This is a genomic window from bacterium (genome assembly GCA_026708015.1).
Lineage (GTDB): Bacteria > Actinomycetota > Acidimicrobiia > Acidimicrobiales > Bin134 > Poriferisocius.
Window position 1 is genome coordinate 1 of sequence record JAPOVT010000003.1, and the last position, 56,005, is coordinate 56,005.

At 63.5% G+C, this 56,005-nt stretch carries 64 protein-coding genes, 3 tRNA genes and 1 pseudogene (1 of these 68 cut by a window edge); 62 read left to right on the forward strand and 6 right to left on the reverse strand.

Translation table 11 applies throughout. The annotated features are described in order from the left end of the window. The first annotated feature begins 60 nt into the window (after positions 1-60). Entirely contained in the window at positions 61-1,206 is a 1,146-nt protein-coding gene (locus tag OXG30_00410; GenBank protein ID MCY4133372.1) for a DUF222 domain-containing protein, read from the forward strand. 115 nt (positions 1,207-1,321) lie between these two features. Beyond that, positions 1,322-1,477: a hypothetical protein gene (locus OXG30_00415; protein MCY4133373.1), complete on the forward strand. Its 156-nt coding sequence runs from the start codon at positions 1,322-1,324 to the stop codon at positions 1,475-1,477. Positions 1,478-1,618: 141 nt separating this feature from the next. Here OXG30_00415 and OXG30_00420 read toward each other — a convergent pair whose 3' ends face one another. Next, positions 1,619-2,161: a GNAT family N-acetyltransferase gene (locus OXG30_00420; GenBank protein MCY4133374.1), complete on the reverse strand. Its 543-nt coding sequence runs from the start codon at positions 2,159-2,161 to the stop codon at positions 1,619-1,621. Positions 2,162-2,236: 75 nt separating this feature from the next. Here OXG30_00420 and OXG30_00425 point away from each other — a divergent pair. From OXG30_00425 to OXG30_00520, 20 genes are all read left to right on the forward strand, one after another. Then, positions 2,237-2,309, forward strand: a tRNA-Thr gene (locus OXG30_00425). A gap of 41 nt (positions 2,310-2,350) precedes the next feature. Then, positions 2,351-2,424, forward strand: a tRNA-Met gene (locus tag OXG30_00430). Positions 2,425-2,518: 94 nt separating this feature from the next. Continuing rightward, on the forward strand, positions 2,519-3,103 hold the full coding sequence (locus tag OXG30_00435) for a sigma-70 family RNA polymerase sigma factor (GenBank protein MCY4133375.1): 585 nt from the start codon (positions 2,519-2,521) through the stop codon (positions 3,101-3,103). Next, positions 3,100-3,285 (forward strand): hypothetical protein, encoded by a 186-nt coding sequence (locus OXG30_00440; protein MCY4133376.1) that lies wholly within the window; start codon positions 3,100-3,102, stop codon positions 3,283-3,285. Before OXG30_00435 ends, OXG30_00440 begins: the two co-directional genes overlap by 4 nt. Positions 3,286-3,354: 69 nt before the next feature. After that, positions 3,355-3,427, forward strand: a tRNA-Trp gene (locus OXG30_00445). Positions 3,428-3,502: 75 nt separating this feature from the next. Continuing rightward, complete coding sequence (gene secE / locus OXG30_00450) at positions 3,503-3,778, forward strand: preprotein translocase subunit SecE (GenBank protein ID MCY4133377.1); 276 nt, start codon at positions 3,503-3,505, stop codon at positions 3,776-3,778. Between the two features lie 23 nt (positions 3,779-3,801). Beyond that, positions 3,802-4,644, forward strand: coding sequence for a transcription termination/antitermination protein NusG (gene nusG / locus OXG30_00455; protein ID MCY4133378.1), 843 nt, complete (start codon positions 3,802-3,804; stop codon positions 4,642-4,644). A 62-nt stretch (positions 4,645-4,706) separates the two neighbouring features. Beyond that, positions 4,707-5,132 carry a 50S ribosomal protein L11 gene (rplK, locus tag OXG30_00460; GenBank protein MCY4133379.1) on the forward strand — a complete coding sequence of 142 codons (426 nt, stop codon included), beginning with the start codon at positions 4,707-4,709 and terminating at the stop codon, positions 5,130-5,132. A 109-nt stretch (positions 5,133-5,241) separates the two neighbouring features. Further along, positions 5,242-5,943, forward strand: coding sequence for a 50S ribosomal protein L1 (gene rplA, locus OXG30_00465; GenBank protein MCY4133380.1), 702 nt, complete (start codon positions 5,242-5,244; stop codon positions 5,941-5,943). A gap of 221 nt (positions 5,944-6,164) precedes the next feature. Beyond that, positions 6,165-6,746 carry a 50S ribosomal protein L10 gene (gene rplJ / locus OXG30_00470; protein ID MCY4133381.1) on the forward strand — a complete coding sequence of 194 codons (582 nt, stop codon included), beginning with the start codon at positions 6,165-6,167 and terminating at the stop codon, positions 6,744-6,746. A 57-nt stretch (positions 6,747-6,803) separates the two neighbouring features. Beyond that, positions 6,804-7,199, forward strand: coding sequence for a 50S ribosomal protein L7/L12 (gene rplL / locus OXG30_00475; protein ID MCY4133382.1), 396 nt, complete (start codon positions 6,804-6,806; stop codon positions 7,197-7,199). 188 nt (positions 7,200-7,387) lie between these two features. Further along, positions 7,388-11,026 (forward strand): DNA-directed RNA polymerase subunit beta, encoded by a 3,639-nt coding sequence (locus tag OXG30_00480; GenBank protein ID MCY4133383.1) that lies wholly within the window; start codon positions 7,388-7,390, stop codon positions 11,024-11,026. Next, positions 11,027-14,944: a DNA-directed RNA polymerase subunit beta' gene (locus tag OXG30_00485; protein MCY4133384.1), complete on the forward strand. Its 3,918-nt coding sequence runs from the start codon at positions 11,027-11,029 to the stop codon at positions 14,942-14,944. It begins immediately after the preceding gene. 66 nt (positions 14,945-15,010) lie between these two features. Continuing rightward, a complete protein-coding gene (gene rpsL / locus OXG30_00490; GenBank protein MCY4133385.1) occupies positions 15,011-15,382 on the forward strand; it encodes a 30S ribosomal protein S12 in 372 nt (123 codons plus the stop codon). 43 nt (positions 15,383-15,425) lie between these two features. Beyond that, positions 15,426-15,896 (forward strand): 30S ribosomal protein S7, encoded by a 471-nt coding sequence (rpsG, locus tag OXG30_00495; protein MCY4133386.1) that lies wholly within the window; start codon positions 15,426-15,428, stop codon positions 15,894-15,896. Between the two features lie 22 nt (positions 15,897-15,918). Then, complete coding sequence (gene fusA / locus OXG30_00500) at positions 15,919-17,997, forward strand: elongation factor G (GenBank protein ID MCY4133387.1); 2,079 nt, start codon at positions 15,919-15,921, stop codon at positions 17,995-17,997. Between the two features lie 33 nt (positions 17,998-18,030). Beyond that, entirely contained in the window at positions 18,031-19,221 is a 1,191-nt protein-coding gene (gene tuf, locus OXG30_00505) for an elongation factor Tu (protein ID MCY4133388.1), read from the forward strand. Between the two features lie 5 nt (positions 19,222-19,226). After that, the gene (rpsJ, locus tag OXG30_00510) at positions 19,227-19,547 is read left to right on the forward strand and encodes a 30S ribosomal protein S10 (GenBank protein MCY4133389.1); all 321 of its coding nucleotides are present in this window, start codon (positions 19,227-19,229) and stop codon (positions 19,545-19,547) included. Between the two features lie 72 nt (positions 19,548-19,619). Continuing rightward, a complete protein-coding gene (gene serB / locus OXG30_00515) occupies positions 19,620-20,789 on the forward strand; it encodes a phosphoserine phosphatase SerB (GenBank protein MCY4133390.1) in 1,170 nt (389 codons plus the stop codon). A gap of 9 nt (positions 20,790-20,798) precedes the next feature. Beyond that, complete coding sequence (locus OXG30_00520) at positions 20,799-21,668, forward strand: CoA ester lyase (protein MCY4133391.1); 870 nt, start codon at positions 20,799-20,801, stop codon at positions 21,666-21,668. 3 nt (positions 21,669-21,671) lie between these two features. On the opposite strand, the gene OXG30_00525 is transcribed toward OXG30_00520, so the two are convergent. After that, positions 21,672-24,083, reverse strand: coding sequence for a hypothetical protein (locus OXG30_00525; protein MCY4133392.1), 2,412 nt, complete (start codon positions 24,081-24,083; stop codon positions 21,672-21,674). Positions 24,084-24,766: 683 nt separating this feature from the next. On the opposite strand from OXG30_00525, the gene tpx reads away from it, so the two are divergent. After that, complete coding sequence (gene tpx / locus OXG30_00530; protein MCY4133393.1) at positions 24,767-25,267, forward strand: thiol peroxidase; 501 nt, start codon at positions 24,767-24,769, stop codon at positions 25,265-25,267. Positions 25,268-25,281: 14 nt separating this feature from the next. Here tpx and OXG30_00535 read toward each other — a convergent pair whose 3' ends face one another. Then, positions 25,282-26,445, reverse strand: coding sequence for an AI-2E family transporter (locus OXG30_00535; GenBank protein ID MCY4133394.1), 1,164 nt, complete (start codon positions 26,443-26,445; stop codon positions 25,282-25,284). A gap of 247 nt (positions 26,446-26,692) precedes the next feature. Between OXG30_00535 and rplC the strand changes: the two genes are divergently transcribed. The 33 genes and pseudogenes from rplC to glmM all read left to right on the forward strand — a co-directional run bounded on the left by rplC (position 26,693) and on the right by glmM (position 44,517). Beyond that, on the forward strand, positions 26,693-27,337 hold the full coding sequence (gene rplC, locus OXG30_00540) for a 50S ribosomal protein L3 (GenBank protein ID MCY4133395.1): 645 nt from the start codon (positions 26,693-26,695) through the stop codon (positions 27,335-27,337). Further along, entirely contained in the window at positions 27,334-28,065 is a 732-nt protein-coding gene (gene rplD / locus OXG30_00545) for a 50S ribosomal protein L4 (protein ID MCY4133396.1), read from the forward strand. The genes rplC and rplD overlap by 4 nt, the downstream gene beginning before the upstream one ends. Then, positions 28,062-28,352, forward strand: coding sequence for a 50S ribosomal protein L23 (gene rplW, locus OXG30_00550; GenBank protein MCY4133397.1), 291 nt, complete (start codon positions 28,062-28,064; stop codon positions 28,350-28,352). Before rplD ends, rplW begins: the two co-directional genes overlap by 4 nt. 8 nt (positions 28,353-28,360) lie before the next feature. Next, the gene (gene rplB / locus OXG30_00555; protein MCY4133398.1) at positions 28,361-29,197 is read left to right on the forward strand and encodes a 50S ribosomal protein L2; all 837 of its coding nucleotides are present in this window, start codon (positions 28,361-28,363) and stop codon (positions 29,195-29,197) included. 11 nt (positions 29,198-29,208) lie between these two features. Further along, a complete protein-coding gene (rpsS, locus tag OXG30_00560) occupies positions 29,209-29,487 on the forward strand; it encodes a 30S ribosomal protein S19 (GenBank protein MCY4133399.1) in 279 nt (92 codons plus the stop codon). Then, positions 29,487-30,143, forward strand: coding sequence for a 50S ribosomal protein L22 (rplV, locus tag OXG30_00565; GenBank protein ID MCY4133400.1), 657 nt, complete (start codon positions 29,487-29,489; stop codon positions 30,141-30,143). Before rpsS ends, rplV begins: the two co-directional genes overlap by 1 nt. Further along, the gene (rpsC, locus tag OXG30_00570) at positions 30,143-31,045 is read left to right on the forward strand and encodes a 30S ribosomal protein S3 (protein ID MCY4133401.1); all 903 of its coding nucleotides are present in this window, start codon (positions 30,143-30,145) and stop codon (positions 31,043-31,045) included. Before rplV ends, rpsC begins: the two co-directional genes overlap by 1 nt. A gap of 52 nt (positions 31,046-31,097) precedes the next feature. Next, a complete protein-coding gene (rplP, locus tag OXG30_00575; protein MCY4133402.1) occupies positions 31,098-31,511 on the forward strand; it encodes a 50S ribosomal protein L16 in 414 nt (137 codons plus the stop codon). Between the two features lie 46 nt (positions 31,512-31,557). Next, on the forward strand, positions 31,558-31,797 hold the full coding sequence (rpmC, locus tag OXG30_00580; GenBank protein ID MCY4133403.1) for a 50S ribosomal protein L29: 240 nt from the start codon (positions 31,558-31,560) through the stop codon (positions 31,795-31,797). Then, on the forward strand, positions 31,790-32,077 hold the full coding sequence (rpsQ, locus tag OXG30_00585; GenBank protein ID MCY4133404.1) for a 30S ribosomal protein S17: 288 nt from the start codon (positions 31,790-31,792) through the stop codon (positions 32,075-32,077). The genes rpmC and rpsQ overlap by 8 nt, the downstream gene beginning before the upstream one ends. Continuing rightward, entirely contained in the window at positions 32,074-32,442 is a 369-nt protein-coding gene (gene rplN / locus OXG30_00590; GenBank protein MCY4133405.1) for a 50S ribosomal protein L14, read from the forward strand. Before rpsQ ends, rplN begins: the two co-directional genes overlap by 4 nt. A 5-nt stretch (positions 32,443-32,447) precedes the next feature. Then, positions 32,448-32,756, forward strand: a complete 309-nt coding sequence (gene rplX / locus OXG30_00595; GenBank protein ID MCY4133406.1) for a 50S ribosomal protein L24 — start codon at positions 32,448-32,450, stop codon at positions 32,754-32,756. Further along, entirely contained in the window at positions 32,756-33,322 is a 567-nt protein-coding gene (rplE, locus tag OXG30_00600; protein ID MCY4133407.1) for a 50S ribosomal protein L5, read from the forward strand. The genes rplX and rplE overlap by 1 nt, the downstream gene beginning before the upstream one ends. 4 nt (positions 33,323-33,326) lie before the next feature. Beyond that, positions 33,327-33,512 (forward strand): type Z 30S ribosomal protein S14, encoded by a 186-nt coding sequence (locus OXG30_00605; GenBank protein MCY4133408.1) that lies wholly within the window; start codon positions 33,327-33,329, stop codon positions 33,510-33,512. 12 nt (positions 33,513-33,524) lie between these two features. Further along, positions 33,525-33,929, forward strand: coding sequence for a 30S ribosomal protein S8 (rpsH, locus tag OXG30_00610; protein ID MCY4133409.1), 405 nt, complete (start codon positions 33,525-33,527; stop codon positions 33,927-33,929). A 10-nt stretch (positions 33,930-33,939) separates the two neighbouring features. After that, a complete protein-coding gene (gene rplF / locus OXG30_00615; GenBank protein ID MCY4133410.1) occupies positions 33,940-34,479 on the forward strand; it encodes a 50S ribosomal protein L6 in 540 nt (179 codons plus the stop codon). A gap of 14 nt (positions 34,480-34,493) precedes the next feature. Continuing rightward, positions 34,494-34,856, forward strand: coding sequence for a 50S ribosomal protein L18 (gene rplR / locus OXG30_00620; protein MCY4133411.1), 363 nt, complete (start codon positions 34,494-34,496; stop codon positions 34,854-34,856). Continuing rightward, positions 34,856-35,446 carry a 30S ribosomal protein S5 gene (gene rpsE / locus OXG30_00625; protein ID MCY4133412.1) on the forward strand — a complete coding sequence of 197 codons (591 nt, stop codon included), beginning with the start codon at positions 34,856-34,858 and terminating at the stop codon, positions 35,444-35,446. The genes rplR and rpsE overlap by 1 nt, the downstream gene beginning before the upstream one ends. Before the next feature lie 5 nt (positions 35,447-35,451). Further along, positions 35,452-35,637, forward strand: coding sequence for a 50S ribosomal protein L30 (rpmD, locus tag OXG30_00630; GenBank protein ID MCY4133413.1), 186 nt, complete (start codon positions 35,452-35,454; stop codon positions 35,635-35,637). Further along, the gene (gene rplO, locus OXG30_00635; GenBank protein ID MCY4133414.1) at positions 35,634-36,119 is read left to right on the forward strand and encodes a 50S ribosomal protein L15; all 486 of its coding nucleotides are present in this window, start codon (positions 35,634-35,636) and stop codon (positions 36,117-36,119) included. The genes rpmD and rplO overlap by 4 nt, the downstream gene beginning before the upstream one ends. A 57-nt stretch (positions 36,120-36,176) precedes the next feature. Continuing rightward, positions 36,177-37,505, forward strand: coding sequence for a preprotein translocase subunit SecY (secY, locus tag OXG30_00640; protein MCY4133415.1), 1,329 nt, complete (start codon positions 36,177-36,179; stop codon positions 37,503-37,505). Positions 37,506-37,510: 5 nt separating this feature from the next. Further along, the gene (locus tag OXG30_00645) at positions 37,511-38,062 is read left to right on the forward strand and encodes an adenylate kinase (GenBank protein ID MCY4133416.1); all 552 of its coding nucleotides are present in this window, start codon (positions 37,511-37,513) and stop codon (positions 38,060-38,062) included. A gap of 204 nt (positions 38,063-38,266) precedes the next feature. Beyond that, complete coding sequence (infA, locus tag OXG30_00650) at positions 38,267-38,461, forward strand: translation initiation factor IF-1 (GenBank protein ID MCY4133417.1); 195 nt, start codon at positions 38,267-38,269, stop codon at positions 38,459-38,461. A gap of 48 nt (positions 38,462-38,509) precedes the next feature. After that, complete coding sequence (gene rpmJ / locus OXG30_00655) at positions 38,510-38,623, forward strand: 50S ribosomal protein L36 (protein ID MCY4133418.1); 114 nt, start codon at positions 38,510-38,512, stop codon at positions 38,621-38,623. A gap of 3 nt (positions 38,624-38,626) precedes the next feature. Continuing rightward, the gene (rpsM, locus tag OXG30_00660) at positions 38,627-39,007 is read left to right on the forward strand and encodes a 30S ribosomal protein S13 (GenBank protein ID MCY4133419.1); all 381 of its coding nucleotides are present in this window, start codon (positions 38,627-38,629) and stop codon (positions 39,005-39,007) included. 22 nt (positions 39,008-39,029) lie between these two features. Next, entirely contained in the window at positions 39,030-39,428 is a 399-nt protein-coding gene (rpsK, locus tag OXG30_00665; GenBank protein MCY4133420.1) for a 30S ribosomal protein S11, read from the forward strand. Between the two features lies 1 nt (position 39,429). Continuing rightward, positions 39,430-40,047 (forward strand): 30S ribosomal protein S4, encoded by a 618-nt coding sequence (gene rpsD, locus OXG30_00670; GenBank protein MCY4133421.1) that lies wholly within the window; start codon positions 39,430-39,432, stop codon positions 40,045-40,047. A gap of 80 nt (positions 40,048-40,127) precedes the next feature. Then, on the forward strand, positions 40,128-41,069 hold the full coding sequence (locus tag OXG30_00675; GenBank protein ID MCY4133422.1) for a DNA-directed RNA polymerase subunit alpha: 942 nt from the start codon (positions 40,128-40,130) through the stop codon (positions 41,067-41,069). Positions 41,070-41,082: 13 nt separating this feature from the next. Beyond that, a pseudogene (gene rplQ, locus OXG30_00680) lies at positions 41,083-41,433 on the forward strand (50S ribosomal protein L17). Positions 41,434-41,472: 39 nt separating this feature from the next. Further along, positions 41,473-42,222 carry a tRNA pseudouridine(38-40) synthase TruA gene (gene truA / locus OXG30_00685; GenBank protein ID MCY4133423.1) on the forward strand — a complete coding sequence of 250 codons (750 nt, stop codon included), beginning with the start codon at positions 41,473-41,475 and terminating at the stop codon, positions 42,220-42,222. Between the two features lie 93 nt (positions 42,223-42,315). Next, positions 42,316-42,774 carry a 50S ribosomal protein L13 gene (gene rplM, locus OXG30_00690; GenBank protein MCY4133424.1) on the forward strand — a complete coding sequence of 153 codons (459 nt, stop codon included), beginning with the start codon at positions 42,316-42,318 and terminating at the stop codon, positions 42,772-42,774. Next, positions 42,774-43,166, forward strand: a complete 393-nt coding sequence (gene rpsI, locus OXG30_00695) for a 30S ribosomal protein S9 (protein MCY4133425.1) — start codon at positions 42,774-42,776, stop codon at positions 43,164-43,166. The genes rplM and rpsI overlap by 1 nt, the downstream gene beginning before the upstream one ends. A gap of 40 nt (positions 43,167-43,206) precedes the next feature. Next, positions 43,207-44,517: a phosphoglucosamine mutase gene (glmM, locus tag OXG30_00700; GenBank protein MCY4133426.1), complete on the forward strand. Its 1,311-nt coding sequence runs from the start codon at positions 43,207-43,209 to the stop codon at positions 44,515-44,517. Positions 44,518-44,598: 81 nt separating this feature from the next. Here glmM and OXG30_00705 read toward each other — a convergent pair whose 3' ends face one another. After that, positions 44,599-45,240, reverse strand: a complete 642-nt coding sequence (locus OXG30_00705; GenBank protein ID MCY4133427.1) for a hypothetical protein — start codon at positions 45,238-45,240, stop codon at positions 44,599-44,601. A 365-nt stretch (positions 45,241-45,605) separates the two neighbouring features. On the opposite strand from OXG30_00705, the gene OXG30_00710 reads away from it, so the two are divergent. From OXG30_00710 to alr, 3 genes are read left to right on the forward strand one after another with little or no spacing between them, the layout of a single operon-like run. Further along, positions 45,606-49,091: an SIS domain-containing protein gene (locus OXG30_00710; GenBank protein ID MCY4133428.1), complete on the forward strand. Its 3,486-nt coding sequence runs from the start codon at positions 45,606-45,608 to the stop codon at positions 49,089-49,091. Continuing rightward, a complete protein-coding gene (locus tag OXG30_00715) occupies positions 49,088-50,500 on the forward strand; it encodes an NAD(P)H-hydrate dehydratase (GenBank protein MCY4133429.1) in 1,413 nt (470 codons plus the stop codon). The genes OXG30_00710 and OXG30_00715 overlap by 4 nt, the downstream gene beginning before the upstream one ends. After that, positions 50,497-51,606 (forward strand): alanine racemase, encoded by a 1,110-nt coding sequence (gene alr, locus OXG30_00720; GenBank protein MCY4133430.1) that lies wholly within the window; start codon positions 50,497-50,499, stop codon positions 51,604-51,606. The genes OXG30_00715 and alr overlap by 4 nt, the downstream gene beginning before the upstream one ends. Here alr and OXG30_00725 read toward each other — a convergent pair whose 3' ends face one another. Both OXG30_00725 and OXG30_00730 read right to left on the reverse strand, forming a co-directional pair. Beyond that, entirely contained in the window at positions 51,607-52,470 is an 864-nt protein-coding gene (locus OXG30_00725) for an SDR family NAD(P)-dependent oxidoreductase (protein ID MCY4133431.1), read from the reverse strand. A gap of 71 nt (positions 52,471-52,541) precedes the next feature. Beyond that, positions 52,542-53,420, reverse strand: a complete 879-nt coding sequence (locus tag OXG30_00730; GenBank protein ID MCY4133432.1) for a P1 family peptidase — start codon at positions 53,418-53,420, stop codon at positions 52,542-52,544. Positions 53,421-53,505: 85 nt separating this feature from the next. Here OXG30_00730 and OXG30_00735 point away from each other — a divergent pair, with 85 nt between their 5' ends. The 3 genes in view from OXG30_00735 to tsaE are tightly spaced (at most 31 nt apart) and all read left to right on the forward strand, a layout consistent with a single transcriptional unit that may run on beyond the window. Next, a complete protein-coding gene (locus OXG30_00735; GenBank protein MCY4133433.1) occupies positions 53,506-55,266 on the forward strand; it encodes a putative DNA binding domain-containing protein in 1,761 nt (586 codons plus the stop codon). Positions 55,267-55,297: 31 nt separating this feature from the next. Next, positions 55,298-55,861, forward strand: a complete 564-nt coding sequence (locus OXG30_00740; GenBank protein ID MCY4133434.1) for a uracil-DNA glycosylase — start codon at positions 55,298-55,300, stop codon at positions 55,859-55,861. A 10-nt stretch (positions 55,862-55,871) separates the two neighbouring features. Beyond that, positions 55,872-56,005 carry the 5' portion of a tRNA (adenosine(37)-N6)-threonylcarbamoyltransferase complex ATPase subunit type 1 TsaE gene (tsaE, locus tag OXG30_00745; GenBank protein MCY4133435.1) on the forward strand. Its footprint extends 397 nt past the window's final position, so the window shows 134 of its 531 coding nt (coding positions 1-134); it begins with the start codon at positions 55,872-55,874; its stop codon lies off the right edge, out of view.

The window sequence follows — 56,005 nt, forward strand, 5'->3', positions numbered from 1 at the left end:
ATCAATGACATGGTTACCTCCTAATCGAGGTGACCGGCCAAAAGGGGGATGCTCAGTTTGATGGGCGAGGCTGATCTGTTGCGCCGCCGGGCGGAGGGATATCTGGTCGGCCTGGTTGTGCGCTATGGCGAGCTCGAGGGGCCGGGCGCGGCGGCGACGGTGTGCCACCAGCTCGGGATTAGCGCCTACCGGGCCCGCCGGCTGGCCAAGACTGCCGAGAGCCTCAAAGCCATGCCGCAGATTCTCGGTGCGGTCCAAGACGGACACATCTCCGCCGACCAGGGAGCGGTGGTCGCCGAATCGCACAAGCGGGCACCAATGAGCGCACAAGACCAGCAGGAGTTGCTGGATCTGGGTGGCTGGCAGGGCCACGATGAGTTCAAGAAGTCAGTCGTCGCCCGCGAGGACCAGCGTCGCGCCGATGACGGGATGGGCCGCGCCGAGCGCCAAAGGGCTCGGCGCTCCTTCAAGGTGTTCGACGGCAGCCGCGGCATGGTCGTGCTGCACGCCGAACTGGATCAAGTGGCCGGTGAGCGGGTCAAGAGCGCCGTTTCGGCTCTGAGCGCCAAGATGCTCGCTGACGACATCGCCTACGATCCGATCCGCACCTTCGAGCAGCGCAACGCCGATGCGCTGGTCGCCCTGATAACCCAGCAGCCCGACGCCAGCACCCCAACTGAGGCGGCGGAGGGTGCGCCGGATTGCGGGATCAAGCCGCAGAAGACGGTGCTGGTGGTGTCCGCCGACTACGACGCCATCGAGGGCCGGCTCAAGAACGCCGGGTTGATCGACGGGACGCCCATCGAGCTCGACGAACTCCGCCGCCTCGCTTGCGAAGCGCAGATCGTGCCGTTGATCTTCGGATCCGACGGACAGCCCCTCTACATGGGAAGAGCCCAAAGAGCAGTCACCAAGGCCCAGAAGCTGGCCCTGTACCGCAGAGACCGTGGCTGTGTGGGCTGCGGCATCAGACCCCAGGCCTGCGACGCCCATCACATCCAACCATGGGACTACAACGGGCCCACCGACATGAACAACTTGGTGCTGATGTGCCCCAAATGCCACACCAAAGTGCACAAACACGGCCATACAGTCGAACACAACGCCCAAACCGGCCGGCACCGCCTGCTACCCCCACCCCGGCCCAGCCCCAGAGCCCACCCGCCACCACAACCGTTACCCCGCCAACAACGGGCCGCCGCCTGAAACCACGCCCCCAACCACCGCACACCCCATCGCCATGATTTGATGGAGCCCGTGCGGATACCGATGCCGAAGCTCGCTGGACTGGCGATCAGTCTGCGGCGCCAACGGCCTACCCATGAGCGCCGTGTCACGGGCCACCAACGTCCACACCCGACCCGTCATCAACTTACTCGCCGGACGGACCGGGGGAGACCAGCCCATCATCTGGCGGCTAGAAGCCGGGTTGGGGGTCCCGCTGTGGAGCGGCGAGCACACCGGCGGAGCGCGATGAACAGACGACAACGTCCTCTAGTCTCAGCGGGGCGATGACCGACCAATCGACAGAAGCCCGCCGTTCCAAGTGGTTGCGGTATCCGGCGGTGTTCTGCGACTGGCATCACAAATTGACATGGGAAACCGACGGGGAAGGGTTCTACTGATGCTCGTTGCTCCAATCTCGCAGCATGAGCTGCATCACGGTCACGTCGAGCCAGCGGCCGAACTTGCGGCCTACTTCGCGCTCGATGCCCACTACTTCGAAGCCTGCGGAGCGGTGGACGGCCACTGATGCCTCGTTGCCTCCAGAGATTCGGGCGATCACGGTGTGGAACCCGTGGCTCTGGGCCAAGGCGATCAACTCCAGCAACAGCGCCCGGCCAACGCCCTCACCTCTTTGGTCGACATGGACATACACCGAGTTCTCCACCGTGGTGTTGTAGGCAGGTCGAGTGTGGAAGGGCGACAGGGAGGCATATCCGATCACGGTGTCGTCATCTCCGTCGGGCGTGGCCACCAGCACCGCGTGGACACCGCTGCGATCCTGCAACCAGGCCTGCTGCGCGGCCAACGACCGGGGCTCGATGTCGAAAGTGCTGGTCCCGTTCAGCACCTCGTAGTTGTAGATCTCACGGATGCCTTCAGCGTCAGCCGGCCGGGCTGCTCGAATGGCCACGGGCTGCACCGTACCGTCCGCCACCTCCCAATTCTGGCTTTCCCGCCGCAGGTACAGAGTGGCAATATTTACGTCGCATAGGGATAGAGTTCCCAGCCCGCCTCCTTAGCTCAGTCGGCAGAGCGTTTCCATGGTAAGGAAAAGGTCGAGAGTTCGATTCTCTCAGGAGGCTCAGGGTCTCCTACGCGGCATCCAGCCGCTGGGGAGCTCCGGGGCGGCGTAGCTCAGTCGGTAAGAGCGCTCGACTCATAATCGAGAGGTCGCCAGTTCGAGTCTGGCCGCCGCTACTACTCTCCCTTTCGCTCCCTTGGGGGCCGGGGATAATCTGGCCCCATCGAACCAGCAGCATCTCGTGAGTCCGTCCCCGAAGACGCCGCGCTGGTGGAAGCCGCCCGCCGCGGCGACCGCGACGCGTTCAACGAACTCGTCCGATCCACCTACCGGGACATCTACGCCCTGGCCTACCGGCTCACCGGCAACCCCGACGACGCCGGTGACGTGGTACAAGACGCCTATGTCCGGGCCTACCGCGCCATCCGCCGCTTTCGGGGCGACTCCAGTTTCTCCACCTGGATGTACCGCATTACCAGCAACTGCGCGTCCACGCATTTGAGCCGCCGAACCCGCCAGCGCACCGAGGAACTGAGCGACGACGTCCCCATCGTCGATCTGCGGCCCGAGCAGGACCCGAGCCTGCGAGCCGAGGCGGCTATTCTTCGCCATCACATCGACCGGGCGATCCGCGCGCTACCCGATCGCCTACGGCAAGTGGTGGTGCTGCGCGATCTGCACGACCTCTCCCATAGTGAGATCGCCGCCGAGTTGGGCATCACTACCTCGGCGGCCAAGGTCCGGCTCCACCGGGCCCGACAGCGGCTGCGCGCCGTACTTCAGCGCACTTCAGAGCTGGGGGCCGATCAAACAGAGCCAACCGCCCAAGAAGCACCAGACGAGGGGGCCTCATGACCAACGATGCCTCCCAGTCATTCGACCACCGCTCTCCGACCGAGGCGCCCCCCACCCTGGTGTGGAAGGTCATGGCCCGCCTCGACCGGTACGACCGCCGCCGCCAGCTCATCAGGCGCTTCTTGGCCGCGACCACGCTGGCGGTGATTACCGTCTTCTTCCGCCGCCGCTCACGCCGGTAAACCGCCCCGGTTTTGTATTGCGGACGCCTACCGTTGGCACGGTAGCCTTGTCTTGCCCCTAACGAACGAAGGGCAGTGGCTCAATTGGTAGAGCACCGGTCTCCAAAACCGGCGGTTGGGGGTTCGAGTCCCTCCTGCCCTGCGCAAGCGATCCCGTCTCCGTAGTGCCGGGCGCACTGGAGTCAACATGACCGACCTGAACAGACAACAGAAGAGGATGGCCAAGCGGCAGGGCTTCGTCGACGAAGAAGGCACCCCGGTCCGCGACCGCCGCCAGGCCAGGAATCAGCCCCGGCCCGGGGAAGAGCGGGTTGGTCCGGTGCAATTCCTGCGCGAGGTTCGCGGCGAACTCCGCAAGGTTTCGTGGCCCCGGCGCGAGGAAGTCGTCAACTACTCCATCGTGGTGCTGGTAGTTCTGGTGCTGCTAACCACCGCCATCGGCCTGCTCGACTGGGGCTTCAGCGAAGCCATCCTGAAGTTGTTCGATCGATGAACCCTGAGGTAGACGAAACCGCGATGACCGATCTCTTCCCCACCACCGACACGGCCGACTCGGGATCCGAAACGGCTGACTCCGTCGAGGCTGGCGACGCCGAAGCCGCCGCCCCACCGGTTGATGCCGCTGAGGCCGCCGCGGCATTGCTGCCCACCGGGCCGGTCGCCGAGCCCGACGTTGAGATCGCCGACATTGAAGGAGCCGACTTTCAGGAAGACGCCGCGGTGGCAGAGCACCCGGTCGAGGTGATCGATGCCGAGGAGTTGGTCTACGAGAAGGACGAAGATCAGACCGAGACCATCAGCCCCTATGACATGCCTGGGAAGTGGTATGTGGTCCACACCCAGTCGGGCTATGAGAACAAGGTCCAGCAGAACATCGAAGCCCGCCGCAAGACCATGGACATGGAGAGCCATATCCACGAAACCGTGATTCCCATGGAAGACGTGGTGGAGTTCAAAGCCGGCAAGAAGGTCACCACCAAGAAGAAGATGTTCCCCGGTTACCTGCTGGTTCGAGCCGAAATGAACGATGTCTCCTGGGATGTAATCCGCAACACCCCCGGTGTGACCGGCTTTGTGGGACATGGTCGAAGGGGCAGCAAGCCGTCGGCCCTGAAGCGCAAAGACGTGGAGAACTTCCTTCAGGTCAAGACCGACGGCGAACAGACCGTCCGCCGCACCAAGCCTCGCCTGCTCTACGAGGTGGGCGAGACCATCCGAGTCAAAGAGGGCCCGTTCGCCGATTTCTCCGGCGAGGTGGCCGAGATCAACGAAGACCAGCTCAAGATGAAGGTCCTCGTCAATATCTTCGGCCGAGAGACGCCAGTCGAACTCGAGTTCTCCCAAGTGGCGAAATTGTAGGAAGATTCGAATTCCCCCAAGTCGCCAAGCGGCAAGAAGACCAAGCCAGAAGGGGCAGAGCCATGGCTCAAAAAAAGGTAGCCACCACCATCAAAATCCAGATACCCGCCGGCCAGGCCACTCCGGCGCCCCCCGTGGGCACCGCGCTGGGTCCCCATGGTGTGGCCATCATGGACTTCTGCCGGGACTACAACACCAGAACCGAGGACAAGCGGGGACAGATCATCCCGGTAGAGATCACCATTTACGAAGACCGGACGTTCTCGTTCATCACCAAGACCCCTCCCACCTCTTTCCTCATCCGGGAAGCGGCCGGACTGGAGAAGGGGTCAATGGAGCCGGGCCGAGAAGTAGTCGGCGCCATCACCGACGCCCAGTGTGCGGAGATCGCCAAGGTCAAAATGCCCGATCTCAACACCGACGATCTCGAGCAGGCCAAGCTTCAGGTGGCCGGAACCGCCCGCAGCATGGGCATAACGGTCGAGTAGCCCAGCAAACCAGCAGTCATATCCAACCGCCCGACGAGACGACCTCGCTCGGCGGGCCGACAAGACATATCCAACTGGCCTACGGGCCTACAACACTGAGGGAGCCGACATGGCGAAGAAAGGCAAGCGGTACAGCGATTCCGCCCAGCGCTACGACAAGCAGCACCCGCACACCGCCCAGGAGGGGATCGAGCTGGTTAAGAGCTTGTCGGCCGCGAAATTCGACGAGACTCTGGAGCTCGCGGCCCGACTGGGAGTCGATCCTCGCAAAGCCGACCAGATGATCCGGGGAACGGTTTCTTTGCCCTCGGGCACCGGCACCGACGTCCGTGTGGCCGTGTTCGCCCAGGGCGAGGCGGCCACCCAGGCGAGCGAGGCCGGCGCCGACGTGGTGGGCGCCGACGACCTCGCTGAGCAAGTGCAGGGGGGCAAGATGGACTTCGACGTGGCCATCGCCACCCCCGACATGATGCCGGTGGTGGGAAAGCTCGGAAAGATCCTCGGGCCCCGGGGACTGATGCCCAACCCGAAAACCGGCACGGTCACCGATGACGTGGCCCGAGCAGTGGGCGAGTTCAAGAGCGGCAAGGTGGAATTTCGCACCGACCGCCAGGGGAACGTCCATGTGCCCGTGGGCAAGGTCAGCTTTGAAGCCGACGCCCTCGTGGCCAACATCCGAGCGGTCGTGGACGAACTGACCCGGGCCAAGCCCGCGGCTCTCAAGGGCCGCTATATCCGCAAGGTCACCATCTCTTCCACCATGGGACCAGGAGTACGGCTGGATCCCGCCGACTTGGGAGCCAGTAACTGATCTGGTACCTTTTGGCGCTCACAATTTATTGATTTGCCGCAGACATCAGGCGCAGTGCCCAGCACCGCTTAATCGGCCGGCACTCTGTCCGCAACAGACCGAGGCGTCGACTGGCCTGACGAGGTGAACCCTCCCGAAACTCGTGGGGCGTTCGCACTCAGCGGCGCCCCCCTATTCGTTTTGAAGAAGAGTCTCGTTCTCATGGAGGGATCAGCAATCTGATGGAGAATCCCCGCCCCGAAAAGGTGGCCGTTGTTGAGGAAGTACGCGATCGCATCTCCTCCACCGAGGCCGTGGTCATCACCGACTACCGCGGCCTCGACGTGCCGGCCCTGGCCGATTTGCGCCGCCAGCTGCGCGATGCCGGTGGCGACTACAAGGTCTACAAGAACACCCTGACCCGCTTCGCGGCCCGCGAACTCAACTTGGACTTGGACGAGGTCCTCGTGGGCCCAACCGCGTTGGCTTTCGTCGGCTCCCGTGACGACGGCTCCCCGGGCGATGCCGTATCGCTGGCCAAGGCCCTGTGCAAATACGCCGAAGACTCCAGCTTCTTGTCGATAAAGGGCGGCGTGCTCGATGGCCAGGTGATATCGGCCGAAAAAGTGAGCGCCCTGTCCAAGCTCGGGACCCGGACCGAAATCCTCGCTGAGATCCTCGGTCTGCTGGAATCCCCCTTGACTGAGATGGCCGGATTGCTGGAAGCCCCGCTGGTCGAGATGGCCGGGCTCCTCGATGCTCCCCTGGTCGAGACAGCTGGATTGCTGGAGTCCCTCAGTGCAAAGGGCGACACCGGGGCTTGACCTGCTCTGTCTCGAAAAACTGACAACAACCAATCAACAAAGGAATGAGGAACAGCAATGTCCAAGGTAGATGAGATTCTGGACTCCATCGGGTCCATGACGGTCCTTGAGCTGTCCGAGCTCAAAGAGGCGTTCAAAGAGCGCTTCAACGTAGAGGCCGCAGCCCCGGCCGCAGCCATGCCCATGATGATGGCGGCTCCCGGCGACGGCGGCGGTGACGGCGGCGGTGCCGCTGAAGAGCAGAGCGAGTTCGACGTGGTTTTGACCAGCGCGGGCGAAAAGAAGATCCAGGTCATCAAAGAGGTACGCACCCTCACCAACCTGGGCCTGAAGGACGCCAAAGAACTGGTGGACAACGCTCCCAAGCCGATCTTGGAGAAGGCCTCTAAGGAGGACGCCGAGAAGGCCAAGGAGCTCATTGAGGCCGCCGGCGGGGCTGTGGAGCTCAAGTAACGCACAACCAGCGAATTCCTGGCGGTCATGGCTTGTAAACCATGTCCGCACCGCGTATCATTCCCGGATACCCGCTCGCTTGTCTCCCCGGCCACGCCTTTTCTTTTGACGCGGCCGCGTTTAGGGATTCCCCCTCCCATTGACGTTCAGGGATTCGAGCAGCCAACCGGCGTTGCCCGTCTATACACATGGAGTTCACCTTGTCCGCACGTTCGGCGACCCGCGACCGCTACTCCTTCGGAAACCTGGAGGAGGTGCTGCCCCTGCCCGACCTCATTGCGGTGCAGAAGGACTCCTTCCAATGGTTCATCCGGCAAGGACTGGCTGATGCCTTCCGCGACATCAGCCCCATCAAGGACTTCTCGGAGACCCTGCAACTCGAGCTTGAGTTCGACCCCGACAATGAAGACCTGAACCCGGGCCCCCGCTGGGGCACCTCGGTGGAAGAGTGCAAAGAGAAGGACATGACCTACTCGGCACCCATCTTGGTGCAGGCTCGGTTCTCCAACCGCAACACCGGTGAGATCATCGAGCAGATCGTCTTCTTGGGCGATTTCCCGGTCATGACCGACAAGGGCACGTTCATTGTGAACGGCACCGAGCGCGTCGTGGTGTCCCAGCTCGTGCGCTCCCCCGGCGTGATCTTCCAGCCTGGCGAGCGCTTCCGACTCCGCAATCTCAGCAAGCACCAGCTCGTGACCGGCACCATCCACCCCTACCGGGGCGAGTGGATCGAGTTCGACGTCGAGCACAAGCCGGGTCGCAATCCCACCGCAGGGGCCCGCGTCGCCCGCAAGCGCCGGATGAGCCTGTTCACCCTGCTGCGGGCGTTGGGCTACGACGAGGAAAAGGCCCCCGGTTTCTTGGACCGGTTTGTGGCCCACTTCGATTTCCTGGCCGATCAGTGGGAGAGCGACAAGCATCAGCACGCCACCCAGGACGAGGCCCTTCTGGAGATATACAAGCGAGCCCGTCCCGGCGAGCCCCAATCAGTGGAAGCGGCCCGCAACTACTTCCGCAACGCCTTTTTCGAGAGCCGTCGCTACGACCTGTCCCGGGTGGGCCGCTACAAGCTCGATCGCAAGCTGGGCCCAGAATTGGACCGCATCGAGGAGCTCTTCGACCTGCCGCTGCATCAACCCAAATCTGCTCCTGCCGATCTTCCGCAGCAATTTTTGCGTCCCGAGGCCGATCAGCCGGTGCTGTCACCTGTTGAGGTGCTGGCTACCTGCACCTATCTTCTGCATCTGGTGAAGTTCGAGCCGGGCTACCGCCTCGACGATCAGGACCACTTCGCCAACCGCCGCATCCGCTCGGTGGGAGAGCTGATCCAGAACCAAGTGCGCATCGGCCTTTCCCGGATGGAGCGGGTGGTGCGCGAGCGCATGACCACCCAGGACGTGGAGGCCATCACCCCCACCTCGCTCATCAACAACCGGCCGGTGGCCGCCGCCATCAAGGAGTTCTTCGGCACCAGCCAGCTCTCGCAGTTCATGGACCAGGTGAATCCCCTGTCGGGCCTCACCCACCGCCGCCGCCTGTCGGCGTTGGGACCAGGTGGCCTGTCGCGGGAGCGAGCCGGGTTCGAAGTGCGAGACGTCCACTTCTCCCACTACGGCCGGATGTGCCCCATAGAGACCCCCGAGGGCCCCAACATCGGCCTGATCGGCGCCTTGGCCTCCTACGGCCGGGTCAACGAGTTCGGCTTCATCGAATCCCCCTATCGCAAGGTCATCGATGGCCAGGTCACCGACGAGATCATCTGGCTGGCTGCCGACGACGAGGAGGAGTACGTGGTCGCCCAGGCCAACGCGCCCCTCGACGATCAGAACCGGTTCGTAAACGACCGCGTGCTGGTGCGGCGCTCTCCCCAAGCCGCGACCATGAAGGGTTTGCAGGCCCAGCTCGAGCAGGAGGTGTTCTTCGGGGCCACCACTGAGATCTCCTCAGTGCCCCCTGATGAGGTCCAGCTCATGGACGTCTCCCCAAAGCAGATCGTCTCGGTCGCCACCGCGCTGATCCCCTTCCTCGAGCACGACGACGCCAACCGGGCCCTCATGGGGGCCAACATGCAGCGCCAGGCGGTGCCTTTGGTCCGGCCTGAGGCGCCGTATGTGGGAACCGGCATCGAGGGCAAGGCCGCCCGCGACGCCGCCGACATGATCATCGCCCAAGAAGACGGCACCGTCACCGACGTGGCCGGCGACAGCATCACGGTGGACTACAAGAACGCCGGCTCCACCAGCTACAAGCTGATGAAGTTCGAGCGGTCCAATCAGGACACCTGCATCAACCAGAAGCCGCTGCTGAATGTGGGCGAGCGGTTCCGCAGGGGCCGCATCCTGGCTGACGGCCCGTCGACCGACAACGGCGAGATAGCCTTGGGCAAGAACCTGTTGGTGGCCTTCATGGCCTGGGAGGGCTACAACTTCGAGGACGCCATCATTCTGAGCGACCGGCTCGTCCGGGACGACGTGCTCACCTCCATCCACATCCACGAGCACGAGATTGATGCCCGCGACACCAAGCTCGGCCCCGAGGAGATCACCCGAGATATCCCCAACCTGTCGGAGGAGATCCTGGCCGATCTCGACGAAGAGGGAATTATCCGCCCCGGTGCCGAAGTCGGCCCCGGCGATGTGCTGGTGGGCAAGGTGACCCCCAAGGGCGAGACCGAGCTGACTCCCGAGGAGCGCCTGTTGCGGGCCATATTCGGGGAGAAGGCCCGAGAGGTGCGCGATACCAGCCTCAAAGTCCCCCACGGAGAAAACGGCAAGGTTATCGACGTCAAGAAGTTCAATCGCTTCGCCGGCGATGAGCTGCCCCCCGGTGTGAACCAATTGGTTCGGGTGTATGTGGCCCAGAAGCGGAAGATCTCCGTGGGCGACAAGCTGGCCGGACGGCACGGGAACAAGGGAGTCATCTCCAAGATCCTCCCGATGGAGGACATGCCCCATCTGGCCGACGGCACTCCGGTGGACATCATCCTGAACCCACTGGGGGTTCCCTCCCGCATGAACGTGGGCCAGGTCCTGGAAGCCCATTTGGGCTACGCCGCCCGCTGGGGCTGGGATTCGAACGGCACGGTCGGCCCGGAGCCCGAGCGGGGCGACGGACGCAAGACCAGGCCCACCACCCGGGCTTCCACTCTGGTGTCGACCCCGGTGTTCGACGGCGCCCACTGGGACGAGGCCGGGCACTCCGGCCAACACCCCACTATCCAACAGCTCCTGGCGAACATCAAGCCGGAGACCGTTGACGGTGAGCGCCTGATCGGAGAAGACGGCAAGGCCGTGCTTTTCAACGGGCGCACCGGAGAGCCCTACGACAACCGGATCATGGTCGGCTACATGTACATGCTGAAGCTGGCCCACCTGGTGGACGACAAGATCCACGCCCGCTCCACTGGCCCCTATTCGATGATCACCCAGCAGCCCCTGGGCGGCAAGGCCCAGTTCGGCGGCCAGCGCTTCGGCGAGATGGAGGTCTGGGCGCTGGAGGCTTACGGCGCGGCCTACTGCCTCCAGGAGCTGCTCACCATCAAGTCCGACGACGTGCTGGGCCGGGTGCGGGTGTACGAGGCCATCGTCAAGGGGGACAACATCCCCGAGCCGGGTATTCCGGAGAGCTTCAAGGTGCTCATCAAGGAGATGCAGGCCCTTTGCCTGAACGTGGAGGTGAGGGACACCGCTGGCCAGCAGGTGGAGATCACCGAATTGGACGACGACGCCTTCCGCACCTCTGAGGAGCTGGGCATCGATATTTCCCGGCCTGAACGGGGCTCAGACGACGAAGACGACCGCCGTGTTATGGGGAGGAGCTTCTAGATGTTGGACGTCAATGCATTCGACCAACTCTCCATCGGACTGGCCACCGCCGATGCCATTCGGACCTGGTCCAACGGTGAGGTGAAGAAGCCCGAGACCATCAACTACCGCACGCTCCGTCCCGAAAAGGACGGCTTGTTCTGCGAGAAGATCTTCGGTCCTACCAAGGATTGGGAGTGCTATTGCGGCAAGTACAAGCGCATCCGCTTCAAGGGCATCATTTGCGAGCGATGCGGCGTGGAAGTCACCCGTTCCAAGGTGCGCCGCGATCGGATGGGCCACATCGAGCTGGCCGCTCCTGCGGTCCACATTTGGTACTTGCGGGGCACGAGGTCGTGGCTGGCCTATCTGCTGATGGGCACCGAGCCCAAGGAGGAGTTGAAGGCCAAGCAGCTGGAGAAGGTCATCTACTTCGCAGCCAACCTGGTAATCGAGGTCGACGAGGAGGAGCGCCACCGGCGGCTTCCCGAACTCGAACGGGAGAAGCACGAAGAGATCGAGGCCATCCGAGAGGAGCTTCAGGAGAGCAAGAACGAGCGCTTGGCCGAACTGGAGGAGGAACTCGAGTCCGCCGACGCCAAGGACCTGGACAAGCGCCAGAAAGCGGCCGAGAAGGACCTGCTGGCCCTCGACGAGGAATACGCTGAGGAAATCGAGATGGTGGAGAGGGCCTTCGAGGAATTCTCCAGCCTGTTCCCCCGCAAGATCGTCGAGGACGAAGAACTGTGGAGGGAGATGGAGGACCGCTACGGCGACCTCTTCACCGGAGGCATGGGCGCGGCGGTAATCGCCACGCTCATAGACAGCGTCGACCTCGACGAGGAGGAGCGCAAGCTCCGGGAGCAACTCGATCCCCCCGAAGGCCAGAAAAAGCTCTCCCAACAGCGGGAGCAGAAGGCCATCAAGCGGTTGAAGATCGTGTCGGCGTTCAACCGGCGCGATCAGCACGGCCGTCGCATCAATGATCCCCGGGCCATGATCCTGGACGCCGTCCCGGTCATCCCCCCAGAACTGCGCCCCATGGTGCAGCTAGACGGTGGCCGCTTCGCCACCTCCGACCTGAACGATCTCTACCGACGGGTCATCAACCGCAACAATCGCCTCAAGAGGCTGCTGGATCTGGGCGCACCCGAGATCATCGTCAACAACGAGAAGCGCATGCTGCAAGAGGCAGTCGACGCCCTTTTCGACAACGGCCGCCGGGGACGTCCGGTGACCGGTCCGGGCAACCGGCCCCTCAAGTCGCTGTCCGACATGCTCAAGGGCAAGCAGGGGCGTTTCCGCCAGAACCTCTTGGGCAAGCGGGTCGACTACTCCGGCCGCTCGGTCATCGTGGTCGGTCCCACTCTCAAACTGCACCAATGCGGCCTCCCCAAGCTGATGGCCTTGGAGCTGTTCAAGCCCTTCGTCATGAAGAAGCTGGTGGAAGAGGACCTGGCCCAGAACATCAAGTCGGCCAAGCGGATGGTGGAACGTCGCCGTCCCCAGGTGTGGGATGTGCTCGATGAGGTAATCCAAGAGCATCCCGTGCTGTTGAACCGGGCGCCGACCCTGCACCGGTTGGGCATCCAGGCGTTCGAGCCCGTGCTCGTGGAGGGCAAGGCCATTCAGATCCACCCGCTGGTGTGTACCGCCTTCAATGCCGACTTCGACGGCGACCAGATGGCTGTCCACCTGCCCCTGTCGGCCCAGGCTCAGGCCGAGGCCCGAGTGCTCATGCTGTCGGCCAACAACGTGCTCAGCCCCGCTCACGGCCGTCCTTTGGTCACACCCGGCCAGGACATGATCATCGGGGCCTACTACCTCACCGAAGAAGTGGAAGGCGCCGTAGGCGAGGGGCGGGTTTTCCGCCACCAGCACCAGATTGAGCGGGCCTACGAAGCCGGCGAGGTCGAGCTTCACGCTCGCATCGAGTACCGCATCCCCCAGTTGGTGGAGACGCCGGCCAACGGCGACGCCGCCACCTACACCCCCACCACGGTGGGAAGAGTGCTGTTCAACAGCACCCTGCCCGACGACTTCCCCTATGTGAATCGGGTGGCCACCAAGCGGGATATCACCACCATCGTGGACAAGCTGGCCCAGCAGTACACCAAGGAAGTCGTGGCCCGCAGCCTCGACGCCCTGAAGAACTTGAGCTTCCAGTTCGCCAGCCAATCCGGACTCACCGTCTCGGTGGACGACATCAAAGTCCCCCACGACAAGAAGACCATCTTGGACCGCTACGAGAAGGAAGCCGACAAGGTCGAGAATCAGTTCCGACGGGGCATCATCACCGACGGTGAGCGCCGCCAGAAAGAGGTGGAAATCTGGACCGAGGCCACCGAGAAGGTGCGCCAGCGCATGGAGGCGGTGCTCCAGTCCGAGAAGTTCAACCCCATCGACATGATGGTGGGCTCCGGAGCCCGTGGAAACATGATGCAGGTCCGTCAGATCGCCGGCATGCGCGGTCTAGTGGCCAACCCCCGCGGCGACATGATTCCCCGTCCCATCAAGAGCAACTTCCGCGAGGGTCTGGCGATGCTCGAGTACTTCATCGCCACCCCCGGTGCCCGCAAGGGCCTGGTGGACACCGCCCTGCGCACCGCCGACTCCGGCTATCTAACCCGCCGCCTGGTCGATGTGGCCCAAGAGGTCATCATCAACGACCGAGACCCGTTCGAATCGGGAGGGCCGGTTCGGGGCATCTGGATCAACGACGTCATGCCTGATGAGCCGGGCAAGCGGACCTACCTGGAGACCCGCCTGTTCAGCCGCACCCTGGCTGACGACGTGACCCTGGGCGATGGCACCGTGTTGGAGCGGGGCTCCATCGTCGGCGACGAGGAGATGGCCCTGCTGCGCGACGACCCCACCGTGACCCGGGTCCGCGTGCTCTCCCCCCTTACCGACGACTCCGAGGTGGGCATCAGCCGAGCCTCTTACGGGCTCTCCCTCGCCACCGGCCAGCCCATCGAGGTGGGCGAGGCCGTGGGCGTGATCGCGGCCCAGTCCATCGGTGAGCCGGGCACCCAGCTCACCATGCGGACCTTCCACACCGGTGGCGTGGCCGGCAAGGACATCGCTGGCGGTCTGCCCCGCGTCGTGGAGCTGTTCGAGGCCCGCACTCCCAAAGGCAAAGCCGAGCTCACCAGGATCTCTGGGGTCGTTCGCCTCACCGAGGAGGACGGCAAGGCTAGCCGGATGTCCGTGGTGGGCGATGACGGCGCCGAGTGGTCCATCGTCATAGATCCGGCCTGGAAGCTGGCGGTGGCCGAAGACCAAGAGGTGTCTGCCGGTGATTCGGTGGCCCAGGCTGACGGACCCCGCGATCCCAAGGAGCTACTGGAAATCCGCGGTGTGCGAGAGACCCAGCAGTACCTCGTGGACGAGGTGCAGCGGGTGTATCGAGACCAAGGCGTGTCCATCCACGACAAGCACATTGAGCTGATCGTTCGCCAGATGACCCGTCGAGTGGCCATTCAGGAACCGGGCGACTCCGAATTCCTGCCCGGCGAGCGGGTGGACTCCCAGATTTTCACCAACGTGAACCGCGCCTTGGCCCAAGAGGGCAAGCGCCCTGCCGAAGGGCGGCCCGAGCTCATGGGGATCACCAAAGCCTCCCTGGCCACCGATTCCTGGCTGTCGGCCGCGTCGTTCCAGGAAACTACCCGGGTGCTCACCGAAGCCGCTATCGAGTCTCGCCAAGACAAGCTCGTCGGCCTCAAGGAGAACATCATCATCGGCAAGCTGATCCCAGCCGGGACCGGCATGGAGATGTACCGGGAGATTGCCACCCACGCTCCCGACTTCACCCCGATGGAGTACTACACCTCCGCAGATGAAGACATTGACCTGGCAGATCAGTTTGCCCAGTGGGTTTCAGCGGCCGATGCCGCCGAGGCCGACGTGTTGCCGATGGGGAACTTAGGGGCGTAAACTTAGAATTGGAGCGCAGCCTTCGCTGCGCCCTCAATCTTTTTCCAATCAGCCCTAGGAAGTGCTGTGCCCACGATTCAGCAACTGGTGCGCAAGGGTCGCCAGTCAAAGTTCCGCAAGGAGAAGACGCCGGCTCTCAAAGGCGCGCCCCAGCGGCGAGGGGTATGCACTCGGGTTTACACCACCACTCCAAAAAAGCCGAATTCCGCGCTCCGACGGGTAGCCCGCGTGCGCCTGACCAGCGGAATGGAGATCACCGCCTACATCCCCGGCGAGGGGCACAACCTCCAAGAGCACTCCATTGTGTTGGTGCGCGGCGGTCGAGTGCGCGACCTGCCCGGTGTGCGCTACAAGATCATCCGAGGCACCTTGGACACTGCCGGAGTGACCGACCGCCGACAGGCCCGCAGCCGCTACGGTGCCAAGAAAGAAGGCTAGCGATGCCTCGCAACTCCGCAAGCGCTGGAATAGAGGCCTGAAGATGCCTCGCAAGGGCCCAGCGGGGCGACGCGACCTCCCTAACGACCCGGTGTACGACTCCTTGCTCGTCACCCAGTTCGTGAACAAGATCCTGCAACGGGGCAAACGTTCCACCGCCGAGCGCATCATGTACGGTGCCCTTGACATCGTGGAGCAGAAGACCAGTGCCGAGCCGCTGGGCACCCTGAAGCGGGCGGTGGACAACGTGCGCCCCCAACTCGAGGTCCGCAGCCGGCGGGTCGGTGGGGCCACCTATCAGGTCCCCGTAGACGTGCGCCCTCGACGGGCGAACACCCTGGCCATCCGTTGGATTGTCAATCACGCCCGGGAACGGCGTGAGCGCACCATGACCGATCGGCTGGCCAACGAAATCCTGGACGCCTCCAATGGCCTGGGTGCGTCGGTGAAACGGCGCGACGACTTGCACAAGATGGCTGAGTCGAACCGGGCCTTCGCCCACTACCGCTGGTAAGCGGTCCTACTTCCTGAGCGTCATGTCTCGTCACCCGCTGGAGAAGACCCGCAACATTGGCATCATGGCCCACATCGACGCGGGAAAAACCACCTGTACCGAGCGCATCCTCTATTACACCGGAAAGGCTTACAAGCTCGGTGAGGTCCACGACGGCGCCGCCACCATGGACTGGATGGAACAGGAGCAGGAGCGGGGCATCACCATCACCTCGGCCGCCACCACCGCCGAGTGGGCCGGACACCGCATCAACATCATCGACACGCCCGGCCACGTGGACTTCACCATGGAGGTTGAGCGCTCTTTGCGGGTGCTCGACGGGGCGGTGGCCCTGTTCGACGGCGTCGCCGGCGTGGAACCCCAGTCGGAGACCGTGTGGCGCCAGGCCAACAAGTACGAAGTCCCCCGCATTTGCTTCATCAACAAGCTCGACCGCACCGGGGCCAATTTCGAGCGGGCCGTGCTCACCATTTCCGAGCGCTTGCGGGCAACCACTGCCGTGGTGCAGTTGCCCATCGGCATCGAAGCCGACCTGCTCGGCGTCGTCGACCTGGTGGAGATGCAGGGCCTGGTATGGCGGGGCGACGACTTGGGCGCCACCTGGGACGTCACCGAGATTCCCGAGGATCTAAAGGAAAAGGCCGAGGAAGCCCGCCTCGAACTCATCGACCTGCTCACCCAGTTCGACGAGAGCCTGCTGGAGAAGTACATCGAGGATGAGGATTCGATCACTCCGGACAATCTGCGGGCTGCTCTGCGAGCCTGCACCCTGTCGCTGGACGTCGTGCCCGTGCTGTGCGGATCGGCCTTCAAAAACAAGGGCGTGCAGCCGCTGCTGGACGCCATCATCGAGTACCTACCCTCCCCGCTGGACATCCCCCCGGTCAGCGGCATTTACAAGGGCGAGGTGTGCGAGCGACCTGCCGACGACGGGGCCCCGTTCAGTGCCTTGGCGTTCAAGATCATGAGCGACCCCCACGTCGGCAAGCTCACCTACTTCCGGGTCTACAGCGGTCAACTGGACAAGGGCAGCCAGGTGGTGAACACCCGCACCGGGCGCAAGGAGCGGATCGGCCGCATCCTGGAGATGCACGCCAACGACCGCGAAGATCTCGACGTTGTCCGGGCCGGTGACATCGTGGCCGGAATCGGCCTCAAAGACATGCGCACCGGCGACACCCTGACCCATCCCAACCATCCCATCGAACTGGAGCAGATGGACTTCCCCGACCCGGTGATCCAAGTGGCAGTGGAACCCCGTACCAAAGCCGACCAGGACAAACTGGGCAAGGCGATGTCTGCCCTGGCTGAAGAGGATCCCACATTCCAGGTCCGCACCGACGAGGAAACGGCGCAGACTCTCATCGCCGGTATGGGCGAGTTGCACCTTGAGGTGCTGGTGGAGCGAATGCTGCGGGAGTTCAATGTGGACGCCTCGGTCGGAAAGCCGCAGGTGGCCTACCGGGAGACCGTCTCCGCGCCAGTGGGCAAATTCACCTACACCCACAAGAAGCAGACCGGCGGCTCGGGCCAATACGCCGAGATCACATTCGACCTTGAGCCGAACGACCCCGGCAAGGGCTATGAGTTCGCCAGCCAGGTCAGCGGGGGGCGCATCCCCAAGGAGTACATCCCCGCGGTGGACAGCGGAATGCAAGATGCCATGACCACCGGGCCGCTGGCCGGATTCCCGGTGGTTGACATCAAGGTGACCCTCACAGACGGCAAGCACCACGAGGTGGACTCATCCGACATGGCCTTCAAGATCGCGGCCACTGCCGCCTTCCGCGACGCCGCCCGGCGGGCCAAGCCCGTTTTGTTGGAGCCGATCATGGCCGTCGACGTAGTGACTCCCGAGGAGTACATGGGCGACGTAATCGGCGACCTCAACGGCCGACGGGGAAAAATCGACAGCATGGAGCAGCGGGGCCGTGAACAAATTGTCAAGGCCCATGTGCCACTCTCGGAAATGTTCGGATACGCTACCGAACTCCGGTCGAGAACGCAGGGGCGTGCAACGCACACCATGCAGTTCGACACCTACCGGCAGACACCTGCCAAGGTGCAAGAGGAGATAGTCGCCCGCATTAGGGGCGAATGATCAGGGGCGAGGAACCCACTTCGGAGGAGAAAAATGGCTAAGGAAACATTTGAGCGCACCAAGCCGCACTTGAACGTGGGCACGATGGGACACATCGACCACGGCAAAACCACGTTGACCGCGGCGATCACCAAGGTGCTGTCGGAGGCCGATCCCACCACCACGCAGTTCACCGAGTTTGACAACATCGACAAGGCCCCCGAGGAGCGGGAGCGGGGCATCACCATCAACGTGGCCCACGTGGAGTACGAGACGGGGAACCGCCACTACGCCCACGTCGACATGCCCGGCCACGCCGACTACATCAAAAACATGATCACCGGCGCAGCTCAGGTAGACGGCGCCATCCTGGTGGTGTCGGCCGCCGACGGCCCCATGCCCCAGACCCGAGAGCACGTTCTCTTGGCCCGCCAGGTGGGCGTGCCCGCCATCGTGGTCGCCTTGAACAAGGTCGACATGGTGGACGATGAGGAGCTGTTGGAACTGGTGGAGCTCGAGGTTAGGGAGCTGCTCAGCGAGTACGACTTCCCCGGCGACGACATTCCGGTGATACCGGTATCTGCCCTCAAGGCCCTCGACGGCGACGGCGACTCCGCCCAGCAGGTGATCGACCTGATGGAGCAGGTGGACTCCTACATCGAGGAGCCCGAGCGAGACGTGGACAAGCCGTTCCTGATGCCGATCGAGGACGTGTTCTCCATCACCGGGCGGGGCACCGTGGTCACCGGCCGGGTGGAGCAGGGCATCGTCAACACCGGCGACAAGGTGGAGATCGTTGGCATTAAGGAAACCGCCGAGACGGTGTGTACCGGGGTGGAGATGTTCCGCAAGCTGCTGGATGAGGGTCGCGCCGGCGACAACATCGGCGCCCTGCTGCGGGGCACCGACAAGGACGATGTCCAGCGCGGCCAGGTGCTGGCCAAGCCCGGCTCCATCACCCCCCATACCAACTTCGAGGCCCAGGTCTACGTGCTGACCAAGGAAGAGGGCGGTCGCCACAAGCCGTTCTTCAGCAACTACCGGCCCCAGTTCTACTTCCGCACCACCGACGTCACCGGCACCATCGCCCTGCCCGAGGGCACCGAGATGTGCATGCCTGGTGACAACACGGAGATGGTCGTGGAGCTGATCGCACCCATCGCCATGGACGAGGGTCTGCGTTTCGCCATCCGCGAGGGCGGCCGCACCGTGGGCGCAGGCACCGTCACCAAGATCATTAAGTAGCTCTCATGGCAGCAGGACAGAAAATCCGCATTCGGCTGAAGGCCTACGATCACGAGATCATCGACCAGTCCACCAAGAAGATCGTGGAGACGGTCAAGCGCACCCAGGCCGATTTGCGGGGCCCTGTCCCACTTCCCACCGAAAAGCACCGCTTCACCGTGATCCGGTCACCCCACAAGGACAAGGACAGCCGCGAGCACTTCGAGATTCGCATCCACAAGCGTTTGCTCGACATCGTGGATCCGGGACCCAAGACCGTGGACTCCCTTCAACGGCTGGACCTGCCTGCGGGCGTCGACATCGAGATCAAGCTCCAGCACGGCTGACGGTTTACCCCACTACGGCCGGATGCGCCCGATCGAATCTCTCGAGGGCTCCATCGACCAACCCTTAGTGGTGTGGCCTTCCAGGTAATCCTGCTCCGGGTCTCCGGACCCGACCGCTCCGGGCTGTTTGCAGCCCTGCTCAATGTGCTCACCGCCGGCGGAGCCCAAATCCAAGACGTGGAGCAGGTGGTGATACGCCGCCAGCTCACCCTGGGCATCGTGATGGAGGTTCCCCCGGGTCAAGACCTGCTCAAAGACCTACTGCTGTTCGGCTGGGAGCAGAAGGTGACCGTGGAATTCGACGTGGTCGATCCCACGCCCTCGGTGCACTCCGGCGCTTACGCCGTCACCGTTCTGGGCCGGGAGCTAACCCCGGCGATGCTGGCCGCCACCGCCACCGCCATCGCCGAGGGAGGCGGCAACATCAACCGCATCGTGCGCCTTTCCCGCTATCCCATCTACAGCTACGAGCTGCTCGTGGAGGGGGGCGATGCCGACGCCATCCGGCGCAACCTGCTGTCAGTAGCCGGGGCCAACCCCGAATTCGACGTGGCCATCCAACGAGAAGGCCTGGCCAGAAGGGCCAAACGCGTAGCCCTGCTGGATGTGGACTCCACCCTCATTCAGGACGAGATGATCGATCTGCTGGCCGCCGAAGCAGGGTGCGTGGAGGTGTGCCAGAAGCTGACTGAGCAGGCCATGCGGGGTGAGATCGGCTTTGAGGCCGCGCTGCGAGACCGGGTTCGCCTCCTGGCCGGATTGGACGAGGCCGCGCTGGAGCGGGCGTGGGACCAGGTCACCCTCACTCCTGGGGCCCGGACGTTTCTGACCACCCTTCAGCGGCTGGGCTTCGCCATCGCCATCGTGAGCGGCGGCTTCACCCGGTTCTGCAATCGGCTCAAGCAGAACTTCGACCTCGACTATGCCTACGCCAACACCCTGGAGATTGTTGACGGCAAGCTCACCGGCAATTTGGAGGGCCCGATCGTGAACCGAGCCCGCAAAGCCGAGATCCTCCAGGAAGTGGCTGCCGCCGAAGGAGTGTCGTCCGAGCAGGTGGTGGCCGTGGGCGACGGCGCCAACGACATCGACATGCTCACCGCGGCCGGACTGGGCATCGCCTTCAACGCCAAGCCCAAAGTTCGCCAAGCAGTCGAGACCGCCGTCAGCGTGCCCTATCTCGACGCCGTGCTGTTTGTGCTGGGCGTCAGTCGCGAAGAAGTCGAAGCCGAGGGGATCTGACTCTGCCCCATGCAGCCTGACCCCCCGCCTATTCGCAGCCTGTTGTTTGTCCCCGCCAACCAGCCGGATCGGATGCAGAAGGCATTGAAATCGGAAGCCGACGGAGTGGTGTTCGACCTGGAGAGCGCCATACCCCGCGGCGCGGCTGATGAGGCCCGAGGCTTCGTCCGCCAGGCGTTGGAAGGCCACAGGCCCGATCAACCAGCGGTATTCGTCCGGGTCTCGGCGGTTGGCACTGCCGACTTCGCTCCCGATCTGGAGGCCTGCCTCCATCCATCGCTGACCGCGGTGATGCTGCCCCAAGTCACCGACCCCGAAGAGGTAACCGTCACCGATGCTGCTCTGGAGGACACCGAGACCCTGATTATGCCGCTGGTAGAGACCGCATCGGCCGTACGTCAGGCCTATGAACTGGCTACCGCCTCCGAGCGGGTGGCCTACATGGGGGGCGCCACTGGTCGCCACGGCGATTTGGGCCGCTCAGTGGGCTTCCAGTGGACGCCCGAAGGCACAGAGACCCTCTACCTGCGTCAAAAGGTGCTCATAGACGTGCGGTCGGCCGGTGTGCCCAACCCACTGTCTGGATTGTGGGGCACCGTCGACGACCTCGACGGACTCACCAAGTTCGCCCGCCAAACCCGGCAGCTCGGCTACGAGGGAATGATGATCATCCACCCCACCCACATTCCCACCGTCAACCAGATCTTCTCTCCCACCCCCGAGGAGATCGACGGCTGGCGCCGCCTCATTGCTGCCATCGAAGAAGCCGAAGCCCAGGGCATAGGTGCCTTCCGCCACGAAGGCCGCCTCATCGACCACGCCCATCTCCTAACCGCCCAACAAAACCTCTCCAGCGCTGAGCGGTTGGGCCTCTGTTGAGATTCAGGGGCGAGTCTTCTTGTCGCCGTGGACCGAGGGCTCGGAGCACCACTGCAACCGCAGGGTTTCTAGGGAATCAAGGATGGAGTCGGGAAAGCCGAGCACGCTACACAACACCTGTTCGTCCAGTTCATGACGGGCATCGTCTCGATAGGCCTCGTTGGCAGGGAGCATGGCCCGGTGCTCGAATTGGTCGAACACCCCGGCCAGATCCCGCACCTGTTCGGCTGAGACTGCCCTCAAATCCAACACCGGGATATTCCCCATAGTGGTCACTGTCAGATTCGCACGGCCTTTCTGCTGCCGATTTGAGACATACCAACGCCCAAGCAATCCGAGGGTGCTGTTCAGCCACACGCATATGGCCTTTTCCCAGTTTTCGGTCTCGTTGACATCCTCAGGGGTGGGACGAAGCGACGGCCACGCTCGACCGCCTATGGCAGGATCGGGGGTGAGGCAAGCCGCCATCGGCTGTGAGTTCACTTGGAAATCACTGTTGACATGAAGACGGGTTGCACCGGCTATCGAGGTCCCGGCGCTATTGGTGTACCCCTCCCAAACCTCGAGAGCTCGGTCCCGCATTCCATTTCGATCAGCACCATACGAGCAAGGTTCCACAAGCATTGCTTGTTCAGCAGAGTGGCTATGTGACCAGAGGATGGGCCAGCTTGCTTGGGCATACAAAGTTCGATCAGCAAACTCAAACACGTCAAATGGGCCACGCGGCGTGCCGTCCAGATTTTTGCCGGAGATGTCTCGATGTACTGGCCCACGACTCCCCAATTTGTCCAAAGCTGATATCGGGAGCGCCAGAATTCGATGGCGAGGAAGAACTAGCCGGCCTCCGGTCAACTCAGTGACGGCGGCGGCAACCTCCAAGTTCGATACGCCACTCGGATGGCCCTCAATATCAGGGCCAAAGGGAGAGTCCACACGCCATCCGATAATTTGGTCTCCAGTTTTCAGCCGAACAGCGCCTCCATTCTTGCTTTCGATTAGACGAGCAATTTCCACACCAGAGAGCGACGATGCCGGGCGATCATCCAAGACCACGTAGGTCGCATCAAGGGAGGCACCGCGAACCGGCCTCTCACACTTTGTGGCCACAACAATCACCTCAGCCATCCCGGTGTCCGCGGAAAAGGCACGACCTTGGGAGGCCTCGTCTCCATGCTCAGCAATTGAGATCACAGCAATGTCCCGATAAGAGGCGGTCAACAGCGCTCTCGCCAGCCTCCACGCGGTGCCTGACACCAGCGAAGCGGGCACGATCAGTGCCAATACGCCACCGGGTTTGAGCTTGGCATGGGCCAAATCGATGAAGTTGGAAGCAATGCCGGCATTGCCGTGGCCCGCCTTCATTCCGCTAACGCGCCGTGTGCTTTCTGCCAGGGTGTTTGACATGGCTTTTTGAGCCTGCGGATCATTGCCCAAACCCGCAAATGCCGGATTCGGTACATCTGCGTGTCGAGCTTCGTGATTAGTGGAGCGAGTGAATGGCGGGTTCATTATTGCGATGTCCAAAGACCCTGCTGGAATGTCGGCGATGGCCAGTGCTTCTTCTCCTTGAGCAGCAGCTGCCATAGTCCCATCGCCCCAAAGCGCGTACCGCTTGTTTGAATGGAGCAGATCAAGCGCCCCGATCTGGTATCCGATCACGCCTTGGCCATCGGTAACCTTCCCGTAGGGCATCACCCAGGTCTTGGTACTGGTGTAGTCAATTTCTGGTCGCTCGCCAGAAAGCCGGGCGGCAGTCAAATGAACGGCGGCAGCCATGATGTCGCAGCCGATCAACACCTCTTCCATCAAGTGCTGGTGAATCTTGGCGTCATCGCCGCCTTCTACCCGATGCCGCTCGACAATGCGGCGGTACACAGCGGTCAACAGCGCTCCCGTGCCGCACGCCATGTCGCCCACCCGCAATCGGGCAATGGCCTCGGGGTTCAGCCAATCTAGATCCAGGCGCTCAACCGCCAACTCAGCCAACAAGGCTGCTGACGCGGGGCGTGTGTAGAAGGTGGCCAGGAACTTTCGATCGCCGATCAACTCCCCGAAGAGCCGCCCCACCAGACCAGACGAACTCGGATCATCGACCATATTCGCCGCAGTGCGGCAGAGGATTTCGAGGGCTCGTTTTGCCCCCACAAAACTGTTCATAGCCCGCAACAGCTTTTGACTCACCCCGAAGATGGGCCAGTAGTTGACATCCAAAATCTCTTGCCACATTTCGAAAACATAAAGCTGATCAAGCTTGTTGTCGGCCATCATCTGCGACGGCGTTGGCATCTCCGGGTGATGATTCGCAATGTGAAACTGGAACAGCACAGCGTTGAACAGAATCGCCATGGCCATGCGGTTGGTCTGCTCCCCCGGCTCCTGATTCAGCACCTTCCCGAAGGCATCTGCTGTGCCCACCCCTTCTGTAGCCCAAGCGGCAGCCGCGGTTAGCCGCATTTGCACCAAATCGGCTAGAGAGCTGGCATCAGCTCCATCGGCCCCCGCTCGATCTATGAACGCGGCGAGTTCTGCAATCCGGCCCTCCAACCACCCAGATTCAGGGAACCTAACCGGGGCGCCATCGCCGTTCACCGACCACATTGACCACTGGAACGTGATTTCAGTGAACGCGCCTTGTGCCAAATCCTCGTCTGAGAATTGATCAAGCCGCTCGGGGCTTCTCATCCCCACAACCACCCTTACCGGGCGATCATCCTCTGCCCAACGCGTTCCAAAGTGCCCCAAGCACTGCTGCTCCAATGCTCGGGGAGAGACACCTGCGTACTTGTTCTCAACTAGAACTCGCTCTCGGCCTGGCGCATCCACCGTGATATCGGGCTGTTTCGCTGAGCCAACCAATTTGCTGGCGCGCTCCGCTTCCACCACCGATTGCGGATGGCATCGTCCGATTGCCGCGGCGATGGCTGCGTTCAGCGCCTTCTCGTCTCGGTGTTCAGCGGGCGGCATCTTCCGATTGTACGAGGCCGCCATGACAGCTTGGTGCAACGGTTCAATGCCCAAGTAGGCCGTCAAGAGCGCTAAATGCAGCAGATTCTGTCCCCGGCAACGAATCCCACCCGCTGGGGTGCTACAACACCGCTATGGCACAGACCACATTCGGAGACACCACAATCAATACCGGCGGCGACCTCCCCGCGGTGGGATCAGCAGCACCGGCATTCACGCTCACCGGCGGCGACCTGTCCCCCGTCACGCTGGAAGGCCTGTCCGGCCGCAACGTTGTGCTCAACATCTTCCCCAGCATCGACACCGGGGTGTGCGCCAACAGCGTGAGGGCCTTCAACGAGAGGGCCGCCGGTCTCGACAACACCACCGTGATCTGCGCTTCGATGGATCTGCCCTTCGCCGGTTCCCGATTCTGCGGTGCAGAGGGCATCGAGAACGTGACCATCGGCTCCATCTTCCGCAACCGGGAGTTCTTGGACGACTACGGCGTGGAGATGGTCGACGGCCCCTTGTCCGGCCTCACCGCCCGAGCTGTAGTGGTTATCGGCCCCGACGGCACCGTGGCCCACTCCGAGCTAGTAGCAGCCATCGCCGACGAGCCCGACTACGACACCGCCCTTAACGCCTGCTCCTAATCGGGACCAGCCCGCTACTTGGGAGTGAACACTCGGCGCACTGCCTGGCGGATGCGCTGTCCCATAGGGTCGCGGTCCGGATGCTGGGCTGCTTCGGCGTCTTCGAGCTCTTGCACCACCTCATGACGTTCGAGATAGCTGGATAGGAATGCCTGGATAGTGGCCGCCGCCGGTAGGGCCAGCACTGCTCCCACCGCTCCAAGCAGCAGGCTTCCGACTATCACCGATCCGAAGGCCACGGTCACATGGATCTCCATAGTGTGAGCGGTCACCTTGGGCTGGAGCAGGTAATTCTCCACCTGCTGGTACACCACGATGGCGATCAGAATGGCCAGTCCGGTTGACGGCTCATCCAGCAGCCCGATCAGCACGGGCAGAGCCCCGGCGACATAGGTGCCGATGACCGGGACGAATTGCGATATCAAACCCACCCACATCGCCATCGGCACCGGGAACGGCGCGTCCACCAGCCAGAACACCAGCCAGTGGACGAGGAACGAGACCGCCGCCAAGATCAGCCGGCTGTAGATGTATCCCCCGGTCTTGTCGATGGCCAGATCCCAAATGCTCAGCACTTGGCGCTGATGTTCGGGCGACAGCAATGAGCAGATGTTGCGGCGGAGCTTGGGACCCTCGGCCACCAGGTAGAACGTGAACAATGCGATGGTCAGGATCTGGAACAGCACTTGCAGCACGGTGGCACCGAGGTTGATCAGATTGTCGGCCAGCCGGGTGGCCAAGTTGGCGACTGCCCCACCCTCCTGAAACTCATCAAGCAGCCCCTGGGCGTCGACCTCAATGTCGAATGTGTCCTCCAGCCAGTCCTCTATGTCGCTGATGTAACCGGGGGCGTCGTCGGTGAACTCACCGACCTGGTCGGCCAGAACCGTGCCAATGGCCCACAGAAACAACCCCACTGCCGCCAGCAACGCCAGAAACATGATCCCGGTGCCCACACCCCTGCGAATGCCCATCCTCTCCATGCGGTTCACCGCTGGCTCCAGTGCGAATGACAGGAAGAACGACACCAGCACGATCACGATGAGCATCTTCAGCTCCGCGATCAGCCACCCCAGCACGTACAGCCCGCCGAGAGCGGCCACACCGGTCAGAATGGCCCGAAACAGCCAAGGCGGCACCTTCTGGGACGGCGTCTCCTCAGGCGAAACTTCGTCCACGGTTTCACGCTAACCCTCGCCATTTGCCCAATCGGGGATTTGGCCCAATCCCCCTCAACCGCTATCATTTCTACTTCGTGCTGACTCTGGTCGGCACTGTTCGTGTCAAACGACGTTCGTCTAGGCCCGCACGGGGCAATGCCCCTGCTCCGGGAACCGGACGGCACAACCGAAACCCGCTCCGCCGGAATGACCCTCCAACTGGGTCTGCACCCGTGCGGAGCGTTCGCGTGAAGGCAGGGTCGCGATGGTTGCCAAGGCGATTGTCGGCGAAAAACTAGGAATGACCCAGGTATGGGATGAGGACGACCGCGTCGTGCCCGTCACCGTGCTGCGGGTGGAGCCCTGCCGCATTGTGCAGGTCAAACGACCGGAGACCGACGGCTACTCAGCACTCCAGGTGACCTATGGAACCCAGAGTCCCGATCGAATTGCTCAACCGGAGCGGGGTCACTTGGACAAGGCCGGTGTCGCTCCCGGTCGCAAGCTGGTTGAATTGCGCCTCGACGACGTGGACCTCTATGAGGCTGGCCAGGAGATCGGCGTAGACGTGTTCGACGGAGGCGAGCGAGTGGACGTCACCGGCATCAGCAAGGGCAAGGGCTTCTCCGGGGTCATGAAGCGCCACAACTTCAGCGGCCAAAAGGCCAGCCACGGAGCCCACAAGGTCCATCGCAAGCCCGGCGCCGTGGGCCAGTGCGCCACGCCCTCAAGGATTTTCCGCGGCAAGAAGATGCCGGGACGAGCCGGGGCCGAGAAGGTCACGACACTGAACCTCCAGGTGGTGAGGGTGGACACCGAGAACGATCTGATTCTGCTCAAGGGATCGGTGCCCGGCCGGCGAGGATCCACCGTGCTGATTCGCAGCGCGATCAAGAACGGAGCGAAATGACCATGGCCACCGCCCCAGTCGACGAAGCTCCGGTTCTACAAGTGCATACCGTCACCGTTCGCAACCCGTCATCCGGTAGGAAGGCCGGATCAGTGGACTTGGACCCTGAGGTGTTCGGGATCGAGCCCAACGAGGCCGTCCTGCACCAGGTGGTCACCGCCCAACTGGCCGCCCGGCGCCGGGGAACCCAGAACACCAAGACCAGAGCCGAGGTCAAAGGCGGTGGCGGCAAGCCGTGGCGCCAGAAGGGCACCGGCCGAGCCCGCCACGGTTCAACCCGCAATCCCCAGTGGCGGGGCGGGGGCGTGGCCCTCGGTCCCAAGCCCCGCAGCTATCGCCAGCGCACCCCCAAGAAGATGATTCGCCTGGCCCTGCGCTCCGCACTGTCCGATCGGGCCCGCGACGAAAGGGTCATCGTGGTCGACCGCTGGAGGTTTGAGGCCCCCCGCACCAAGGACGCCATCGCCGCCCTCAGCGACCTGAAGCTGGACGGCCGGGTGCTGGTGGTGGCCGACCGCGACCAGTCGGATGTGTGGAAGAGCTTCCGCAATCTGCCCCAGGTCCATCTCGTCAGCCCCGGAGAACTCAACGCCTACGACGTGTTGGTGTCCGACTCGGTGGTGTTCACCTTGGACACCCTGCCCACGTCGGCCTCGGCCGAGTCCGAGGGTGAAGCCGCTGATGAGGTCCCTGGCGAAGCCGCCGATGACGAGGGGGAAGACTCATGAAGGATCCCCGGGACGTGGTTTTGGCCCCAATCGTCTCAGAGAAGTCCTACGAGTTGCTGGAGTCCAACGTCTACACCTTCCGGGTTCACCCCACCGCGTCCAAGCCCGAGATCAAGGACGCCATCGAGACCCTGTTCGACGTCACCGTTCTCAAGGTGAACACCATGAACCGCAAGGGCAAGCGCCGCCGCAACCGCCGCAGCCTTTCCTACGGCCGCAAACCCGACACCAAGCGGGCCCTGGTCACGCTGGCCGAGGGTGACGAGATCGAGTTGTTCGACGTTTAGGGAACGCCATGGCAGTACGCAGACGAAATCCCACCAGTCCCGGCCGGCGCTTTCAAACGGTGTCGGACTTCTCCGGCATCACCGCCACAAAGCCGGAGCGGTCCTTGATCGCAAAAAAAACAAGCACCGGCGGACGAAACAACCACGGGCGCAAGACCTCCCGACATCGGGGCGGAGGCCACAAGCAGCGCTACCGGGTCATCGATTTCAAGCGGGCCAAAGACGGCGTGCCCGCCACTGTGGCGTCGGTGGAGTACGACCCCAACCGCAACTGCCGCATCCTGCTGCTGCACTTCCATGACGGCGAGAAGCGCTACATCTTGGCCCCCGAAGGCGTGGGCGTGGGCGACATTCTGCAAAACGGGGCGGGGTCGGAGATCAGGCCGGGCAACGCCCTGCCGCTGCGCTATATACCCGTGGGCACCACCGTCCATGCCGTGGAGCTGAAGCCTGGCGCCGGTGCCCGCATGGCCCGCTCGGCTGGGGCCAGCGCCCAGCTTGTGGCCAAAGAGGGGACCTTCGCCACCATTCGCCTGCCCAGCACCGAGATGCGCCGGGTGCCCATCGACTGCCGGGCCACGGTTGGATCGGTGGGCAACGCCGAGGCCGAGCTAATCAAGCTGGGCAAGGCCGGGCGAGCCCGCTGGAAGGGAGTTCGCCCCCAAACCCGCGGCGTGGCCATGAATCCGGTGGACCACCCCTTGGGCGGCGGCGAGGGCAAGTCCTCCGGTGGTCGCCACCCGGTATCGCCCTGGGGCAAGGCCGAGGGACGCACCCGCAACAAGAAGAAGAAGTCACAGCAGATGATCGTCCGACGGCGCCGTACCCGCGGCGGGCGTCGCTAGGGGGTCCGCAAATGCCCAGAAGCTTGAAGAAAGGCCCGTTCGTCGACGGCCACCTGTTGCGCAAGGTCGACGAGCTCAACGACCAGAACACCAAGCAGGTCATCCGGACGTGGTCCCGCCGCTCCACCATCATTCCCGACATGGTGGGCCACACCATTGCGGTCCATGACGGGCGCAAGCACGTTCCGGTGTACATAACCGAGTCGATGGTGGGCCACAAGCTGGGTGAATTCGCCCCCACACGCACGTTCCGGGCCCACGCCGGCCAAGAGCGGGGAGCCCAGCGCTGATGGCTGCGGTCACCGTGGGCAGCGAAACCCGCCCCGGCAGCCGGGCCGTGGCCAAGTACGTGCGCTCATCGGCCTTCAAGGCCCGGGAGGTGCTCGACTTGGTGCGGGGCAAGTCGTATTCCGAGGCCCGGGAGATCCTGACCTTCTCCGAGCGGCGCATCTCCGACACGATCGCCAAGTGCCTCGACTCTGCGGTGGCCAATGCCGAGCACAATGACGAACTCGACGGCGAAGAGCTCTTCGTGGCCGCCTGCTACGCCGACGAGGGCCCCACGCTGAAGCGCTGGCGGCCCCGGGCCCGAGGCCGAGCCACTCGCATTCGCAAGCGGACTTGCCACATCACCGTGGTGGTGGCCCGCTACACCGACGAGGAGCTGGCCGCCATCGATGCCCGCATGGCCCTCAAGGGCACCGGACGGCGCAGTTCGGCTGCCGAGGCTCGCCGCCGGAGAGTGGCAGCCAGCCGGGAACGCGACGCGGAACGGGCTGCTGAGCAGGAACGCGACCAAGACGAGGACGATCTGGAAGCTCTAGAGGGAGACCTCGACGACGAAGCCCTGGAAGCGGACTTCGAAGACGCCGCCGCCGTGGCCGAAGAAGACAAAGAGCCAGTGGCCGAAGACGCCGCCGACGAGGACGAAGAGAAGGAATCCTGATGGGCCAAAAGATCAACCCCTACGGGTTCCGCCTAGGAGTCACCACCGACTGGAAGTCGCGCTGGTTCGCCAACCGCCGTGAATACGGCGACTTCATCATCGAGGACTGGAAAGTGCGCGACTACCTGATGTCCGAGCTTCCTCACGCAGCCATCAGCCGCATCGAGATCGAGCGCACCCGCGACCGGCTCCGTGTCGACGTCCACACCGCCCGGCCGGGAATCGTCATCGGGCGCCGGGGCAGCGAGGCCGACCGGCTTCGCAACGGCCTGGCCAAGATCACCGGCAACAACCGGGTGCAGCTCAACATCCAAGAGATCAAGCAGCCCGAGTTGGATGCCGCGCTCATCTCCCAGGGTGTGGCCGACCAGCTGGCCAACCGGGTTGCCTTCCGCCGAGCCATGAAGCGGGCGGTCCAAAACGCCCAGAAGGCCGGGGCCCTTGGCATCCGGGTGCAGTGCTCGGGTCGTTTGGGCGGCTCAGAGATGGCTCGCACCGAGTGGTACCGAGAGGGCCGGGTTCCCCTGCACACTCTTCGAGCCGATATCGACTATGGATTCCGGGAGGCCCACACCACTTATGGACGCATCGGCGTGAAGGTGTGGATCTACAAGGGCGACATTCTCCCCTACAAGACCCAGGCCGAGGACAAGATCAGCCGCGAGGCGGCCATGGCCGTGGGCGAGGCTTCCGGAACCCAAAAGCCGAGGGCCGTGGTTTCGTCGGCCGCGGCACCGCGCCAAGGCGATCTCGAGCGAGTCGATGAGACCGAAGAGCCCGCCCCCCTTATCAAAGAAGCCGATCCAGAGTTTGAGAAGCTGCTCGAGGAGGAAGAGGACATTCTCCGCTCAACCCGCGAGCACAGCGAAACTCCGCACTTCCGTCCGGGCGACGCCGACTGATTGTCATGTTCAAGCCCGCGACCCCCGAACCCCGCAAAGGCCAGGTCCAGCCATGTTGATGCCCAAGAAGGTCAAGCACCGCAAGCACCATCGAGGCCGGACCAAGGGCAACGCCAAGGGCGGCACCACCGTGAACTTCGGCGAGTACGGCATCAAGGCCCTCGAGCCGGGATGGATCACCGCCCGCCAGATCGAAGCCACCCGTATCGCCATCACTCGGCACATCCGCCGAGGCGGCAAGGTGTGGATCAACATCTTTCCCGACAAGCCGGTGACCGAGAAGCCGGCGGAGACGCGCATGGGCTCGGGCAAGGGCAATCCCGAACGTTGGGTAGCCGTGGTCAAACCCGGCCGCATCCTGTTCGAACTGTCCTACCACGACCGTGAGGTTGCTCGGACGGCCATCGAACGGGGAATCCAAAAACTCCCGATCAAGGCTCGATTCGTCGAGCGTCAGGAGGGTTGATCGCCATGATTGGCAACACCACCAAGCGCTGGGAAAGAGGGTAACTATGGCCCGCAATACCAACTGGGCGACCCTGAGCGACTCCGATCTCATCGAGCAACTGGACGAGGCCAAAGAAGAGGTGTTCAAGCTCCGCTTCCAAATCGTCACCGGCCGCTTGGACAACACCGCCCGCCTGAAGCAGGCCAAGAAGGAAGTGGCCCGGGCCATGACCGAGCTGAGGATGCGGGAGATCCAAGCCGCTGAGGCACTGGAAGCCGAATTGCAGGAGGCCGGCAATGGCTGATCCCACAACCGAGATGCCGTCGGCCGCCCGACCCAACCGCCGCAAGGTGCGGGAGGGCACGGTGACGTCGGTGTCCATGGACAAGACCGCGGTGGTGGTGTCCACCGACCGCGTCCGGCATCGCCGATACAACAAGACCGTGCAGCGCAACACACGCCTGTATGTCCACGACGAGTCCAACCAGCTCGCGGTGGGCGACCGGGTGCGGGTGCAGGAAACCCGCCCCCTGTCCAAGACCAAGCGGTGGCGACTGGTTGAGATCGTGGAGCGTGCCCGATGATCCAGCAAGAAACCCGCGTCAAGGTGGCCGACAACTCCGGCGCCAAAGAGGTGTTGTGCATCCGGGTGCTCGGCTCGTCCCGCAAGCGCTATGCCACCATCGGCGACGTCTTCGTGGCCACCGTCAAAGACGCCATGCCCGGTGCTGCCGTCCGCAAGGGCGAAGTGGTGCGCTGTGTTCTGGTCCGGGCCAAAAAGGAGAAACGCCGCAAAGACGGCTCCTACATCCGCTTCGACGAGAACGCTGCCGTGCTCATCAACGACCAACAGCAGCCTCGCGGAACCCGAATCTTCGGCCCGGTGGGCCGGGAACTGCGGGACAAGCGCTTCATGCGCATCGTGTCGCTCGCACCGGAGGTGTTGTAGCCGTCATGAAAGTCCGCAAGGGAGATCGAGTCCGAGTGCTCAGCGGAAAGGACCAGGGCAAAGAGGGCGAGGTTGTGTTCGCCTATCCGGCCAAGGGAACGGTGATCGTCGAAGGCGTGAACATCGCCACCAAGCACCAAGGGCCTCGCCAGGGGATCATGCAGACCGGCATCATCGACAAAGAGATGCCCATCAGGGCGTCCAACGTGGCCGTGATCAGCCCGGCCGACGGCCAACCCACCCGGGTGGGTTACCGGTTCGACACCAATGGACGCAAGATCCGCGTCTGCCGGCGCACGGGAGTTGATCTGTAATGGCTGCTACCGCGACCACCCCGCGACTGCAATCCCTGTACCGGGAAGAAATCCGCGACCAGCTCAAGGAGCACTTGGGGCTGGACAACGTCATGCAGGTGCCCCGCTTCGAGAAGATCGTGGTGAACATGGGGGTTGGCGAGGCCGTGGCCCAGGCCAAGCTGCTCGACGGCGCAGTGGCCGATCTGACCACCATCGCCGGCCAGCGCCCGGTCATCACTCGGGCCAAGAAGTCCATCGCCAATTTCAAGATCCGGGAGGGAAATCCCATCGGGGCCAAAGTCACATTGAGGGGAGTCCGCATGTGGGAGTTCCTGGACAGGCTGATCAACCTGGCCATTCCCCGCATTCGGGACTTTCGGGGCCTCTCGCCCCGCTCCTTCGACGGGCAGGGCAATTACTCCTTCGGAGTCACCGAGCAGCTGATCTTTCCCGAGGTCGACTACGACTCCATCGACACCATCAGGGGCATGGACATCACAATCGTTACCACCGCAACCACCGACGAGGAGGGCCGAGCTCTGCTCGAGGCCTTCTCGTTCCCATTCCAAGCCGAGGGACAGTAATTCAATGGCAAAAAAGGCGCTTGTCCAAAAACAACAGCGAACTCCGAAGTTCAAAGTGCGGGCCTACACCCGCTGCCGCCGCTGCGGCCGGCCCCGAGCCGTGTACCGCAAGTTCGGATTGTGTCGAGTATGTCTGAGAGAACTGGCCCACGCCGGGGAGATTCCCGGCCTGACCAAGGCGAGCTGGTGAGGTGATGCTGCTGTGACTATGACCGACCCCATCGCCGACATGTTGACCCGTATCCGCAACGCCAACACCGCCATGCGCGACGAGGTGAGGATGCCGTCCTCCAAGATGAAGGTGGCGCTGGCCGATGTCCTCAAGCAGGAGGGCTATATCACCAATTTCGCCGTGGCCGAGGACACATCCGGCCCGGGGCAGACCCTGACCATCGATATGAAGTACTCCGACCAGCGAGAGCGGGTCATCTCTGGCATCACCCGAGTGTCCAAGCCCGGCCTGCGGGTTTACTCCAAGTCGGAGAACATCCCCCGAGTGCTGGGCGGGCTGGGCGTGGCCATCGTATCCACCAGCAAAGGCTTGATGAGCGACCGCGAGGCGCGCCGCCGCCGTATGGGCGGCGAGGTCGTCTGCGTGGTCTGGTAGGAGGCTGGCGGTGTCACGAGTCGGAATGAACCCGATCCCGGTGCCAGACGGCGTGGACGTGGCCATCAACGGCGTCCATGTCACCGTTTCCGGCAGCCGCGGCACGCTGGAGCACGACCTCCCCGACGCCATCTCGGCTCGGATCGATGACGGCTTCGTCGTTGTCGAGCGGGCCGACGAGCAGCGCAATACCAAGGCGCTGCACGGGTTGAGCCGCTCTCTCGTGGCCAACATGGTCACAGGCGTCAGCGAGGGCTACCGCAAAGAGCTGGAGATCGTGGGGGTTGGCTATCGAGCCATCGCCCAGGGCAACAGCAAGATCGAGCTTCAACTTGGATTCAGCCATCCAGTGCATGTGGAGGCCCCCGACGGTGTGACGTTCGAGGTGCCCAATCAAACGAGCATCCATGTGCTGGGAATCGACAAGCAGGCGGTTGGCCAAGTGGCCGCCGACATCCGAGCCATCCGCAAGCCCGAGCCCTACCGGGGCAAGGGCATCCGCTACGCCGGCGAGCGGATCATTCGAAAAGCTGGCAAGGCCGCGAAGTAGAGCTGGGAATCGCCATGAGCAGCGTCAAACACAAGCACCAAAGCCGGGTCCGGCGCCATCGCCGGGTTCGCAAGAAGATCCAGGGCACCGCCGAGCGCCCCCGCCTGGCCGTCTTCCGGTCCAACCGCCACATCATCGCCCAGGTCATAGACGATGCCGCGGGCCACACCATCGCGTCGGCCTCCACCACCGAGGCCGATTTGCGATCCGGCCCAACCGGGAACGTGGCCGGCGCGGCGGCGGTGGGCAAGCTCATCGCCGAGCGGGCCAAGGAGAACAACATCACCACGGTCGTATTCGACCGGGGCGGATTCCGCTACCACGGACGGATCGCCGCTCTGGCCGACTCGGCACGAGAAGCTGGACTGGAGTTCTGATGACCGATACCTCGACTTCGACCCCGACACCGACTCCTGACGGCCAACTGCGCGATTCCCGGGTGATCAACATCAACCGGGTGGCCAAGGTGGTCAAGGGCGGCCGCCGATTCTCCTTCACCGCGCTGGTGGTAATCGGCGACGGCGCGGGACGGGTAGGATTGGGCTATGGCAAGGCCAAGGAGGTGCCCCTGGCCATCCAAAAGGGCACCGAGGAGGCCCGGCGCAACCTGTTCCGGGTTCCGCTGGCCGCATCCACCATCACCCACCCAATTATCGGCGAGATGGGCGCGGGGCGGGTGCTCTTGAAGCCAGCCGCGCCCGGTACCGGCGTGATCGCCGGGGGTGCCGCCCGGGCCATTCTGGAAGAGGCCGGCATCGGCGATGTGCTGTGCAAGTCGCTGGGCTCCCCCAACCACATCAACGTGGCTCGGGCCACTATCGCCGGGCTCAAAGCCCTCAAGCGCCCCGACGAGGTGGCTCGCCATCGGGGCATCCCCGCCGATGAGTTCGTGCCGGCCGGGATGCTGGCGGCTTACCGGGAGTCGGAGCGCCTGTCAGCTGCTGCGCCGGACGACGACGAGGAGTAGCCGCCATGGCGATCAAGGTCACCCAGATCCGATCTCAGATCGGTACCCGGCCCAAGCAGCGGGGCACACTGCGGGCCTTGGGCCTACGCGGCATCGGCCAGACCAACACTTTGCCGGATGCCCCCGAGATCAGGGGAATGATCGACAAGGTGTCCCACCTGATCTCTTGGGAGGAGACCGACGAGTTATGAAGGTCCACGATCTGAAGCCGGCCCCGGGATCCCGCAAGCGTCCTCAGCGCAAGGCCCGCGGCATTGCCGGCAAGGGCGGCAAGACCGCCGGCCGAGGCACAAAAGGACAGCGGGCCCGGAGCAAGATCCCCGTCGGGTTCGAAGGCGGTCAGATGCCCTTGGCCCGCCGGGTGCCCAAGCTGCGGGGGTTCAAGAACCCATTCCGCATGGAGTACCAAGCCATCAACCTCGATGTCATCGAGGCCACCGGGCTGGACGAGATCACCCCAGAGGTGCTTCACCAGCGGGGGCTCTTGCACAAGGGCGCCATGGCCAAAGTTCTTGCCCGCGGCGAGTTGACCCGAGCCGTCACCGTCAAGGCCCATGGCTTCTCTGAATCGGCGAAGGCGGCCATCCTTGCCGCAGGCGGTAGCGTAGAGGTGTTGCCCAAGCCCTTCACCGGGCGCCCTCCGGCCAAGGGCAACGCCCTCACCAACCGATAGCCCAAGCTCGACAGGGTCGAAGGAGTAGGAGTCGCCGTGCTCACCAGGATTACAAATATGTTCCGGGTCGCCGACCTGCGGAACAAAATCCTGTTCACCCTGTCAATGCTGGTGATATTCCGCCTGGGCGTAGCCATCCCCTCCCCCGGCGTCGACCTCGACGCCGTGGACCAGCTCCGCAATCAAGCCGACGCCGGCGGCGTTACCGGGCTGTTGAACTTCTTCTCCGGCGGCGCCTTGTCGCAGTTCGCCATCTTCGCCCTGGGAATCTTCCCCTACATCACCGCGTCCATCATCATGCAGGTGCTGGGGGTGGTGATTCCCCGCATCGAGCAGTGGCAGAACCAGGGCGCGGTGGGTCAGCGCAAAATCACCCAGTGGACCCGGTACCTGACAATTGCGATCGCCATCATCCAGGCGACCTCGTTCTCCTTCCTGTTCCACAACGGCGGCGGCGGATTCAGCCTCACAGGCGGCAATGCCAACCAAGCCATCGACTTGCTGCCCAACTTCACCGCCCCCCGGGTATTCCTGGTGGTGCTCACCCTCACCGCCGGCACTGCGCTATTGATGTGGATGGGGGAGCTCATCACCCAAAAGGGCATCGGCAACGGCATGTCGCTGATCATCTTCGCCTCGGTGGTGTCCACCATTCCCAACCAGTTCTCGTTGGTGAAAGCTTCAGAGGGGTGGGGAGCGGTATTCGTCATCGCCTTCATGTACCTGGCTCTGCTGGTGGCAATCGTGTTCGTGGAAAGCGGCCAGCGCCAGATTCCGGTTCAGTTCGCCAAGCGGGTGGTAGGCCGCCGCATGGCCGGCGGACAGAGCACCTACATTCCGTTGAAGGTGAACCAGTCCGGAGTAATCCCCATCATCTTCGCCAGCTCGGTTCTGTACCTGCCCATTCTGCTCTCCGCCGTGCTGCCGTCAGACTCCAATCCCGATCAAAACACCTGGGGGGAGAGCGTCCAGAACTGGGTGAATACCCACTTGGGCGACCCGGCCGACACCGTGTACCTGATCGTCTTCGCCCTGATGATCGTAGGCTTCGCCTACTTCTACACTGCCATCACATTCGACCCGGTAAAGCAGGCCGACCAGATCCGCAAGCAGGGTGGGTTCATCCCCGGAATCCGACCCGGCCGCCAAACCGAGCGCTACCTGGGCCGCATTCTGTCTCGCATCACACTGCCGGGAGCCCTGTTCATCGCCGCGGTGGCTGTCATCCCCGCTATCGCCTTGTCCCAGTACATCGACAGCCGGAGCGCTGCGGCCTATAGCTTCAGCGGCATCTCCGTGCTCATCGCCGTGGGTGTGGCCCTCGAGACCATGAAGCAGATCGACAGCCAGCTCATGATGAGGAACTACGAGGGCTTCTTGAAGTAATGCCCTTGGTGCTGGTCATACTGGGCCGCCAGGGCTCAGGCAAGGGAACCCAGGCTGCGCTCTTGGCCGAACGATATGGGGTGGTTCACGTCTCTACCGGCGACATGCTGCGGGCCGCGGTGGCTGCGGGCACCGAGCTGGGGCTTCGGGCCAAAGCCGTGATGGACGCCGGCAACCTGGTGGGCGACGACATCATGATCGGAATCGTGGGCGAGCGGCTGGCCGACAACGACATTCAGGCCCACGGCGTGTTGTTGGACGGATTCCCCCGCACCACCGCCCAAGCCGATGCTCTCGCCGAAATCTTGGGGGGCACCGGCCCCGACTTGGCCATAAATCTGGACGTTCCCATCGCCGAGGTCACCGAACGGATGCTGGCACGAGGACGAGACGACGACACTGAAGAGGCCATTTCTCGCCGACTGGAGCTCTATGAAGCCGAGACCGCTCCTCTACTGGCCTGGTTCGAGGAGCGGAGTCGTCTGACCGTCGTTGATGGGCTGGGAACCGAAGACGAGGTATTCGCCCGTTTATCCGAGGTCATCGATGGCTTGTGATAGATCGCCTATACCTGGCAATAGCGCATCAATGCTTTGTAGTGGTGTTTCTGGCCTTCAGCCGGTTTGTCCGCATTGGATGTACCAGATAGCATGGTGAATCGGCTCACGTAGTGGGCCGCTATTCGCGCGGTTCGCCGCACTAGCTTGCCAAGACGTCAGGAGAGGTCGCCCTTGGCGAAAAACAAGGAAGACGCCATCATCATGAAAGGGACGGTCACCGAGTCTCTTCCCAATGCCATGTTCCGAGTTGAACTTGAGAACGGGCATAAGGTGCTGACCCACATCTCCGGCAAGATGCGGATGCACTACATCAGGATTCTCCCCGGCGACCGGGTCCAAGTGGAATTGACTCCCTACGACCTTCAACGGGGCCGGATCACCTACCGGTACAAATAGCCCTCAAAAGATAGCCACAAGGCACAACGGATCATCGAAAGGCACACTTTGAAAGTCCGTCCCAGTGTGAAGAAAATCTGCGACAAGTGCAGGGTCATTCGCCGGCACGGGCGCGTGCGGGTGATCTGCTCCAACCCCCGACACAAGCAGAGGCAGGGCTGAGCTATGGCTCGTATCGCCGGCGTTGACATACCCCGGGAGAAGCGCACCGTTGTCTCCCTCACCTACATCTACGGCATCGGGCCGACGCTGGCCCGTCAAGTGTGCGCAGAGGCCGGAATCGACGAGAGCACCCGGCTGCGCGACCTCACCGACGAAGAGGTGGCCCGACTGCGCAATTTCATTGAGAGCAACCTCCGGGTGGAGGGTGATCTCCGCCGGGAGACCAGCCAGGACGTCAAGCGCAAGATGGAGATCGGCTGCTACCAGGGCCTGCGCCACCGCCGGGGCCTCCCTGTGCGCGGCCAGCGCACCCACACCAACGCTCGCACCCGCAAAGGGCCGAAGAAGACCGTGGCCGGAAAGAAAAAGGTGATGAAGAAGTGAAGCAGGAAAGGACTAGCCGCTAATGGCCAAGCCATCAGCCGGAGGGCGTCGGCCCCGCCGTCGGGAGCGCAAAAACATCTCCTACGGTGTGGCCCACATCAAGAGCTCCTTCAACAACACCATCGTGACCATCGCCGACCAACAGGGGAACGTCATCTCCTGGGCATCGGCGGGCAACGTCGGCTTCAAGGGATCGCGCAAGTCCACCCCGTTCGCGGCCCAGATGGCTGCCGAGCAGGCTGGACGCAAGGCCATGGAGCACGGCATCCGCAAAGTGGACGTACACGTCCGCGGACCGGGCTCGGGGCGCGAGACGGCCATCCGCTCGCTCCAGGGGGTGGGCATCGAGATAACCGGCATCAAGGACGTCACCCCCATCCCCCACAACGGGTGCCGCCCGGCAAAGCGGCGGAGGGTCTGACATGTCTCGATACACCGGTCCGCGATCGCGGGTTTCCCGTCGCCTCGGCGTAAACGTCTGGGGCACCAAGGGCGAGACCATCGCCCTGGAACGCCGCCCCTACCCCCCGGGTGAGCACGGGCGGTCCCGGCGCCGGGGCAACGTCTCGGAATACCTACTCCAGCTTCAGGAGAAGCAGAAAGCCCGCTTCACCTACGGGCTCAACGAACGCCAGTTCCGCAACGTCTTCAAGGAAGCGGCCCGCCACAAGGGAGTCACCGGCGAGAACATGCTGCGCTTCTTGGAGCTGCGCCTCGACAATGTGGTGTACCGCCTCGGGTGGGGTGCCACCCGTCCTCAGGCCCGCCAGCTCGTCTCCCACGGCCACATCAACGTGAACGGAAGCCGGGTGAACATTCCCAGCTACCGACTCCGCAAGGACGACGTTGTGGCCCTGAGGGACAAGGCCCGGGAAATGATCGTGGTGGGGTGGAACCTGGACGTACTCGACCGCACCCCGCCGGCCTGGTTAACCCGAGCCGACGATGGCTTCGAAGCCACCGTGCGAGACGCGCCCCTGAGAGAGCAGATCGACGTGCCGGTTAGAGAACAGCTCATCGTCGAGCTCTACAGCAAGTAGGCCACGCGGCCTCTTGCATCCCAAGACAACCATCCGACCAAGTTGACCACCACCACTTCAAGAACTGAAGGAGCCGGAACATGCTGGTAATGCAACGACCCACCGTCGAGACAGTTACCGAGGTCGAGGACAACCGCCAGAAATTCGCCATCGGTCCGCTGGAGCCCGGCTTCGGACACACACTCGGCAACTCCCTGCGCCGAGCCCTGCTGTCGTCGATCCCCGGTGCCGCGGTCATCCGGGTACGTTTCGACGACGCCCTCCACGAATTCGACACCATCACCGGTGTGGCCGAGGACGTAACCGACATCATCTTGAACCTGAAGGATCTCGTCCTGCGGTGCCACAGCGAGGATCCGGTCGAGCTTCGCATTGACCAGCGGGGACCCGGGGAGGTCACCGGTGCAAGCTTGGCCGTCAATCCCGACGTCGAGGTGCTCAACCCCGACTTGGTCATCACCCGCCTGAACGACAAAGCCCGTCTGGCCATGGATATCACCGTTTCTCAGGGCCGGGGATATGTTTCGGCCGAGACCAACAAGGTCGACTCCACCATTGGAGTGATCCCCATCGACTCCATCTTTTCTCCCGTTCGCCGGGTGGCCTACAACGTCGAGCCCACCCGAGTGGAGCAGTCCACCGAGTTCGACCGCCTCGTGCTGGATATCGAGACCGACAGCTCCATCACCCCGCAAGAAGCGCTGGCCTCAGCCGGCGCCACACTGCGGACCCTCGTTCAGCTTGTCGAGGAGATGAGCGACGAGCCGCAGGGTCTGAGTATGGCCGAGGCGGGCAGCGCTCCGGCCGGGGCCCCCGATCTTGACCTGCCCATCGAAGACCTCGAGCTGTCCGAGCGGCCTCGAAACTGCCTCAAGCGGGCGCAGATCAACATGATCGGCGAGTTGCTGGCCCGCACCGAAGACGAGTTGCTGGCCATCACCAACTTCGGTCAGAAGTCTCTGGACGAAGTCAACGAGAAGCTGGACGAGCGCGGCCTCGCCCTGGCTGGCCCCCGCTCCTAGAAGAGGGAACGCCATGCCCGGACGACCACGCAAGGGACGCCGCTTCGGCGGCAGCTCGCAGCACCAGAAGCTGATGATGGCCAATCTGGTCGCATCGCTGATCGCCGCTGAGGGCATCACCACCACCGAGGCCAAGGCCAAAGCCATGCGCCCGGTGGCTGAGAAGCTCATCACCAAGGCCAAAAAGGGCGGGCGGCACAACCACCGCCAAATCCTGGCCCAGTTAGGCGACCCCGAGATCACCGACAAGCTGATGGTGGACATAGGCCCTCGCTACGCCAACCGGCCCGGCGGCTATACCCGCATCCTGAAGCTCGGGCCCCGCTATGGCGACAACGCCCCCATGGCCCGTATCGAGCTGGTCTAAACCAGCCGGCGACAGCTACCGCCGCCCGAGGCAGCCGTGCGGGTTCGAGCAACGGTCGCCTATGACGGTGGGCCATACCATGGATTCGCCGCCAACGAGGGAGTCCGCACCGTCGGTGGCGATCTCGCTGAAGCGCTCTCCAAATGCCTGCGGCAGTCCATTGAGCTGACCTGCGCCGGCCGCACCGACGCCGGTGTCCATGCCTGGGGGCAGGTGGTGAGCTTTGAGACCCCCGACGGCATCGACCTGTTGAGCATTCGCACCGCAGTGAACCGCATGCTGGCCCCGGCAATCGCGGTCCGGACCATCGAGTCCGCCCCCGACAGGTTCGACGCCCGCTTCGATGCCACCAGCCGCACTTACCGCTACACGGTTTTGAACCGAGAAGTGCCCGATCCGTTTCTGGCTGCTACTGCTTGGCACTACCCCCATCTGCTTGACATCGATGCCATGAACGACGCGGCGGCATTTCTGGTTGGAGAACACGACTTCTCATCGTTCTGCCGCCGACAACACAATGCCGATGGGACGGAGAAGTCACGAGTCCGCAGGCTCTTGCAGGCCGAGTGGGAGGCCGGAGACGACAACCTCCTGTGCTTTGAGATCGAGTCTTCCTCCTTCTGCCATCAGATGGTGCGCTCGATCACCGGCACTCTGGTGGACATCGGTGCCCAACGGCGGCCTCCCGAGACCATTGTCGCCATCTTGGCCGCCAAAGACCGCTCCCGAGTTCCCAATCTCGCCCCACCCCACGGCCTCTGCCTCTGGTCGGTTTCCTACTCGTGAGACAGATACCCGCACACTCTCCGGGGCAGTTGTCACTCTCCCGATTCGGGCCGTATCATTGCCTTTCCCGGTATCGCGTCTGAAGGAAAGCCGATGCCCACCTACAGCCCAAAATTCAAAGACATCGAACGCGCGTGGCACATCGTCGACGCCGATGGCCTCGTCCTCGGCCGCATGGCCTCCGAGGTGGCCCGCGTGCTGCGCGGCAAGCACAAGCCCAGCTTCACACCCCATCTCGACAGCGGTGACCACGTGATCATCGTCAACGCCGACAAGGTGGTTCTCACCGGCAACAAGGCCGCTGGCAAGCAGGTATACCGCCATTCCGGCTATCCCGGCGGCTTGCGGCAGACCAGCTACGGCCACCTCTTGGAGACCCAGCCCGCCGAAGCCGTGCGCCGGACCGTGAAAGGGATGCTTCCCAAGAACCGATTGGGCCGACAGATGCTCCGCAAGCTCAAGGTCTACGCCGGCCCGGTGCATCCCCATGAAGCCCAGCAACCCCAGCCCCTGGAAATCGCCGGGGCCCGACCCCGCACTGAGGACTCATAATGCCCGCCCCTCTCACCCAAGCCACCGGGCGGCGCAAGCGCGCCGTTGCCCGTGTCCGGTTCAGCCACGGCTCCGGCCAGGTGACCGTCAATGGCCGCGAAGCCAAGGACTACTTCCCATCCCGGAGCCATCGCATGGCATTCATGGAGCCGCTTCGGATCACCAACACCGCCGAGGCGTACGACATCGACGTGAACATGCACGGCGGCGGGGCCAACGGCCAGGCCGGCGCCCTGCGTCTGGGCATAGCCCGGGGCCTGGTAGCCCTGGATCCCGAGCTGCGAGAAATCCTCAAGCAGGCGGGTTTCCTCTCCCGCGACGACCGCAAGAAGGAATCCAAGAAATACGGCCTCAAGAAGGCCCGCAAGGCACCTCAGTACTCCAAGCGCTGATCCGGATTACCCAGGGCCTGCTGCCTGGAGCCTGAGTCCAGTGCTGCGCTTCGGAACCGACGGGGTTCGGGGTCGAGCCTACGGCGATCTCTTTCCCGACGACGTCGTCCGACTGGCCCAAGCGGCCGCAGAAGTCCTCGCTCCCACCGGCCCGGTACTCATCGGGCGTGACACCCGGAATTCCAGTCCCGAATTTGCCGCAGCACTGGCTGCTGGCTTAAGCGCGGTCGGAGTCTCCACCATTGACCTGGGGGTGGCCCCCACACCGGCAGTGGCCTGGGCTGCGGAGCGAACCCGTAGTCCAGGGGCGATGGTCTCAGCATCGCACAATCCTTGGTACGACAACGGCGTAAAACTCTTCAGCCCAGAGGGTCGAAAGCTCGATGACGAGGTCCAAACCGCTCTGGAGTCCGCTCTAGCCGATCCCGGCCGCCCGACGGTGCCCACCCTTGGAACCCCCCAGCGGACGTCCGATGGGTCTGGGCTGTTGCAGGAATACCGGGATGCAGTGACCGGCACCGCTGACTTCCACGGAAACGAACTCAGCGTTGTAGTGGACGCCGCCCACGGTTCGGCCACCGCTGCCCTCCCCGATCCGCTCCGGGCCCACGGGGTGGACGTCACGGTAATCAACGCTGAGCCCGACGGCCGGAACATCAATCATCGGTGCGGGTCCACCTACCCCGAAGCGGTCGCTCGCGCGGTCGAGGGGCGAGGCGCCGACTTGGGACTCACCTTCGACGGCGACGCCGACCGGGTGTTGGCTGTTGACCACACCGGCGAACTGGTAGACGGCGACCAGATCATTGCCATTTGCGCCGCCGACCGCCATCAACAGGGACGGCTGCCGGGTGACACCGTGGTGGTTACGGTGATGACCAACCTGGGGTTTCACCGGGCCATGGCCCAACGGGGCATCAACGTGGTCACCACCCCGGTGGGCGACCGCCACGTGTGGTCGGCGCTCCAAGAAGGCGACTGGGCGCTGGGCGGTGAGCAGTCGGGCCATGTGATCTTCCCCGCCCTCGCCACCACAGGTGATGGCCTGATCACCGCCTTGCAGCTCCTTGAGGTGGTCGCCCGCCGGGGACTGCCGCTGAGGGAATTAGCTGCTGAGGCCATGACCAAGATGCCCCAGGTGCTTCACAACGTGACCATCGGTGCCGATTTGGTTGACGAAGACCTCCTGTCGGCCGCGGTGGTCGCGGCTGAGCAAGCCTTAGGCGAAAACGGCCGAATTCTGGTCCGCCCCTCTGGCACCGAACCCGTCCTCAGGATCATGGTCGAAGCCGAGACCCTCGAAGCCGCCGAATCCGTCGCCGCCGACGTCGCCGAGGCAATCAGCCAATAGTTGCGCGGTGGGCTTCCAGGTCGCGGCGGCTGACCCATTCGAGAGTGCGGGCGTGGGTGGCTGGCCATTTCACCGGTCCGGCTAACTATGGCACCTGTTGAGGACTGGTTGGATGGCGGCAGTTGAACCGTTCAAGTCGAATGTCGCCGAGATTGTCCAGCCACCGAAGGGGATGAAGACAGACGCGGTGACCGTATCTCCGTCGGAGTCGATAATCGACTGGGCGAATCGGTTTGACTCCTCTGTGTTCAACAAGAAGGAGGCTTCGTTGGCGGTGCTGTTGATCGCTAGAAATGACCTGCTCCCTCCATCGGAGTACTCCACTGCCAAGTTGTAGATGCCGATCCGCGAGGTTATGAAGATGTTCCAATTGACATAGGCCCTAAGCGTGTCTTGCCGCTCATCGCCGTAGATCAGGCACGCCACCACCAACTCGGCATTCAAACCGTGGGGCACTCTTGTTGACGCAATCGACTCGGTGAGGACACCCAATTGACGAGGTCGAGTCAGACCGGGGTGGTTGCGCCTCGCCTCATCAAAAGAGACCCATCCACCTTGAGACTCCGAGCTGGCGGGTTCGTCGGGCTGATCGGGCTGATCGACTACGCCGGGCTCATCAACATCATCGAGCTTCTTAAGGTTGGCGCACCCGCCGAATACGGCCTCCACGTCGGCTCCGAATCGGCAGCGATAGGTGTTGAGCAGCGAAAGTTGACTCTCCAAGACCCGAATACGTTGAACTACGTCCTCCGCGGTGGGGGTTCCATTGAATGGAGGTGTACTCTCAACCGGTCGGACGGGCATCCCATTCCTGCACCCTCCGGGCACGAGTTGGACGTCGACATCGAATCGGCAGCGATAGGCGTGCAGCAATTCCTCTTGCTCAACGATCAGTTTGTCTAGACCATCGATGTCCAAAAAGGACCCAGGCGAGGCGGCAGCTGCTTGAGGCACAACCACCGAAGAGGCGGCCAGTACTAGAGCAAGGACGAGCGCCGTCCACCACGCTTTAGCCATTGTATGCAGCCTATATTCGCTATCAGCACCCGGCAGGTCATTTCGCGACCCGCCCACTAGCCTTGGGGGAGATGTGTGGCATTGTCGCGGTGGTACGGCGCTATTCACCGCGTATTCCCCCGACCTCGGCCGAGGTTCTCGACCTCTTGAGTCCAGTGGTCGTCTCCTTGCGCGAATTGGGTGGCAACGACGATCTAGCCGCGCTCATCGGTGAGTCAGTCCAGAAGCTGATCCAAGCCGATCTCCTTCTCCAGGGCACCGCTGGGCTCCAGGCGCTGCTGGAGGAAAGGCCACTGCGGGCCACCCTCCGGGCAACGCTGAGCGAGATCGACCGATTGATCGGCGCCCTGGAAGCCGATCTCGATCAGTCGGCTGGCGACCGGGCCTCTGAGACAGTCAACGCCGCCCTGGTCCAAATGAAGGACGCGGTGTGGGCCATTGGCAACGATCGTTTGAACACCGCCGACGCGGTGGCCGATCTGGCCGGCCCTTCCCCCGCCCAGTCCGCCCTGGGCGTGTTCTCTTCGGTGCAAATCGCCCTGTCGGCACTGGACCGACTGGAGGTCCGAGGCCGAGACTCGGCCGGCCTCCATTTGCTGGTCAGCGACCATGGGCTCGACCCAACCACCCCGGCGGTGGCCGCCGCTCTGGCCGAGCGAGCAACCGATCCGCTGTTCCGCTCAGGATCGGTGCGATGGGCCGACGGCTGCCTGAGCTTCGTCTACAAGGCGGCGGCGGAGATCGGCGAACTTGGCGACAACACTGCGGCCCTGCGAGCCGCCATCACCGCAGACGAGCTCTTGGCGGCCGCGGTGGAAGATGACAGGGCTAATGCGGCGGTTATCGGCCACACCCGCTGGGCCAGCGTGGGCATGATCAACGAGGCCAATGCCCATCCGCTCAACTCCGAGATGACCTCAGGCTCCGTACAGCCCTACGCCATCGGCGCACTTAACGGCGATGTCGACAATCACACCGATCTGGTCGCCCACCACAACCTGGCCTTGGACCCCGGCATCACCACTGACGCCAAGGTCATCCCCGCCCTGTGGTCCTCTCGCTTGGACCCCTCGGCCAGCGCCGACGCCATCGTCGACGCCTTCCGGCGCACAATGGCCGACCTCAACGGCTCGGTCGCCATAGCCGGGCAATCTGCCGCCAATCCCGGCCGACTTCTACTGGCCCTGCGGGGAAGCGGCCAGGCAATGTACATCGGCGGCGCCGAAGACGCTTACGTCGTGTCCAGTGAGCCCTATGGGCTGGTAGAGCAGTCCAACCGCTACCTGCGCATGGACGGTGAGACCCCGGCCGACCCGGAAAACGCCGAAGCCAGCCGAGGCCAAGTCGTAGCCCTAGACCGCGACCATGCTGGAGATCTCAGCGCCATAAGTCGGTTCTCCTACGACGGAACCCCGCTGCCAGTGGCGGACTCAGACATCGTCAATGCGGAAATGACCACTCGAGACGTCGACCGCCGAGGCTTCCCCCACTATCTGCTCAAAGAGATCACCGAATCGCCCGAGTCGTTCCGCAAGACCCTGCGCGGCCGGATCGTCAGCACTGATGGCAACCATCCCTCCCCGAGCTTGGCGGTAAAGCTGGGACCCGAGACCCTGCCCGACCAACTCCGCCAACGGTTAGTCGACCGGAGCATTGCCGACATCATTGTCATCGGCCAGGGCACCGCCGCGGTGGCCGGCCACAGTCTGGCCCACTTCCTCCGCAATGAGTTGCCCGACCGACAGGTCAGCTCCGTTTTGGCCACCGAGCTTTCGGGATTCGGAATGCGATCCGACATGAGCGACACCCTGGTTATCGCCATCAGCCAGTCGGGAACCACCACCGACACCAATCGCACCGTCGATCTAGTCCGCCGGCGGGGGGCAAGCGTCATCGCCATCGTGAACCGGCGTAACAGCGACCTGTGCGACAAGGCCGACGGTGTGCTGTATACCTCTGACGGCCGAGACGTGGAGATGAGCGTGGCCTCCACCAAGGCCTTCTATTCCCAAGTGGCCGCTGGCGTGCTTCTGGCTGTGGCCCTGGCCGACGCCGCCAACGGGGATCAGTCCGCCGACTCCCGCCAGCACGAACGCCGCCAGCAACTGCTCGCGTCGTTGCGCGATCTTCCCGAGGCCATGGCCGGCGTACTCAGCCTCCACAATCGCATTGCCGACATCGTCCGCCGCCATGCTTTGGGCCGCACCTACTGGGCTGTGGTGGGCAACGGTCTCAATCGGGTGGCCGCCGAGGAGGTCCGCATCAAGCTCTCGGAGCTGTGCTACAAGTCCATCGCCTGCGATACCACCGAGGACAAGAAGCACATCGACCTGTCGTCAGAACCGCTGATCCTGGTGTGCGCCGCCGGCCTGCTCGATTCCACATCCGACGACGTGGCCAAAGAGGTGGCCATCTTCCGTGCCCACAAGGCGGCGCCCATCGTGATCACCAGCGGCGCCGAAGCCCGCTTCGACGCGGCGTCCGAGGTCATCGCCACCCCCAACACCGGCTCGCCCGAACTGGCCTTTGTGCTAGCCACCATGGTGGGCCACCTGTTCGGGTATGAGTCGGCGCTGGCCATCGACGAATTGGCCCAACCCCTGCGGGAAACCCGAGCCGCCATCGAGGCCGAGGTGGCCGCCAGCAATGCCGCCGGCAACGCCGAAGTCGATAGCCAGAAAATGCTGGCCAGGCTTCGCTCGCAGTTCGCCCCCGCCGCCCAGCGGTTCTTCCAAGATCTGCGCCAAGGCCGCTACAACGGCTGCCTGGAGGCCGGCACCGCCGCCGAGATGGCCTCCATGTATCGCTATGCGCTGGGCATCGCCCCGCTCGATGCTTACCAGCTGGAACGGGGGCGGGTTGGCACCCCGGCAGTAGTGCTGGAAGACCTCACCGCCATGCTCACCGTGGCCGTGGGTGAACTGACCCGGCCGGTAGACGCCATCCGCCACCAGGCCAAGACCGTTACCGTCGGGATTTCTCGGGCCGAGGAATCGCTCATGGAGTTGCCATTGGTCCGGGCTGCTCTCGATGCCGGCACCCCCCGCCACCAGCTCAGCTACCAGACGCTGCGCACTCTCACCGCGCTCGACCCCTCCGTCGCCGAGGTCACCGGCTACATCCGGTATGCCATCAGCGGCGATCCCGAAGCGTCCAACACCACCATTCATGTGGTCGACCGGGGCGGCATCACTGTGGGGTTGGCCTCCCGCACCGAACGCGACCCAATCCTGCGAGGCAGCAAACACCTGGTGGCAATCGAGCGTGAAGTCCTGGCCACTCGAGGCCGATCGGACGGCCGTACCATCGTGCTGATACCGGAGGTCAAAGACCGCCAAGCCACTGGGCTCACTCTGCTGCACGTGCGTTTCCAGCCCCGTCTCTCCCCTGAAGCGGCCCAACAGGTGTTGGAGGGCTACCGGAACCGGTTCGCCGCCTTGCGCGACGAGGTCACCGAGACCGAACCCGACTTTCGCCTCGACCGGCTGGGCGCTATCGACACGGAAGATCTCCTATTGGAACCGGTGACCGAGCTGGCTGACCGCTGGCGTCCATGATCCCCGTCGTCACCCCAGAAGAGATGGCCGCCATCGATGCGGCGGCCCCTGAACCGGTCGAAGAGCTGATCGAGCGAGCTGGCACGGCACTGGCCCGAACCGCTCTAGGCATGCTGGGAGGTGGTTACGGCCGCCGGGTGACTGTGCTCGCCGGCAAAGGCAACAACGGCGCCGACGGACGAGCCGCCGCCCAGTGGCTGCGGCGCCGTGGTGTCCGTGTCGCCGTGATCGACGCCTCCGAAACACCCGAGTCGCTACCTCCCGCCCACCTGTCCATCGACGCCGCTTACGGCACCGGCCTGCGGCGGCCCTATGTTCCGCCTCCCCCAGCGTCCGTGCCCGACGCTCCCCAACGGGCTGCTCCGATCCTGGCCGCCGACATCCCCTCCGGTGTAAACGGATTAACCGGCGAGATCCTCGGCGAACCCTGGTTCGCCGATCAAACGGTTGCCTTCGGCGCCCTCAAGCCCGGTCTCATCCTCCATCCCGGAGCCCAGCGCTGTGGCCAGGTCACGGTGGCTCCCATCGGGCTTGACGCTTCTTCGGCCCGCACCCACCTGGTAACGGCGCACGATGTCAGCTGCTGGCTACCCGTTCGACCCGCCGAGGCTCACAAATGGCAGACCGCCTGCTGGGTCATCGCCGGATCACCCGGCATGACCGGTGCCGCCCATTTGGCCGCCGCCGCGGCAATGAGAAGCGGATCGGGCTATGTACGATTGAGCACGCCTGGTCTAGACGCTACCGACATTCTGGCTAGCAGCACCGCCTCCACCGAAACCGTCGGCCACCCCCTTCCTGCTGACAACTGGGCCGATGCCATCGAGGCCGACGAGCAGTCTCGATTCAAAGCCATGGCGGTGGGACCCGGGCTGGGACGGCAATCGGCCACCGTCCAATCCGTCCGCGAGCTGGCGGGCCGCACGCCACTTCCCCTGGTCATCGACGGCGATGGCCTGTTCGCTCTCGGTCTTGAGGCCGATGGAGTTTTGGCCGACCGCACCGCTCCCACCGTGCTCACCCCCCACGACGGCGAATACCGCATCCTCACCGGGGAAGCCCCTAATCCCGACCGCTTCGCCGCCGCCCGCTCCCTGGCTGCGGCCACTGGGGTCCATGTCCTGCTCAAAGGCCCCACCACCGTAGTGGCCGATCCCGATGGGACCGCCGTGGCTATTGCCAATGGCGACGCCCGGCTGGCCACCGCCGGGACCGGCGACGTGCTGGCCGGTCTCATCTGCGGACTGCTCAGCGCCGGGTTGGAGCCTATGAAGGCGGCCACCGCGGCAGCCTGGCTCCACGGGCAAGCCGCCAGCAGTCGTCCGCCCGGCGGGATGACAGCATCAGACCTGCTCCTGGCCCTGCCCCAAGCTTGGGAGGCTGCGACCCAGCAGAAAGCCGCGCCATGAGACCGACTTGGGCCGACATCAATCTGGAATCCATCGCCCACAACGCCCGGCTGCTGGCCGATCTGGTCCATCCCACAGAGCTATGCGCAGTGGTCAAAGGCGACGCCTACGGCCACGGCATGATTCCGGTGGCCCGAACGTCAGTAGAGGCCGGTGCCACCACACTGGCCGTGGCCTTGGTAGACGAAGGCCGACAGCTGCGTGAAGACGGCATCGACGTCCCCATCCTGTTGCTGTCTGAGCCCCGCCCCTACGAGTTTGCCGAAGTAGTGGAGCACCGGCTCATTCCCACCGTGTACCAAGGCGAGGGCTTGGCCGCCGCCGCCGCGGCCGCCGCCGCCGCCAACCAGTACTTGCCCGTCCACCTCAAAGTCGACACCGGCATGGCCCGAGTGGGCGCCCCGCCCGCCGAGGTGCTGATGCTGGCCGACGCCATCGCGGAACGCGACACCCTCGAGCTGGCTGGTGTGTGGACTCACTGCGCGGTGGCCGATGAACTCGACAACCCGTTTACCGCCTACCAAGTCGAACAGTTCAACCATTTGCTCTCCCGGCTAAGGCTCGCCGGCCACCAGAAATTCTGCCGTCATCTGGCCAACTCGGCGGTGGCCATGGCCCACCCGACCGGCCGGTTCGACATGGTGCGCTGTGGGATCGCTCTCTACGGAATCCCCCCGTCGCCGGATTTGGCCGACTGCCTTCCGCTTCAACCGGCCATGACAGTGCGCACTGAGGTGTCGATGGTCAAGACCATCGCCGCGGGCACACCGGTGTCCTACGGCCACCACTACTACGCTCCTACCGACACCAAGCTGGCCACCATCCCCATCGGCTATGCCGACGGCTGGTCCCGGCGACTGGGAACTTCTGGCGGCGAGGTGCTGATCGGCGGACACCGGCGGCCCATCGCCGGAGTGGTGACGATGGACCAGACCATGGTGGATTGCGGCCTCGACCATCCCGTGACACCCGGTGACGAGGTGATCCTGCTGGGGCGGCAGGGGGACGAAGAGATCACCGCCACCGAGATAGCCCAGCGGCTCGACACCATCGCCTACGAGATCGTCTGCCAATTTAGCCGCCGCGTCCCCCTTCGCTTTTCCTAGCTAGCGAGACGGCGGAATCGCTTCGGGCAGGCCCACTGTGTACTCAGGGTTGGTTTCGCTCATGATCGACTCAGTGCGGGCTGCGATCCTCTCCTTGAAGTCAGGGTGGGGGAAGATCCAGAACTTGTCGTTGCGCACCGCGTCGAACACCAGCTCCGGGATCACCGCCGGATCGGTGCCCTCGTCGATGGCGTTGATCAGAGCTCGGTGGAAGGCGGCGGCCTCGGCGTCGGCCGACATGGGCCCACAGGTGTCGTCGTAGGTGTCGGGGCGGTTGCGCTCGGCCCGGAAAATGCCGGTGGCCACCGGGCCGGGGCACAAACATGACACTCCGATTGGCGCTTCGATGATGTCAAGTTCCCTATGGAGCGACTCAGCAATGGCCACCGCCCCGTACTTCGAGGTGGTGTAAGGCCCGAGCAGCCCCCCGGAGGTGAGGCCCCCTACCGAGGCAGTGATCACCACGTGGCCGTCTTCGCCCTTCTCCAGCATCCGGGGAATGAAGCTGCGCACGCCGTGGATCACTCCCCACAGGTTCACGTCCAGCACCCAGCGCCAGTCGTCCACCGTGTTCTCCCAGGTGAACCCACCGGTGAGCACGCCGGCGTTGAGGTGTACCAAGTGGATCCCGCCGAAGCGCTCCAGGGCGGCGTTGGCCAGAGCCTCGTTGGCGTCGGGACTGGTCACGTCGGTCAGCATGAGCTGGGCATTCTCCAAGCCGCCCACCGTTTCGGCCAGCCCGGCCTCGTCGATGTCGCCGGCCAGAATGTGCATCCCCTCGGAGGCCGCCTTGCGCACCATGGCTCGTCCCATGCCGCTGGCCGCCCCGGTGATCACCGCCACCTTTCCAGCCAAGTCCTTCATGTCAATCCCCTATTTGATCGCGATCAGTCGCCGCCATCATGGCCTACCGAGCGGATCATTTCCCGGTCGTGTCAACCAACCGAACGGATCGCTGTCTCCACCGCGGCAGCGGCCATCAGGCGAACCAGGCCAACATCAGCTTCTACTCGGCCGGTGGCCCCCACCACTAACGCGTCCCCATCGCCGTCGGTGTGGGCCGGCAGCAGTGCCCGGGTCATCCCGCTGTGACCGCTGCGAGCCACCCGGAAGCAATCCACCTTGTCGAGCATCGCATTGGTAGCAACTACCCCGATGGTGGTGTTGGTGTGCGGCTCGTCGTCGTTGCTGTCAGCAAACGGATCGGCAGACTGGTGTTCGTAGCTTCCTTCGATCAGCGCACGTTGCACGGCTCCGTCGTTGATTGCCCCCGCGGCGTTCACCGCCACCAGGGCCCCCACCGCCACATCGCCAACTTGGAGCAGGGTGCCGCCCAGCCCGCCGTCCACGCGGTTCTCCGCTCCCCGCCACTTGTTCATGGTGGCCCCAGTGGCCGCACCTACCCGTCCCAATGCGGGAAACTCATCGCGGGCCGCGTCAGCGGCCGCATAGCCAGCATCGGCACCGGGTCGCACTGAGCCGTCGCCCTCGGTCAGGTCGTACAGCGACATACCCACCACGATGGGCACCCGACCGCCCCGCGTCTCAAACCCCCGGCCCCGCTCCTCACACCACCGCATCACGCCGTCGGCCGCCGCCAAACCGAAGGCCGAGCCCCCCGAGAGCACCACCGCGTCCACCTGGCTCACCGTCCGTTCTGGAGCCAGTAAGGCAAAATCCCTGGTTGCCGGAGCGCCACCGCAAATTTCTCCTGAGGCAGTGCTCCCTTCGGGAAACAACACCACCGTGCAACCCGTGCGGGCCGTCTCGTCGGTCCAGTGCCCCACCAGCACGCCCCCGCCAACTCCCAACATCACCGCCGACGGTACCGCATACCCGATCTGAGCACCCGGCCAAACCTTGCTCGGCCATTGTCTCAAGCTCTCGTAGACTGGGCTGATGGCAGTTCCTCGGAACCCCACAGATGATGAGATCAGATCCCAACTCAGTCTCGGTGAGGATGGCTATTGGGAATTCAAGGAAACAAGGTTCTCCGACAATAAGGTCAAGGGCCCAAGGCAAGATGATGTAGCCGACGAATTATCCGCTTTCGCTAACTCCAACGGCGGCATCATGTTGTGCGGTGTAACCGATGACGGCGACGTTCAAGGTATGGATCGCAAGCAGCTAGATGCACTTGAGAAGGTCCTGCACCAAGCCTGTTCCGATTCGATCAAGCCTTTCATATCACCAGTTATTCTTCGCAAGGAGCTAGACGGCAAAGCCCTTCTGCTCATAGAAGTATCTGAAGGCGACTCACTGCATGAGAGTCCTCAAGGGTGCTTCAAACGGGTAGGAAGCAAGAAGCAGCAGATGGACAGCGACGAGCAGCTCCGTCTAGCCCAACGACGTGGACAGGCCCGATACCGATGGTTTGACAAGCAGACTGTTGACGGTACCGGCATCGCGACGTTGAGCGAATCGCTGTGGAAGCCGTTGTTGAGCGCCCAAAGCACCGACAAGCCCGAGATCGCACTTTCTAAACTGGGGCTTCTCTCCGACGACGAGCACGGCGTCCTACGGGCAACTGTCGCCGGTATCTTGTTGTGCTGTCCCTCGCCGGAAGACTGGTTGCCGCAGGCTGAGATCAACGCCACCTGCTATCGAGGCACGGGCCGAACGTCCGGCCAGCTTGATGCAAAGATCATTACCGGCCCGATCAATCAACAAGTTTCTGAAGCGCTGAGATTCGTGGTACGCAATATGCGGGTCTCAGCTCGCAAAGAACCTGACCGGACAAACATTCAGCAATACAACGAGCAGGCCGTTTTTGAGGCTCTTGTCAATGCGGTTGCCCATCGGGACTACTCCATCCGTGGTAGTCGGATCCGGATCTCTTTGTTTGAAGATCGACTCGAGATAGCTTCCCCTGGAAGCTTGCCCAATAATCTCACCGTCGAGAGCATGGAAGTTCGCCAGTCCACCCGCAACGAGGTCTTGACGTCTGTATTGGCTCGCATCCCGCTACCTGTGCTGTCAAACGTCGGTGAACGGCACTACTTCATGGAGCGTCGCGGCGACGGGGTACCGATCATCAAACAGAAGACCCACGAACTATCCGGAAAGATGCCGGAATACGAGCCCATCGACGACAGTGAGCTACTTCTGACCATTCCAGCAGCCAGATTGGAGGCCGACCCCGACAGGGCTTCAATCGTTGTGGAGTGCAATGGGAAACCACTATCCGGCGTAGACGTTCTTGCTCTGTTCCCCAACAAGACGAGCAAGCAGGCCAAGACAGACCTGGATGGCATCGCCTACGTCGACCTCCACGCCACCCACTTGCCGATGACCGTTTTCGCGGGCGTGAGTGGCTATGCCGCAGGACACGGCACGAACTGGGTTCCGTCGGAGGGGCCGCTCAGGTTGGAGCTCACCCAATTGTCCAACGGAGGTTCGGTCGTATTCGCCAACAGCACCGGCCATCTGCCTGTCGTGTCGGGGCGGCTGAACCCAATACTGGACAGCCTCGACCGCTCCTATCTCTATGCCGACAACATCGCCATCAACCAGGGTATCCAACAGCCGGTGCATCTCGGATTCAACGAAGATCTGCTCTTAACCGATGCTGATGGCCGAGAAGCACTTGTGCGCGTCATTGACATCGTGGGGCAATCAGCTCTGCTCCAATACCAATCTGTCACCAAGACCGACCCCTAGATTCCGCCAATGGGGGACGTATTCTTGGCCTGTGACATTGACGTTGGCCGAGGTTGCCGCTGAGGCGGCTGACTGCACCAAGTGCGAGCTGGCCCAGGGCCGGACGCAGGTGGTGTTCGGTATGGGCAACCCCAGCGCCGACCTCATGTTTGTGGGCGAAGGGCCCGGCGCCGAGGAAGACAAGCAGGGCCTTCCCTTTGTGGGCCGCTCGGGCAAGCTGCTCGACCGGCTGATGGCCGAGGAAATCGGGCTGAACCGCGATAGTTGCTACATCGCCAACGTCGTCAAGTGCCGTCCTCCCGGCAATCGAGATCCCAAACCTGACGAGATCGCCGCCTGTCGCCCGTGGCTGGAGCAGCAAGTCGAGCTCATCGCTCCAAGGGTGGTGGTCACCCTGGGCAATTTCTCTTCCAAACTGCTGCTGGACACCAAGACCGGGATCACCAAGCTGCGAGGCCAAAGCTACCCGATGCCCAATGCCGACGCAGTGATTATCCCCACCTACCACCCAGCGGCGGTGTTGCGGGGCGGTGGATTCCAAGAGGCCCAGATGCGCTCTGATTTGGTCCGAGCCCGTATGGCGATGTCGGGATGAACTCCGCCCGTTGGTCCAAACCCGCCCGGACGCCACCATGATCCGAATCCGCACCCGCTCCCCCGAAGACACGAAGAATCTGGCTGCTGCTATGGCCGAACTGGCCCAACCCGGCGACCTGCTACTGCTGGTGGGCGACCTGGG

Excerpts from the sequence above, each read along its gene's own strand:
- rplD (MCY4133396.1), top strand. The coding sequence starts at position 27,334 with ATGACCATGGCCACCGCCCCAGTCGACGAAGCTCCGGTTCTACAAGTG.
- rpsM (MCY4133419.1), top strand. The coding sequence starts at position 38,627 with ATGGCTCGTATCGCCGGCGTTGACATACCCCGGGAGAAGCGCACCGTT.
- OXG30_00440 (MCY4133376.1), top strand. The coding sequence starts at position 3,100 with ATGACCAACGATGCCTCCCAGTCATTCGACCACCGCTCTCCGACCGAG.
- OXG30_00605 (MCY4133408.1), top strand. The coding sequence starts at position 33,327 with ATGGCAAAAAAGGCGCTTGTCCAAAAACAACAGCGAACTCCGAAGTTC.
- OXG30_00520 (MCY4133391.1), top strand. The coding sequence starts at position 20,799 with ATGCAGCCTGACCCCCCGCCTATTCGCAGCCTGTTGTTTGTCCCCGCC.
- rpsS (MCY4133399.1), top strand. The coding sequence starts at position 29,209 with ATGCCCAGAAGCTTGAAGAAAGGCCCGTTCGTCGACGGCCACCTGTTG.
- OXG30_00735 (MCY4133433.1), top strand. The coding sequence starts at position 53,506 with ATGGCAGTTCCTCGGAACCCCACAGATGATGAGATCAGATCCCAACTC.
- OXG30_00675 (MCY4133422.1), top strand. The coding sequence starts at position 40,128 with ATGCTGGTAATGCAACGACCCACCGTCGAGACAGTTACCGAGGTCGAG.
- OXG30_00415 (MCY4133373.1), top strand. The coding sequence starts at position 1,322 with ATGAGCGCCGTGTCACGGGCCACCAACGTCCACACCCGACCCGTCATC.
- OXG30_00410 (MCY4133372.1), top strand. The coding sequence starts at position 61 with ATGGGCGAGGCTGATCTGTTGCGCCGCCGGGCGGAGGGATATCTGGTC.
- tuf (MCY4133388.1), top strand. The coding sequence starts at position 18,031 with ATGGCTAAGGAAACATTTGAGCGCACCAAGCCGCACTTGAACGTGGGC.
- rplE (MCY4133407.1), top strand. The coding sequence starts at position 32,756 with ATGGCTGCTACCGCGACCACCCCGCGACTGCAATCCCTGTACCGGGAA.
- rplX (MCY4133406.1), top strand. The coding sequence starts at position 32,448 with ATGAAAGTCCGCAAGGGAGATCGAGTCCGAGTGCTCAGCGGAAAGGAC.
- nusG (MCY4133378.1), top strand. The coding sequence starts at position 3,802 with ATGACCGATCTCTTCCCCACCACCGACACGGCCGACTCGGGATCCGAA.
- secY (MCY4133415.1), top strand. The coding sequence starts at position 36,177 with ATGTTCCGGGTCGCCGACCTGCGGAACAAAATCCTGTTCACCCTGTCA.
- rplO (MCY4133414.1), top strand. The coding sequence starts at position 35,634 with ATGAAGGTCCACGATCTGAAGCCGGCCCCGGGATCCCGCAAGCGTCCT.
- rpsK (MCY4133420.1), top strand. The coding sequence starts at position 39,030 with ATGGCCAAGCCATCAGCCGGAGGGCGTCGGCCCCGCCGTCGGGAGCGC.
- OXG30_00715 (MCY4133429.1), top strand. The coding sequence starts at position 49,088 with ATGATCCCCGTCGTCACCCCAGAAGAGATGGCCGCCATCGATGCGGCG.
- OXG30_00725 (MCY4133431.1), bottom strand. The coding sequence starts at position 52,470 with ATGAAGGACTTGGCTGGAAAGGTGGCGGTGATCACCGGGGCGGCCAGC.
- OXG30_00480 (MCY4133383.1), top strand. The coding sequence starts at position 7,388 with ATGGAGTTCACCTTGTCCGCACGTTCGGCGACCCGCGACCGCTACTCC.
- rplV (MCY4133400.1), top strand. The coding sequence starts at position 29,487 with ATGGCTGCGGTCACCGTGGGCAGCGAAACCCGCCCCGGCAGCCGGGCC.
- rplA (MCY4133380.1), top strand. The coding sequence starts at position 5,242 with ATGGCGAAGAAAGGCAAGCGGTACAGCGATTCCGCCCAGCGCTACGAC.
- secE (MCY4133377.1), top strand. The coding sequence starts at position 3,503 with ATGGCCAAGCGGCAGGGCTTCGTCGACGAAGAAGGCACCCCGGTCCGC.
- OXG30_00485 (MCY4133384.1), top strand. The coding sequence starts at position 11,027 with ATGTTGGACGTCAATGCATTCGACCAACTCTCCATCGGACTGGCCACC.
- rplP (MCY4133402.1), top strand. The coding sequence starts at position 31,098 with ATGTTGATGCCCAAGAAGGTCAAGCACCGCAAGCACCATCGAGGCCGG.
- rpsG (MCY4133386.1), top strand. The coding sequence starts at position 15,426 with ATGCCTCGCAAGGGCCCAGCGGGGCGACGCGACCTCCCTAACGACCCG.
- rplB (MCY4133398.1), top strand. The coding sequence starts at position 28,361 with ATGGCAGTACGCAGACGAAATCCCACCAGTCCCGGCCGGCGCTTTCAA.
- alr (MCY4133430.1), top strand. The coding sequence starts at position 50,497 with ATGAGACCGACTTGGGCCGACATCAATCTGGAATCCATCGCCCACAAC.
- infA (MCY4133417.1), top strand. The coding sequence starts at position 38,267 with ATGAAAGGGACGGTCACCGAGTCTCTTCCCAATGCCATGTTCCGAGTT.
- tpx (MCY4133393.1), top strand. The coding sequence starts at position 24,767 with ATGGCACAGACCACATTCGGAGACACCACAATCAATACCGGCGGCGAC.
- rpmC (MCY4133403.1), top strand. The coding sequence starts at position 31,558 with ATGGCCCGCAATACCAACTGGGCGACCCTGAGCGACTCCGATCTCATC.
- rplR (MCY4133411.1), top strand. The coding sequence starts at position 34,494 with ATGAGCAGCGTCAAACACAAGCACCAAAGCCGGGTCCGGCGCCATCGC.
- rpsQ (MCY4133404.1), top strand. The coding sequence starts at position 31,790 with ATGGCTGATCCCACAACCGAGATGCCGTCGGCCGCCCGACCCAACCGC.
- rpsD (MCY4133421.1), top strand. The coding sequence starts at position 39,430 with ATGTCTCGATACACCGGTCCGCGATCGCGGGTTTCCCGTCGCCTCGGC.
- rpsJ (MCY4133389.1), top strand. The coding sequence starts at position 19,227 with ATGGCAGCAGGACAGAAAATCCGCATTCGGCTGAAGGCCTACGATCAC.
- rplJ (MCY4133381.1), top strand. The coding sequence starts at position 6,165 with ATGGAGAATCCCCGCCCCGAAAAGGTGGCCGTTGTTGAGGAAGTACGC.
- rpmD (MCY4133413.1), top strand. The coding sequence starts at position 35,452 with ATGGCGATCAAGGTCACCCAGATCCGATCTCAGATCGGTACCCGGCCC.
- rplK (MCY4133379.1), top strand. The coding sequence starts at position 4,707 with ATGGCTCAAAAAAAGGTAGCCACCACCATCAAAATCCAGATACCCGCC.
- rplN (MCY4133405.1), top strand. The coding sequence starts at position 32,074 with ATGATCCAGCAAGAAACCCGCGTCAAGGTGGCCGACAACTCCGGCGCC.
- fusA (MCY4133387.1), top strand. The coding sequence starts at position 15,919 with ATGTCTCGTCACCCGCTGGAGAAGACCCGCAACATTGGCATCATGGCC.
- OXG30_00730 (MCY4133432.1), bottom strand. The coding sequence starts at position 53,420 with ATGTTGGGAGTTGGCGGGGGCGTGCTGGTGGGGCACTGGACCGACGAG.
- OXG30_00710 (MCY4133428.1), top strand. The coding sequence starts at position 45,606 with ATGTGTGGCATTGTCGCGGTGGTACGGCGCTATTCACCGCGTATTCCC.
- rplL (MCY4133382.1), top strand. The coding sequence starts at position 6,804 with ATGTCCAAGGTAGATGAGATTCTGGACTCCATCGGGTCCATGACGGTC.
- rpsC (MCY4133401.1), top strand. The coding sequence starts at position 30,143 with ATGGGCCAAAAGATCAACCCCTACGGGTTCCGCCTAGGAGTCACCACC.
- rpsE (MCY4133412.1), top strand. The coding sequence starts at position 34,856 with ATGACCGATACCTCGACTTCGACCCCGACACCGACTCCTGACGGCCAA.
- rplC (MCY4133395.1), top strand. The coding sequence starts at position 26,693 with ATGGTTGCCAAGGCGATTGTCGGCGAAAAACTAGGAATGACCCAGGTA.
- rpsI (MCY4133425.1), top strand. The coding sequence starts at position 42,774 with ATGCCCGCCCCTCTCACCCAAGCCACCGGGCGGCGCAAGCGCGCCGTT.
- rplW (MCY4133397.1), top strand. The coding sequence starts at position 28,062 with ATGAAGGATCCCCGGGACGTGGTTTTGGCCCCAATCGTCTCAGAGAAG.
- rplM (MCY4133424.1), top strand. The coding sequence starts at position 42,316 with ATGCCCACCTACAGCCCAAAATTCAAAGACATCGAACGCGCGTGGCAC.